The organism is Pseudomonas aegrilactucae (assembly GCF_019168305.1).
Lineage (GTDB): Bacteria > Pseudomonadota > Gammaproteobacteria > Pseudomonadales > Pseudomonadaceae > Aquipseudomonas > Aquipseudomonas aegrilactucae.
On the sequence record NZ_JAHTBI010000016.1, the window covers coordinates 54979 to 98685 of the forward strand.

Here is a 43707-nt window from a genome sequence, read left to right on the forward strand (position 1 = left end):
TGTTGGTCGCGTTGCCGATGCGGAACACCGAGTACAGCAGCAGGTTGACCGAGCCCGAGCGTGCACCGACGATCAGGTCGGTGCCGCTGATGGTGCTGGCAAAGCTGGCGCGCGCTTCGGTGCGCACCCGCTCCACGGCCAGCAGCAGGCACACCGACAGGGCGATGGCGAAAGCGGTGAGCACCGCGGTGAAACGGCGGTTGGCGAGGCTCGCCAGGGCAAGGCGCAGCAGGTACATCAGGCCTCCAGGTCGCTGGCGGGGCGCATGGCGCGGTTGAGTTCGGCCAGCGACAGCTGGCGGTCGAACAGGGGCGCCAGGCTCTGGTCATGGCTGACGAACAGCAGGCTCGAACCGGCTGCGCGGCATTCGGCGAACAGCAGGGCGATGAAGGCTTCGCGGGTGTCGGCATCCAGCGCCGAGGTCGGCTCGTCGGCGATCACCAGTTCCGGTTGGCCGATCAGCGCACGGGCGGCGGCGACCCGTTGCTGCTGGCCGATCGACAGGCTGTCGGCGCGACGGGCGAGCAGGGCAGGGTCGTGCAGGCCCAGGTGGGCCAGCAGTGCGGCGGCGGCCTGGTCGACACTGCCGTGGCGCTCGCTGGCGCGCTGGGCGCGGCTGCGCGAGAAACGGCAGGGCAGTTCGACGTTCTCGCGTACCGACAGAAACGGCAGTAGGTTGAACTGCTGGAAGATGTAGCCGGTATGGTCGACGCGAAAGCGGTCGCGGGCGCCTTGCTTGAGCTCGCCCAACTCCTGGCCCAGCAGGCGGATGCTGCCGCGGTCGGCTTTCTGCACGCCGCCGAGCAGGCCGAGCAGGGTGGTCTTGCCGCTGCCGCTGGGCCCTTTCAGAAACAGCGACTCGCCGGCCTCCAGGCGCAGCGACGCAATGTCCAGCAGTTCCGGCTGGCCGGGCCAGGCAAAGCCCAGTGCGGTCAGTTCGATCAGTGCCTGGCGCATCTCAGAAACTGATCGCGGCGTTGGTCGGGGTGAGTTCCACGCCCTTCTGGCCAGTGGGGCCGACCAGTTGCAGCTGGATTTTCTGCGTGGCCGGGAAGGCCTTGAACAGCGGCGTCAGGTCCAGGCGGGTGAGCTGGGCCGGGGTGGCGCACTCAAACTTGTAATGGGCATTGATGTCGCTGTGGTCGTGATCGTGTTCGTCGCCGTCTTCGTCGTGGGCCGGCTTGTCGCCAAACAGCGGGCTTTCCAGTTCCTGGTCGGTTTCGCTGCAACCGGCAGCCTCGGCCAGGCCGAACAGCGCCAGCGGTTGTTCCAGCTGCACGCGCACGGCTGCGACCTTGGCCTTGTCGGCGACGGAGGTGGCGGGGTGCTCGAAGCCCACCAGGTTCATGGCCGGGCTGTCTAGCTCCAGTTCCAGGGCATTGCCGTCGAGTGCCACGTTCAGGTGAGCGACGCCATGTTCATGGGCGCCCAGGCTGCCGTGCGCGTGGTCATGGTCATGATCGTCGTGGGCATAAGCCAGACTCAGGGGCAGCAGGGCGAACGGCAAGGCAAGCAGCAGGCGACGCATGGGCAGAGCTCCGGAAGGCGCTGAAAGAGTTTCGAAATGTTATAACAACTTGTCGGCTGCGCACCAGTGTCGCTGGATGAAACTTCGTGGGAGCATGGGCGCCTGATCGAGTGGAGGATGCGAACGTGCGTATTCGTGGACACATCGGCGAGTGGCCGGTGGATTTGAGCGTGGAACTGGAACCCCATGAGTGGGCCCAGTTGGGTGGGCAGTTGGCGCAGGCCCCGGCAGCGGCGGGGGTGAGTGCGACGCCGGTGGCGGCGTCAGCGCGGCCGGACGATGCGCTGTGGCAGGCGGCGCGCGAGGTGCTGCGCACGGCCGGGCAGCTCGACGGGCCTGCGTTGCTGGAGGCGCTGGAAGGGTTGGCGGGCAATACGGCAGCGGGTAAGCGTCTGCTGGTGCGCCTGCGCCATAGTGCGGATGTGAAGGTGGAAAGCGGGGCGGATGCGCCGGTGTATCACTGGGTCGGCTGAAACACCGCGTCGCGCCTTTCGCTGGCAAGCCAGCTCCCACAGGCACCAGGTTGCGCTTGAGGGCAGTGGAGAACACTGTGGGAGCTGGCTTGCCAGCGAAGGGCTGCAGGGCAGCCCGGCGATGTTCAATACAATGCGGCAAACAGCTTGCGACGGTACTCAAGCACCAGCGCATGGTCGTTGCCCAGCAGGTCGAATACCTGCAGCAAGGTCTTGTGCGGCAACCCGCCCTCGTAGCCACGATTGCGCTTGAACAGCTTCAGCAGGCCTTCGAGTGCGGCCTCGTACTGCTGGCGCGACAGCTGCTGTATCGCCAGCTGGTACGCCGCCTCGTCGTCCTCGGCGTTCTGCGCCAGGCGCGACTTCAGGTCGGCGACATCCGGCAGGCTGGCGGCCTGCCTGAGGAATGTGAGCTGCGCCTTGGCACCGGCCAGCGCCGCCTTGTGCTCATCACTCTTGACCGCATCCAGCACGGCCTGCGCTTCACCCAGCTCGCCACGCTCAGCCAGGCAGCGGGCATAAAGGATCAATGCAGCGGCGTTGCTGTTGTCTTCGCCCAGCAGCGCCTTGAGGGTGGCTTCGGCCTCGCTGAAGCGCCCTTCGCCAAACTGCCCCTGCGCCAGTACCAGTGGGTCGGCCGCTGCCGGTGGCGGCATCTGCACATGGGGTTCGAGCATCGCGCGGATTTCCGATTCCGGGCGTGCCTCGGCAAAGCCGTCCACCGGCTGGCCGTCCTTGAACAGCACCACGGTCGGCAGGCTGCGGATGCCGAAGCGCGCCACGATGTCCTGCTCGATATCACAATTGATCTTGGCCAGCAGCAGCTCGCCCTGATAGTCGGCGGTGATTTTCTCCAGCAGCGGCATCAGCACTTTGCACGGTGCGCACCAGTCGGCCCAGAAGTCGACGAGCACGGGCTTGACGAAGGAGTTCTGGATCACCGACTGATCGAAGTCGGTGCTGGTGGCGTTGAAGATGTACGGGGTTTCCTGGCTCATCGCGACTCTCGCAAATCCTTGAATGGCATCACTATAAAGCGCTGCGGCTGGCGTGGTACAGGCTCACCTGGCGGAATTCACGGGGTTCTGCCAGGTCGGGCAGGGTCAGCGCGTGCAAGGTGTCGAGCTGGCGGTACAGCGGGTGACGAAAATCACGTACCCGCGAGTCGGCTACCAGTGCCTGGCGCCCACGGCTGAGGAACGCATCGAGCAGTGGCAGGTTGGCACGGTCGTAGAGCACATCGGCCACCAGCACCAGGTCGAAGCGATCAGCCTCGGCAAAGAAATCACTCGAGTAGCTCAGTTGCACCTGGTTGAGCGCGGCATTCGCGCGGCAGGCCTGCAGCGCCAGCGGGTCGAGGTCGCACGCCACCACCTCAAGTGCCCCGGCACGCGCCGCGGCGATGCCGGCAATGCCTGACCCCGCGCCGAAGTCCAGCACGCGCTTGCCCGCCACCCAGTCGGGGCGTTCGGCCAGGTAGCGCGCCATGGCCAGGCCGCTGGCCCAGCAGAACCCCCAGTAGGGCGGTTCGTGCAGGATGCGTCGGGTTTCCTCGGGGCTGAAGGCGCGGTCCATGTTCTGTGCGTCGATCAGCCACAACTTCAGCGCGCAGGCCGGCAACTCGCTGACCACCAGCCGGGCATCGCCCAGCAGTTCGCTCAAGGCCTGCTGCAGGTGCGCAGGTGCGCTCACGGTGCCTTTTCGAAACGCAGCGGGCCGGTGTCCTGGGTTTGCGGGCCGGCCACGGCCAGCGGCGGCAGGTGCAGGATCAACTGCCCCGACTGGCTGGCGCGCCCACGCAACTCCACGCGGGCGCCGGCAGGGAACACTTCGGGGTTGAAACGCAGCTGGAACGGCAGGTCCTGGCCATTGGCGTTCAGGTTGCTGCTGGCCAGCAGGCGTTGCGGGCGACCGCGTTCGTCGATCACCAGCAGCGCCAGCTCGACCTGGGCGCCCGACGGGATGCCGAGCAGGGTGCCGCTGATTTCGCGCTGATAGGCCGGCAACGGCGCGGGTGCTGCCGGCTGCTTGGCCGCCACAGGGGCCTTGGGGGCCAGTACCGGCCTGGGTTCATCGCTGCTGCACGCCGCCAGCAACGCGGCGAAACTGAGCACAACGAGCGCTCTAAATGGCATGGTGAATTCCTTCGGGGGGATATTTCCTCACTGGATGGTAACCCCTTTGGCTTGTCTTGCCAGTGGGATGCGCTACCATGGCCCTCCCTTTTTTTGTTGCCTGCCACCATGCACTGTCCCTTCTGCGGTGCCAACGACACCAAGGTCATCGACTCGCGACTGGTTGCCGAGGGCGAGCAAGTGCGCCGCCGCCGCGAATGCGTGGCCTGCGGTGAGCGCTTCACCACCTTCGAGACCGCCGAACTGGTCCTGCCCCGGCTGATCAAGCAGGACGGCAGCCGTCAGCCCTTCGACGAAGAAAAACTGCGTGCCGGCATGCAGCGTGCGCTGGAGAAGCGCCCGGTGAGCGTCGAGCGCCTGGAAGCGGCGTTGGCCCATATCAAGCACAAACTGCGCGCCACCGGCGAGCGTGAGGTCAAGTCGCTGGTCGTCGGCGAACTGGTGATGGGCGAGCTGCAAAAGCTCGACGAAGTCGCCTATATTCGCTTCGCCTCGGTGTACCGACGTTTCCAGGACCTCGACGAGTTCCGCGAAGAGATCGACCGCCTGGCCCGCGAGCCGGCCAAGCCGTGAGCGGGCCCAGCGAACGCGCCGTGCTCGACGCCCACTACATGGCCCGCGCCCTGGAACTGGCGCGCCAGGGCCTGTACTCCACCCATCCCAACCCGCGGGTCGGCTGCGTGATCGTGCGCGACGGCCAGGTGGTCGGCGAAGGCTGGCACGTGCGCGCCGGTGAGCCGCATGCCGAGGTGCATGCGTTGCGCCAGGCCGGCGAGCTGGCGCGCGGCGCCTGTGCCTACGTCACCCTTGAACCCTGCAGCCACCACGGGCGCACGCCGCCGTGCGCCGAGGCGCTGGTGCAGGCGGGCGTGGCGCGGGTGGTCGCGGCCATGCAGGACCCCAATCCGCAAGTGGCCGGGCAGGGCCTCAAGCGCCTGGCCGATGTCGGCATCGAGGTCGCCAGCGGCGTGCTGGAGGCCGAAGCCCGTGCCCTCAACCCAGGCTTTCTCAAACGCATGGAACACGGCCTGCCGTACGTGCGGGTGAAGCTGGCGATGAGCCTGGACGGGCGTACGGCCATGGCCAGCGGCGAAAGCCAGTGGATCACCGGCCCGGCCGCGCGCTCGGCGGTGCAGCGCTTGCGCGCCCGTTCGAGCATCGTGCTCAGCAGTGCCGAAAGCGTAATGGCCGACAACGCACGCATGACCGTGCGCGCCGACGAACTGGGCCTGGATGCACACACCACCGCGCTGGCGCTGGCCCGCCCGCCGCTGCGCGTACTGATCGACGGGCGCCTGCGCCTGCCGCTGGACGCCGCCTTCTTCCAGGCCGGCCCGGCGCTGGTGGTCACTGCAGCGGCGCTCGACCCACGCTATGCGGCGGCCGGTCACGAGCTGCTGAGCCTGCCCGGCGCCGAGGGTCGGGTCGACCTGCCGGCGCTGCTGCGCGAGCTGGCCCGGCGCGGCGCCAGCGAAGTGCTGGTCGAAGCCGGGCCGCGCCTGGCCGGTGCATTCGCGCAACTGGGCCTGGTGGACGAATACCAGATCTTCATCGCCGGCAAGTTTCTCGGCTCCAGCGCCCGCCCGCTGCTCGACTGGCCTTTGGCCAGAATGAGCGAGGCGCAGGCGCTCCACATCACTGAAATGCGTGCGGTAGGCGATGACTGGCGGGTCACTGCCATCCCTGTGCCTGCGCCCGGCGTATAATTCGCGGCTTGCGCCTTGCGCGGCCTGTTCTCGAGGAGGACTCATGTTTACCGGCATTATCGAATCCATCGGCAGCATCCGTTCACTCACCCCCAAAGGCGGCGATGTGCGGGTGTATGTCGAAACCGGCAAGCTCGACCTGGATGATGTGAAGCTCGGCGACAGCATTGCCGTCAACGGCGTGTGCCTGACCGCAGTGGAACTGCCCGGCGACGGTTTCTGGGCTGATGTCAGCCGTGAAACCCTGGACTGCACTGCGTTCGCCGACTTCAAGGTGGGCAGCCGGGTCAACCTGGAAAAAGCCCTGACCCCCAGCAGCCGCCTCGGTGGCCACCTGGTCAGCGGCCACGTCGACGGTGTCGGCGAAGTCATCTCGCGCAGCGATAACGCACGCGCCATCCAGTTCCGCCTGCGCGCGCCGGCCGAGCTTGCCAAGTACATCGCCCACAAGGGCTCGATCACCGTCGACGGCACCAGCCTGACGGTCAATCAGGTCGATGGCGCCGAATTCGAGCTCACCATCGTGCCGCACACCCTCGCCGAAACCATCATGGCCGACTACCGCTCCGGGCGTCGGGTCAACCTTGAGGTCGACCTGCTGGCCCGCTACCTGGAGCGCCTGTTGCTGGGCGACAAGGCTGCCGAGTCGGGCAAGGGTGGCATCACCGAAAGTTTCCTGGCCGCCAATGGCTACCTGAAATCCTGATTTAGAAGGGGGTGCCGCGTGGCGCTCAACAGCATCGAAGAACTGGTCGAAGACATCCGCCAGGGCAAAATGGTCATCCTGATGGATGACGAAGACCGCGAGAACGAAGGCGACCTGATCATGGCCGCCGAGTGCTGCAAGCCCGAACACATCAACTTCATGGCCAAGCACGCCCGCGGGCTGATCTGCATGCCAATGTCGCGCGAGCGCTGCGAGCTGCTCAAGCTGCCATTGATGGCGCCACGCAACGGCTCCGGTTTCGGTACCAAGTTCACCGTTTCGATCGAAGCGGCCGAAGGCGTCACCACCGGCATCTCCGCCGCTGACCGTGCGCGCACCGTGCAAGCGGCCGCCGCCAAGGATGCCAAGGCCGAAGACATCGTCAGCCCCGGCCACATCTTCCCGCTGATGGCCCAGCCGGGCGGTACGCTGGCACGTGCCGGCCACACCGAGGCTGCCTGCGACCTGGCGCGCATGGCCGGTTTCGAACCGAGCGGGGTGATCTGCGAAGTGATGAACGACGACGGCACCATGTCGCGTCGCGCCGAGCTCGAAGTGTTCGCCGCCGAGCACAACATCAAGATCGGCACCATCGCCGACCTGATCCACTACCGCATGATCCACGAACGTACCATTCAGCGGATTTCCGAGCAGCCGCTGGACAGCGAACTGGGCCAGTTCAACCTGGTCACCTACCGCGATTCGGTTGAAGGCGACGTGCACATGGCACTGACCCTGGGCAAGATCTGCGCCGAAGAGCCGACCCTGGTACGGGTGCATAACATGGACCCGCTGCGCGACCTGCTGCTGGTCAAGCAGCCTGGCCGCTGGAGCCTGCGCGCCGCCATGAGCGCCGTGGCAGAGGCCGGCAGCGGTGTGGTGCTGCTGCTCGGTCACCCGCTGGACGGCGACGTGCTGCTGGCGCATATCCGCGAGAGCGCCGGCGACAATGTGCAGGCCAAGACGCCGACCACCTACAGCACGGTGGGCGCCGGTTCGCAGATCCTGCGTGACCTCGGCGTGCGCAAGATGCGCCTGATGAGTTCGCCAATGAAGTTCAATGCGATATCCGGATTCGATCTGGAAGTTGTAGAATACGTGCCCTCCGAATAAAGCAGGGGTTGTTTCCCGCTGTCGATTCGGAACAAAACTCCCACAGGCCGCACCGTTTGCGGCCTGGCTCTTTAAGATGAGAACCCCGCAATGTCCCTGAAGACCATCGAAGGTACCTTCATTGCCCCCAAAGGTCGCTACGCTTTGGTGGTTGGCCGCTTCAACAGCTTCGTCGTCGAAAGCCTGGTAAGCGGTGCCGTTGATGCCCTGGTTCGCCACGGCGTGAGCGAAAGCGACATCACCATCATCCGCGCTCCTGGCGCGTTCGAGATTCCGCTGGTGGCACAGAAGGTCGCCCAGCAGAGCGAGTACGCCGCGATCATCGCCCTGGGCGCCGTGATCCGTGGTGGTACCCCGCACTTCGAGTACGTGGCGGGCGAGTGCACCAAGGGCCTGGCCCAGGTGTCCATGGAGTTCGGCGTACCGGTTGCCTTCGGCGTGCTGACGGTCGATTCGATCGAGCAGGCCATCGAGCGCTCCGGCACCAAGGCCGGCAACAAGGGCGCCGAAGCTGCCCTGTCCGCCCTGGAAATGGTCAGCCTGCTGGCGCAGTTGGAGGCCAAGTGATTAGCGACGAAAGCGATCGTTTCAACCCGCGCGATCCAAAACCTGCGGACGCTGGCAAGCCATCCAAGAGCGCCAAGCGTCGCGAAGCCCGCAAGCTCGCGACCCAGGCCCTGTACCAATGGCACATGGCCAAGCACTCGCTGAACGAGATCGAGGCGCAGTTCCGGGTCGATAACGATTTCACCGATGTCGACGGTGCCTACTTCCGCGAGATCCTGCACGGCGTGCCGGCCATTCGCGACGAGATCGACAAGGCCCTGGCGCCTTGCCTGGACACCGTGCTCGAAGAGCTCGACCCGGTCGAGCTGTCGGTGCTGCGCCTGTCCACCTGGGAGCTGCTCAAGCGCGTCGACGTACCGTACCGCGTGGTCATCAACGAAGGTATCGAGCTGGCCAAGGTGTACGGCGCCACCGACGGGCACAAGTTCGTCAACGGTGTGCTCGACAAGCTGGCACCACGGCTGCGCGAAGCCGAAGTGAAGGCGTTCAAGCGCTGATTCCGGCGCTGCCTGCCCATGGGTGAATTCGAGCTGATCCGCCACTACTTCGCCGCCGCGCCCTGTGCGCAGGCCGGCGACGGGGTCGCCCTGGGGATCGGCGACGATTGCGCCTTGCTGGCCTTGCCGGCCGGCGAGCAGCTGGCCGTGTCCACCGATACGCTGGTGGCCGGGGTACACTTCCCGGCTGTCTGCGATCCGCTGTTGCTCGGCCAGCGCTCGCTGGCGGTGGCCGCCAGTGACCTGGCGGCCATGGGCGCCACCCCGATTGCCTTTACCCTTGCCCTGACCCTGCCCGAGGTGCGCGCCGACTGGCTGCAAGCCTATGCCCAGGGTTTGAGCCGCATGGCCCTGCACTGCGGCCTGAGCCTGGTGGGGGGCGATACCACGCGTGGCCCGCTGAGCCTGACCATGACCGTCTTCGGGCGGGTGCCCGCGGGCCAGGCCCTGACCCGCGCCGGTGCGCGCCCCGGTGACCTGCTGTGCGTGGGCGGCGAGTTGGGCAATGCCGCCGGTGCCCTGGCGCTGGTGCTGGGCGAGCGCCAGACCGACCCCGCGCAGGCCGAGCCCTTGCTGGCGCATTACTGGTCACCGTCGCCGCAACTGGCGCTGGGCCAGGCGCTGCGGGGCAAGGCCAGTGCGGCGCTGGATATTTCCGATGGCCTGCTGGCCGACTGCGGGCATATCGCCGCGGCGTCGGGCGTGGCGCTTGCCGTCGAACTCGAGCGCCTGCCGCTGAGCCCCGCGCTGGTGGGGTTCATGGGGCTGGCTGGTGCGCGCCAGGCGGCGCTGGCCGGTGGCGACGACTATGTGCTTGCCTTCACCTTGGCGCCCGCGCACCTGGCTGACCTGCAGGCTGCCGGCTGGCCGGTGCATGTGGTCGGTCGGGTCGAGGCCGGCAGCGGCGTCAGCCTGCATGACCGCACGGGCGCAGACATCACCCCGCAGTCGCGGGGCTACCAACATTTTAGGGAGACACCGTGACCGATCACCCCAACCAGGTGCCAGCGGAAAACGTGCCGCCTTCGGTTTGGCGCAACCCGTGGCATTTCCTGGCCTTCGGCTTCGGCTCCGGTACCTTGCCCAAGGCGCCCGGCACCTGGGGCTCGCTGGTGGCCGTGCCGTTCATCCCGCTGTGGCAGATGCTGCCCGACTGGGGCTACTGGCTGATGCTCGGGCTGACCATGCTGTTTGGCGTATGGTTGTGCGGCAAGGTGGCCGATGACCTGCGCGTGCATGATCACGAGGGTATCGTCTGGGACGAAATGGTCGGCATGTGGATAACCCTCTGGCTGGTGCCGGAAGGTTGGCTATGGTTGTTGGCGGGCTTCCTGATGTTCCGCTTCTTCGACATCCTCAAGCCGTGGCCGATCCGTTGGGTCGACCGGCATGTGCACGGCGGTTTCGGCATCATGCTCGACGATGTGCTGGCCGGCGTGTTCGCCTGGCTGGGCATGCAGGGATTGGTATGGTGTTTCACCTGACGGAGGGGTGGATGCGCGGATGGCGAGTGGTATTGCTGATGTGGCTGCTGGTTGCCGGCGCTGCCCGAGCGGCCGAGCCGGTAGCAGTGCCGACGACTGTGCGCCTGGCCAGTGAGGAGTGGCTGGACTACACCAATGCCGATGGCAGCGGGCTGGCCTGGGACGTGTTGCGCAAGGTGTTCGAGCCGGCCGGGGTCAAGGTGCAGGTGCTCAGCGTGCCGTATAGCCGTGCGGTAGGCCTGGTCAAGCGGGCCGAGGCGGATGCCTGGGTGGGGTCCTACCATGAGGAAAGCGACGATTACCTGTACCCGCGCCACGCGTTCGACAGCGACCACATCTATGCGCTGGGGCTGGCCAGCAGTCCGGTGCCCACGCTCGATACGCTGGGGCGCTACAAACTGTCGTGGGTGCGTGGCTACGACTATCAGCATTACCTGTCCAACGTGAAGGAGTTTCGCGAGGTGCAACGGCGCGAAGGCATCCTGCCGATGCTGGAGCGCAAGCGCGTGGACTTCTACATCGATGCGCAAACCGAAGTGAATTACGTGCACGCCCAGGCCAGTGACCCGGCGCGCTATCGTCGCACCCACCTTGGCGAACTGCCGCTGTACCTGGCGTTTGCCAGGACCGATCAGGCTGTGGCGATCATGGAACTGTTTGACCGACGCATGGACGAACTGATCGCCAGCGGCGCCCTGCGCGAGATTTTTGCGCGCTGGAAGCAGCCCTATCCGTTCGAGGCGGCCGGCACGGTGCGCTAGCAGTATCGAACTTCTCGATCTGTTGCTCCAAGAATTCAGCCTAAGCAGCGGCTACGCGCTGCTGGTACAATCGCCCCACGTCAAATTTCACGTTACTGATCAGGAGCACAAGGTGCCCGTCGTCTTTGTTGCCGCTTCCAAGCTGCCTACCCCTTTTGCCACCTTCACCATGCATGGTTTTCTCGATGAAGCCACCGGTCGCGAGCACGTCGTGCTCAGCCTGGGTGATGTTGCCGATGGTGAGCCGGTACTGGGGCGCCTGCATTCCGAATGCCTGACCGGCGATGCCTTGTTCAGCCAGCGTTGCGACTGCGGTTCGCAGCTTGAAGCGGCGCTGCAGGCGATTGCCCGCGAAGGCCGCGGCGTGCTGTTGTACCTGCGTCAGGAAGGGCGCGGTATCGGCCTGCTGAACAAGATCCGCGCCTATGAGCTGCAAGATGGCGGCGCCGACACGGTCGAGGCCAACGAGCGCCTGGGCTTCGCCGCCGACCAGCGTGACTACGCCATGTGCCAGCCGATGCTGGCGCACCTGGGCGTCACCGCGCTGCGTCTGATGACCAACAACCCGCGCAAGGTCAAGGCGCTGACCGCCATGGGTATTGCGGTGGCTGAGCGCGTGCCGCTGCACACCGGGCACAACCCGCACAACAAGCACTACCTGGCCACCAAGGCCGGCAAGCTCGGCCACATGATGGGCAATGAGCACCAGGGCGAGGCCGGTCGGGCGTGACCCGCGGCCAGGTCAAACGGCGCCTGGCATTCGCGTGGTGGCAGCACCTGGCCATTGCGCTGGTGCCCCTGGTGGTGCTCGGTTGGGCGTTTGGTTCAAGCATGACGCGCATTGCGTTGCTGGCGATGCCGGTGTTCCTGGCTGGCGTGGCGTCGATGTTCTTCAGCCTGCCGCGCTTCAGCGCTTACAAGCGGGCGTTGATCGCCACCGAAAAAGCACTGAACAGCGCCGAAGAGCCAGCCGCGTGGATCGAGCTGGCGCGAGTGCGCCGCCTGGCGATGCTGTTCGCCTGCCTGCCGGCGTGGGTCGCTGCATTGTCGGTGTTCGTGGGGCTGGAAGGGGTGCCGCAGATTTTGCTGGCGATCTCCAGCGTGGTCATCCTCTACCTGTACCGCGTGCCACGTCAGCTGGGCTGATGTGGCTTTCGCCAGCAAGGCTGGCTCCTGCAGGCAGGAGCCAGCCTTGCTGGCGAAAGGGGCCTAAAGCCCCAGCAGTTGCATCCGCTGACGCACCGAAGCGTCGATCCCGGCAGCATCCAGCCCGCACTCGGCCAGCATCTGCGCCGGCTTGGCGTGCTCCACATACATATCCGGCAAGCCCAGGTGCAACACCGGCTTGAGCATGCCCTCACGGGCCAGGAACTCGCTGACCGCAGCCCCTGCGCCACCCATGATGGCGTTCTCCTCGATTGTCACCAGCAGGTCGTGACTACCCGCCAGCTCACGTACCAGGGCCTCGTCCAGTGGCTTGACGAAGCGCATGTCGACCACGCTGGCGTTCAGCGTTTCGCCGACCTTCAGCGCCTCGGCCAACTGCACGCCGAACACCAGCAGGGCGACCTTGCTGCCCTGGCGGCGCACCACGCCCTTGCCGATGTCGAGCGGCGCCAGGTCGCTGTCGATGACTGCGTTCGGCCCGCTGCCGCGCGGGTAGCGCACCGCCGCAGGGCCGTTGTACAGGTGGCCGGTGCTGAGCATCTTGCGCAGTTCGTTCTCGTCGCTCGGGGTCATCACCAGCATGCCGGGGATGCAGCGCAGGAACGACAGGTCGAAGCTGCCGGCGTGGGTCGGGCCGTCTTCGCCGACCAGGCCGGCGCGGTCGATGGCAAACAGCACATCGAGGTTCTGTACGGCAACGTCGTGGATCAGTTGGTCGTAGGCACGCTGCAGGAAGGTCGAATAGATCGCCACTACCGGCTTGGCGCCTTCGCAGGCCATGCCGGCCGCCAGGGTCACGGCGTGCTGTTCGGCAATCGCAACGTCGAAGTAGCGGGCAGGATAGCGCTCGCTGAACGCCACCAGGTCCGAGCCTTCCTTCATCGCTGGCGTGATGCCCACCAGGCGCTCGTCGGCAGCCGCCATGTCGCACAGCCATTGGCCGAACACGGCAGAGTACTTCGGCCCACCTGCCTTTTTCGGGGCGGCAGCCGGGGCATCCAGCGGTTCGAGCTTGGTAATGGCGTGATAGCCGATCGGGTCGACCTCGGCCGGGGCGAAGCCCTTGCCCTTCTTGGTCACCACGTGCAGGAACTGCGGGCCCTTGAGGTCACGCATGTTGCGCAGGGTAGCGATCAGGGTCGGCAGGTCGTGGCCGTCGATCGGGCCGATATAGTTCCAGCCCAGCTCTTCGAACAGGGTGCCGGGTACCAGCATGCCCTTGGCGTACTCTTCGGTGCGACGGGCGATTTCCCAGGCGCCGGGCAGGCGCGACAGCACTTTCTTGCTGCCCTCGCGCATGCTCGCGTAGGTACGGCTGGAGAGGATCTTGGCCAGGTAGTTGGAGAGGCCCCCGACGTTGCGCGAAATCGACATGTCGTTGTCGTTGAGGATCACCAGCATGTCGGCGTTGACTTCCTGGGCGTGGTTCAGCGCCTCGAAAGCCATGCCGGCAGTGAGCGCGCCGTCGCCGATCACCGCGATGGACTTGCGGTCCTCGTTGTGCAGGCGGGCGGCGATGGCCATGCCCAGCGCAGCGCTGATCGAGGTGCTGGAGTGGCCGACGCCAAAGGTGTCGTACTCGCTCTCGGCGCGGCGCGGGAAGGCGGCCAGGCCGTCCTTCTGGCGCAGGCTGTGCATGCGCTCGCGCCGGCCGGTGAGGATCTTGTGCGGATAGGCCTGGTGCCCCACATCCCACACCAGCCGGTCGTCCGGGGTGTCGAAGACGTAGTGCAGGGCGATCGTCAGTTCGATGACGCCCAGGCCGGCACCGAAGTGCCCGCCGGTCTGGCCAACGCTATAGAGCAGCTCCTGGCGCAGTTCGTCGGCCAGTCGCTCCAGGTCGGCTTCGGCCAGACGACGCAGGCCGGCTGGCGTATCGGCACGGTCAAGCAGCGGCGTGACCGGGCGTTCGCGGGGGATCTCTTGAAACGTCGTGGGCATCAGGCGAATCGTTATAGGTGTGATGAGGCGGCAGTTTACCTTATTGCGGTGAAGGCTGCCCATTGAGGTAAATGTGACCCCCTTCGCTGGCAAGCCAGCGCCCACAAGACCGGTGCAGGGCCCTGCGGGAGCTGGCTTGCCAGCGAAGGGGTCGGAACAGGCGACTCAGCTCTTACGTTCGACGATATACCGCGCCAAGGCCCGCAACGGCTCTGCCTTGTCGTCGAACCCGTCCAGCGCAGCAAGCGCCAGGTCGCGCAGTTCCAGCGCATAGGCCTTGGCCGCGTCCAGCCCGAGCAGGGCCGGGTAGGTCGGTTTGTCGCGGGCAATGTCGGCACCCTGGCGTTTGCCCAGGGTCGCGGTGTCGCTCTCGACATCCAGAATGTCGTCCTGCACCTGGAACGCCAGGCCGATGGCCCGGGCGTATTGCTGCAGGGCCTCGAGCTGCTCGGCACTGGCGCGCGCACTGGCCAGCGCACCCAGCTTCACGCTGGCTTCGATCAGCGCGCCGGTCTTGTGCCGATGCATGAACTCAAGTGCAGTCTGGTCGAGCTTGAGGCCCACCGAGCCCAGGTCGATGGCCTGGCCGCCGACCATGCCGGCGGGGCCTGCGGCCAGTGCCAGCGCCTGCACCATGCTCAAGCGGATCGCATCATTGAGCGCGCTCAACTGCGCATCGAGCAGGGCACTGAAGGCCAGGCTCTGCAAGCCGTCGCCGGCCAGGATCGCACAGGCTTCGTCGAACGCCTTGTGGGTGGTCGGCTGGCCGCGGCGCAGGTCGTCGTCGTCCATCGCCGGCAGGTCGTCGTGCACCAGCGAATAGGCGTGGATCAGCTCCACTGCACAGGCCGCGCCGTTGGCCTGTTCGGCCGGGGCGCCCAGCGCCTCGCAGGCGGCATAGGCCAGCAGCGGGCGCACGCGCTTGCCACCGTTCATCACGCTGTAGCGCATGGCGGCGTACAGGCGTGTGAGCTCGCTCGAAGGGGGGGTGAAAAGGTGTTCCAGTGCGGCGTCCACCTGGGCCTGGCAGCGGGCCTGGTAGGCGGCGATCATTCCGGCTGTTCCGCGTCGAAGGGCTCGGCGCGCAGCTCGCCGTCGCGTTCCAGCAGTACCTGGACCTTCTGTTCGGCCTGGGTCAGGGCGCTCTGGCAATCGCGGGTCAGGCCGATGCCCTGCTCGAAGGCGGTCAGCGAGTCTTCCAGCGACAGTTCGCCGTTCTCCAGGCGCTCGACCAGGGCTTGGAGGTCGGCGAGGGATTGCTCGAAATCAATGGCGGCTTTTTTTTCGGGCCATGGCGGCTGTCTCTGGTGGCGGTTTGAACGGCGCGACACTAGCAGAGCAGGGCAGGGGGAGCAAATCAGCTGCCGAGATCTTTCGTCGCATTCTGTTGCATAAACGTTGTAGGAACAGACTTGATTTTCCTACATCCCTTGCATTGTGGAGGCTCGTGGCTGTCTGCCATAATCGCGCCCGCTCTGCGCTGCGGTTCATCCCCAGGCAAGCCTCCCCTTCCGATGTCGCGTAATGGACTACGTTGTGAGCTTTCTTTCGATCGAGTTCGGCCTCAGCTTCACACTGTTTTTCCTGGTCTACTGGAGCCTGTGCTGGAGTGTTCGGCTGCAGAACACCCTGTTGCTGGCCGGCAGTTATGCGCTGGTGGCAAGCTTCAGCTTCAATTCGCTGTACATCCTGCTGGGCTACACCCTGCTGGTGTACCTGCTGGGGCTGTTCAGTGCGCGTTATCCGGGGCGACGTTTCACTTACCTGATGGTGTTGCTGCTGGTGCTGGGCTGCTTTTATATCTTCAAGTACCAGGAATTCTTCGTCGGTGGCGTCCAGGCCGCGCTGGCGGACCTTGGGCTGGATGTCTCGTTGCCGGTGCTTGAAGTGCTGCTGCCGATCGGCCTGTCGTTCTACACCTTTCATTCGGTCAGCTACCTGGTGTCGATCAACCGCCGCGAGATGGCACCCGCCGCGCCGCTGGACCTGGCCCTTTACCTGGCCTTCTTTCCCAGCCTGGTCGCGGGCCCGGTCAATCGCGCCGCGCACATGCTGCCGCAGATTCGCCCGGCACAGATCCGTCAGGTGCTGGAGCCACAGCGGGCGCTGGGGTTGATCGCGCTGGCGGTGGTCAAGCTGTTCTTTTTCAGTGCCTGGCTAGGCAGCGAGTGGGTCGACCCGGTGTTCGAGACCCCCAGCGGGCACAGCGCCGAACAGGTGCTGCTGAGCGTGTATGGCTACAGCTTGCTGATCTACCTGAACTTCAGCGGCTACACCAACCTGGTGACCGGTGTCGCGTTGTTGCTGGGCTTCAAGCTGCCGGATAACTTCAATGCCCCTTACGCGGCGCGCAACCTCAAGGAGTTCTGGGGGCGCTGGCACATCAGCCTGTCGACCTTCATTCGCGATTACGTGTACATCCCGCTGGGGGGCAATCGCCAGGGCGTGTGGCGCGGCAACCTGAACATGCTGCTGGCCATGCTGGTGTCCGGGCTGTGGCACGGGGCGAGCCTGAACTTCATTATCTGGGGGGGCGCTGCACGGCGTGGGCCTGGCGCTGTACAAGGCCTCGACCTACGTGCTGCCACAGCCGATGCGCTGGCCGGGTGCCGATGTGCTGGCGCGTCTGCTGACGTTCCATTATGTGGCATTTGCCTGGATCTTCTTTCGCAGCGCGAGCCTGGACGATGCGCTGGACATGCTTGCCGGCATCGGCGCACTGAGCCTGGACGGGTTGTTCAGCCGTACGGGCATGATGCTGCTGGGGTGCGTGCTGTACATCGTGGTCTACCCGCAGGTGCTGGCGCTGTTGCGCCGGGGCTTGGCCGCAAGCAGCCGGCTGCCATGGCAGTTGTACCCGATCCCGTTGGGGTTGTTCGTTTCCTTGGTCATCTTTGCATCGCAATCAGGCGTACCGGGTTTTATCTATGCGAGCTTCTAGTTCCGGCGAGTTGTTCACTGTGCAGATAGGCGCCGCCAAGGCCTTGTACGCGATCCTGGTGACCACGCTGCTGCTGTTCTGGCTTAACCAGAACTCCATCAGCCTGTATTGCCAGCAGAAGTACCACCAGAGCTGCGAGTTGCCGGTGATCGGGCAGAGCCCGGCGTGGCGCCTGGGGGGCAACCTGACCCTGGCCCTGGGCGAGGCGCGCAGCACCTTCATCGACAGCCTCGAGCGCCAGACCCTGCTGGCCCAGGCTGACGGGGTGCCTACCGTGGCGTTGGCGCCCAACCTGCCGGTGGTCACGGTGGATGTGGCGCACCCGTTTGCGACGGTGCCGGCCGAGCCCGCCGTGGCACCCGTGCCGTCGCCTGAACAGTGGGTGCCGCAGCCGGTGAAGGTCGCCACGCCGCCGGCCCCGCCATCATTGGTGCCGGGCCAATTGCCCAAAGCGGTGAGCCTGGCCGCGGGGGACGAAGTGTTCCTGGTGGGCGACTCGCTGATGCAGGGCGTGGCGCCGCACCTGGCCAACACCTTGCTCAAGCGCTATCAGATCAAGAGCGTCAACCTCAGCCGGCAGAGCACCGGCCTGGCCTACCCTGGTTTTTTCAACTGGCCGCAAACGGTCGCCACGACCCTGCAGGGCCAGCCGAAGATTCGCCTGATGGTGGTGTTTTTGGGGCCCAACGATCCATGGGACATGCCTGAATCCAAGGGCAAGCCGTTCCTGCGCTTCAAGTCGCCGGAATGGGAAGCGCTGTACCGCAAGCGTATCGATCTGATCCTGGAAGAAGCGCGGGCACACAATGTGCAGGTGATCTGGGTTGGCCCGCCGAATATGCAAAAGCCCAGGCTGTCGACGGCCATGGCCTACCTCAGCGGCCTGTACCAACGCCAGACGCAGCTGTACCAGCAGCATTACGTGTCGGCCAACGGGGTGCTTGGTTACCAGGCCGACGAGTTCTCCTATACCCTGCAGAACAGCCAGGGCAAGCGGGTCAAGACCCGTGTCGACGACGGCATCCACTTCACCACAACGGGCCAGAAGCTGATCGCCGAGCAGGTACTGTCGATGATCGCCTTCCCGGGCCTGACTGTAACGGGACACTGAGATGCGCCGACCGCACCACCTCCTGGCGCTGGCTGCGCTGATCTGCCTGCTGCCAGGCTGCAGTCCGGTCGCGGCGGTCAACGCACCGGCCGCGCGCCCGATCAGCGCACCACAGAAAGCGGCGCCTGGTCGCGATGCCAACCTCGCAGTGCTGGCCGGCAAGCTGCGCACAGCCAGCCGTACCCCGGTCACTGTCGTCCAGTTCGGCGATTCGCACACGGCTGCGGACCTGTTCAGCGGCGAGATGCGCCGCCTGTTCCAGGCGCAGTATGGCGATGGCGGCATGGGCTTCGTGGCGGCCACGCCGGTGCCCGGCACGCGCTATGACAACGTGATCCTCAAGACCGCCAAGCGTCAGTGGGACCTGGTGTCGGCCCGCAACCAGCAGAGCGAGCAGTTCCCGTTGGGTGGCTACCTGTCGGTGCCGCTGGCGGCCACCCCCGGTGTGCGCATCGAGGCGCGCGAGCCCACTGCCCAGCGTTATCGGATTTCGGCGCTGTACCAGGCGCGCGAGAACAGCAGCCTGACTGCCCGTGGCGGGCAGAACGCGACGCGTCGCGTCATGCTGGCGGCGAGCAATGGCCAGTGGCGCTTCAGCCCGCTGCTCAACGGCATTGGCTTGCCGGTGGACCTGAGCCTCAACGCGCACCCGGGCACCGTGCTGGGCGGGTGGTACATCCAGGGCCAGAAGAACGCCGGGGTGACCTACTCGGCACTGGGCATCAACGGTGCGCGGCTGCAGGTGCAGGAGAAATGGCAGGCCGGCTGGCAGGAAAACCTCAAGGCCTTGCGCCCCGACCTGATCATCCTGGCCTACGGCACCAATGAGGCGTTCGACGATACCCTGGACATGGGCCAGTACCGCGACCAGCTGACCCGTACCGTGGCGCAGATACGCCGGCTGCAGCCGCGTGCGGTGATTGTGCTGGTGGGGCCGTCGGACTCGATCAAGCAGCGCGGTGCGCGGGCCTGCTCGGCGCGTCGGCCGCAGTCGTTGCCCCAGGTGGTGCAGATTCAGCGGCAGGTGGCCAGGCAGGCCAACGTGCTGTTCTGGGACTGGCAGGCGTACATGGGGGGGGAATGTTCGATTGCGCAATGGCAAGCGCAGGGGCTGGCGCGTGGCGACCTGGTGCACCTGACGGCCGATGGCTATCGCAAGAGTGCGGCGGGCCTGTATGACTATTTGCGCGCACAGCTGGGCTTGCGCTGAGGGGAGAAAAGGAGGGGCTGGATCGTCGAGCGGGATTGGCTTGCGGCGCCCCGGTCCGTCGATATCAGCCCCTCTAGGGTCGAGCCTTTCGGGCGTCGAACTCAGGGTGAAGCATAGATTGGTTTTTTCAGGTGTGCTGTAGGACTTTGGGATAGATCGCGTGGGCCCCTTCGCCTACTGGGAATCACCTTGCTGGCGAACGCCGCGCCGCGGTCTTGAGGTCACCCCGCCGGCTGCAACCCCAACGCGTAATCCAGGTACCCGCGATACGCGGTCTCCCAGTCGGCCTGGAACGCGTGCCCGCCCGCGTGCTCGTGGCTTTGTACCGTGTTGCTGCCCTCGAATGCCTTCTGCGTGGTGGCGGTCAGCTCCAGGTTGCTCGAATGCTCCTTGGCCCCGTGCACGATCACGATGCGTTTGTCCCTGGCCTTCTGCTCGGCGAACGGAATGCGGAAGCCGCCGGGCGACAACAGCACTGCGCCGCTGTAGTGCTGTGGGTACTCTGCCAGCAGGTGCGCCGCATGTTCGGCACCCTGCGAGAAACCGATCAGCGCGACTTTCGAGCGATCGATCCTGGTCTGCTTCTCCAGATTCTTCAGCGCCAGCGCCACGGCCTGCTCGGTAGGCGCCACCGAGTCCTGCTGCCACATGAACTGGCCCGCGTCACGCTTGAGCGTGCCGTTCAGGGCGACCAGCACGGCGCGCTCGCCCACCAGGTCCTCGCGCATGCGGATGCTCTTGCTGCCTTCGGTGCCGTAACCGGCCAGCCATACCACCACTGGCCAGCCGCCGGCCGGGGCCTTGCCTTCAGGGATGCTGAATGCGGCCAGCCCCGCATCCTTGGCCTGCCTGGCGTAGTTGGCCTCGGCGCTCTGCAGCAGCTTCTTGTAGGCCGGGGTCTCTTTCATGCCTGCCAGTTCGTCGTCCTCACGCAGGATCACCGCTTGCCAGAAACCGCGCTCACGGGCCTGCTCGAGCAGGTCGGCGGCCAGTTCGAACTTCTCCATCGAGGCCAATGCGGCGCCTGCCTGGTACGCAGCGTAGGCGTTTCTGGGGTCCAGGCGCGCGGCGCTCAGGTAATAGGCCAGGGCGCCGGCCATGTTGTCGTGCTCTTGCTTTTCCTTGTCGCCAGCGTCGATGAATTCCTGCGCGGTGGCGTCGTTCAGGTACAGGTTGGCCATGCCGGCCAGGCCCTGCCAGCGGCCCTTGGCAACCGCTTCGGCCTCGGCGTCGTCGGCGAAGCTGGCGGTGCTGGCGAGGCTCAGGGCGGTGAACAGGCTGAGGGTGGCAACGTGCAGACGAGCAGATGTCATGAACGACAAGGCCGAGAGTCCTTTTTCGGTGAAGGGGAGGGGATGCCCGGCGCAGGCAGCCGGGGTGCGGAGTCTAGCATGGCGGCTCAGCCGCGCACCTGCTGCCAGTCCAGTTCGAAGCGGGCGAGGTACTTGCGCAGGCGGTCGGCGTCGTTGGGTTTTTCCTTCTCCTGACGCGATACCGCGAACAGCTGGCGCCCGGCATCGGACAGTGAGCGGGCGTCGCGGCACACCCGCAGCACCGCTTCCAGTTGCAGGCGGTCGAACAGGTCCAGTTCGCGCCCGTCGAGCAACGGCTCGCCGCGCGACTCGCCCCCCCAGGTGTGCTGCAGGCGAGCCATTTCTTCGTTGACCAGCGCTTCGTCGATACGTCCGCTGTCGGCCAGGGTGGCCATGCGTGTGATCGAGGCCGACAGTTCACGGAAGTTGCCGGCCCAACGCGCCTGTGGCGAATGGGCGAACGCCAGGTACTGGCGCTTGGCTTCGAGATTGAAGCGCACGTTGCGGCCCTGTTCGCGGGCGTGACGCTGCAGCTCGAAATCGATGTTCGGTTCGATGTCTTCGCGCCGCCCGGCCAGCCCCGGCAATTCGAACGTCCACAGGTTGATGCGCGCATACAGATCTTCGCGAAACAGCCCTTGGGCGACATGGGCACGCAGGTCGCGGTGGGTGCCGGCAATCAGCTGGAAGTCGCTTTCCACTTCGCGGTCCGAGCCCAGCGGGAAGAAGCGCTTCTCTTCGATGGCCTTGAGCAGCATGGCCTGCTCGTCGGCACCCAGTTCGCCGACTTCATCGAGGAACAGCATGCCGCCGTGGGCCGCGCGCAGCAGGCCGTCGCGGGCATTCTGCGCGCCGGTGAACGCGCCTTTGATGTGGCCGAACAGCGTCGACATGGCGCCGTCGCCGCGCAAGGTGGCGCAGTTCACTTCGACGAAGCGGCCGTCCAGTTGATGGCGGGTACGCTTGAGCTCGTAGATGCGCCGGGCCAGGAACGACTTGCCGGCGCCGGTGGGGCCCACCAGCAGCATCGGCGCCGTGGAGCGCAGGGCCACGCGCTCGATCTGTTCGATGGAGTGGTTGAAGGCCGCGTTGCGTGTGGCAATGCCGGCCTTCAGAAACGCCAGGCTGTGGGCCTGCTCGCGCTGGAAGCGCGAAGCGATGTGGTCGTAGCGTGACAGGTCGAGGTCGATCAGGGTGCTGGTGCCGGCCGGGTCGCGGGTCGCTTCCTTGCCGCGTGCGGGTGCGGTCTGTACCAGTCGAGCCGGCAGGTAGCGTGCTTCGGTCAGCAGGAACCAGCAGATCTGCGCCACGTGGGTGCCAGTGGTGATATGGACCAGGTAGTCCTCGTGCTCGGTATCGAAGGTGTAGCCGCTGGCGAAGTCGTGCAGGGCGCCGTACATCTCCTCGAAGTCCCATGGGTCGTGCAGCGCCATGCAGTGCAGGCGTACCTCGGTGCGTGGCGAGACGCTGAGCACGTCCTCGCGCAGCCGCTGGGCCAGGCCCAGGTCGCGTTCGCTCTTGCCGTGTATCAGCTCGAGGCGGTCGATGGTCAGGTCTGGCTGCTGACACAGCGCGACGGTGGGGCGCCATTTCTGCCAGCGCGTCGCGCCCTTGCCGTTGCGGTCCAGGGTGGTGCCGATGAAGCCGATGACGACGTTGCGCTTGATCATGCGGTTTATCTTTTTGGATAAATTAGTAGATGAAAATATAGATTATTTGGCCTTTGCGCTCCACCTCGAAAACGCTTGTGCGGCGTTGATTTAAAATAAAATCCCTATAAATCAATTACTTGAAAAATAAACTCACCTGAAAATGAAAACCTGGCACGGCCCTCGCAATATCTCTTCCGACCGCATCGCCAAGCAGGCCAACGGGTAAGGGCTCACAGCCCCACCGGTGCACGAGCCCACCCCTGGTGTTGGTGTCGTGCATGCCGCCGCCGCAACGAGCGGTCGATGGCGCAACCCCGGACGGGGCCGCCAACGAGCCTAGAACTCGTTACATACCCTCCACGGTAGCTACACCCGTAACACCCGCCGGTGAGGCGAGGGCAACGCACACGCAGCCAGGATGGCTGACTTCTGCGACGGACGCCCCCGCCACCGCTGGTACGCCCGGCCTGCTGGCCGGGCCCGGGGCAAGGCGCAACGTCGGACCGAAGGACTCGGTCGGCACAGGACTCTGATGTCCCGACGTGTGCACCTCCCCCCGGGCCCCACTTGCAGCGCTCGGCGTATCGGCAGCACCGGCACCATGGAATTCATTGAAAGGGAAAGACAGAATGAAAATGCTCAAGCGCTTTATCGTGAAAAAGAACGAACGCGGCCTGCTGTTTTGCGAGGGCGACTTCGTGTCGATCCTGGAACCGGGCGTACACAAGCGCTTTGACCTGCACAACCGGCTGACGGTGGAAGCCTTCAGCCTCAATACTCCGCGTTTCGAGCACCGCCTGGCCGGCTACCTGCGCCAGAGCGAGCCGGCGCTGGTGGCGCAGTACTTCGACTGCATGGACCTGGCTGAAGACCAGGTCGGCCTGCGCTACGAAGATGGCGCGCTGGTGGAACTGTTGCCACCGGGCAGCCGCCAGCTGTACTGGAAGGGCCAGAGCGCGCAGACCCTGCAGCGCATCGACCTGAGCGAGACCTACCGCCTGGCGCCTGCCCTGCTGGCGCAGTTGGGCCAGCCCAAGTTGCGCGGCCGTACCCTGGCCGGGATCGATGCGGTGCTGCTGGCACCGGTGCCGACCTTCCATGTGGGGGTGCTCAAGGTCGATGGCGCGGTGATCGAGTTGCTGCCGGCGGGGCAGTACGGCTTCTGGCGCTTCAACCGGCAGGTGAGCGTCGACATGGTCGACATGCGCATCCAGTCGCTGGAAGTCAGCGGCCAGGAGATCCTCACCCGCGACAAGGTCAGCCTGCGCCTGAACCTGGCGGCCAACTGGCGCTACAGCGACGTACTGACAGCCTTCGCCAGCCTGAGCAAGCCGCTCGAGCATCTGTACCGCGAGGTGCAGTTCGGCCTGCGGGCGGCGGTGGGCACGCGTACCCTCGACGAGTTGCTGGAGAACAAGCAACTGATCGACGACACGGTCAGCCAGTACCTGGCCGAGAAGCTGGTGGGCAGCGGCATGGAAGTCAGCGGCCTGGGCGTGCGCGACATCATCCTCCCGGGGGAGATGAAGACCCTGCTGGCGCAGGTGGTGGAGGCGGAAAAGGCGGCCCAGGCCAACGTGATCCGTCGCCGCGAAGAAACCTCGGCCACCCGTTCGCTGCTCAACACCGCCAAGGTCATGGAAGACAACCCGACCGCCTTGCGCCTCAAGGAGCTGGAAACCCTGGAACGGGTAGCCGAGCGTATCGACCGGATTTCGGTATTCGGCGGGCTGGATCAGGTATTGAATGGGCTGGTGAGCCTGAAAACCGCATGACACCTGCCGGGCCTTCGGGCCTGGCGGGCAACAGAAAAACAGAGAGCAACGACATGAACATCCTCGAAGTGGCCAACGGCAAACCGATCAAGCTCTGGACCCAGGGCGTGCCGGTGGACGAGGGCGCCCGCCAGCAACTGATGAACACCGCACGCCTGCCGTTCATCTTCAAACACCTGGCCGTGATGCCGGACGTGCACCTGGGCAAGGGCTCTACCATCGGCAGCGTGATCCCGACCCTGGGCGCCATCGTGCCGGCGGCAGTGGGCGTGGATATCGGCTGCGGCATGATGGCGGCGTGCACCTCGCTCAGGGCGGTCGACCTGCCCGACAACCTGTTTGGGCTGCGCAGCGCGATCGAGAAAGCGGTACCGCACGGCAAGACCTTCGGGCGCCGTGACCAGGGCGCGTGGAATCACGTGCCGACCGTGGCCGACCAGGCCTGGAGCGCGTTGGCTGGCCGCTTCAAGGCGATCACCGACAAGTACCCGCAACTGGAGAAGACCAACAATCGCCAGCACCTCGGTACGCTGGGCGGGGGCAACCATTTCATCGAGGTGTGCCTGGATGAGGCCGACCGCGTGTGGTTCATGCTGCACAGCGGCTCGCGCGGGGTGGGCAATGCCATTGGCAACCTGTTCATCGAACTGGCCAAGGCGGATATGCGCCAGCACATCGCCAACTTGCCCGACAGGGAACTGGCGTATTTCGAGGAAGGCAGCCGGCATTTCGACGACTACGTCGAGGCGGTGGGATGGGCCCAGGATTTTGCCAGGCACAACCGTGCGCTGATGATGCACGCGGTGATCGAGGCGGCGCGCCAGGTCATTGGCAAACCGTTCGATGCCAGCCTGGAAGCGATCAACTGCCACCACAACTATGTGCAGAAAGAGCAGCACTTCGGCCAGGAGATCCTGGTGACGCGCAAAGGCGCGGTGTCGGCGCAGAAGGGCCAGTTGGGGATCATTCCGGGATCGATGGGGGCCAAGAGCTTCATCGTGCGCGGGCTGGGCAACGAAGAGTCGTTCTGCTCGTGCAGCCATGGCGCCGGGCGGATCATGAGCCGTGCGCGGGCCAGGCAGGCCTTCACCGTCGAGGACCAGGCACGTGCCACCGCGCATGTGGAATGCCGCAAGGACAAGGATGTGATCGACGAGATCCCGATGGCCTACAAGGACATCGATGCGGTGATGGCGGCGCAGCGCGAGCTGGTTGAAGTGGTGCACACGTTGCGCCAGGTGGTGTGTGTAAAAGGCTGAGGACTCTTCGCGGGTCAAGCGACGCGGTCTGTAGATGAAACGAGGAGTCGAACATGGACATGGAAGACCGTCACCCCCTGCCCACCGCCATGCGCGAGTGGGTGCTTGATGAACTGCAACGCATCGAGCGCGAACACGATGTCAGCGTACTGTATGCCTGCGAATCCGGCAGCCGCGCCTGGGGCTTTGCCTCCACCGACAGCGACTTCGACGTGCGCTTCATCTACGTACAGCACCAGGACTGGTACCTGCGCATCGACGAGCCGCGCGACGTGATCGAGCGCCCGCTGACCGATGAGCTGGACATCAGTGGCTGGGAGCTGCGCAAGACCCTGCGCCTGCTGCGCAATGCCAACCCGACGCTGCTCGAATGGCTCGACTCGCCGCTGGTGTACCGTGCCGAGCCCGGTGTGCTCGCAGACTTGCGTGGGTTGGCCAGGCAGTTCCATTCGCCACAGGCCGCGTTCCATCATTACCTGTCGATGGCCAGGAAGAACTTTCGTGGCTACCTGCAGGGCGAAGAGGTGCGTTTCAAGAAGTACCTCTACGTGCTGCGCCCCTTGCTGGCGGTACGCTGGATCGAGCAGGGGCGCGGCATGCCACCGACAGCGTTCGCCACGCTGGTGGACGCAACGCTGGACGACCCGCTGCTGCTGGCCGAACTCGATGAGCTGCTGCGCCTCAAGCGCGATGCCTGCGAAGCCGACTACGGACCGCGTCGGATGCTGCTGCATGCCTTCATCGAGGGTGAGCTTGCGCGTGCGGCCAATGCCCCGGCGTTGCCGCGCCCCAGGGGCGATGTCCACCTGCTGGACGCCTACTTGCGTGATACTGTGCACCGTTTTTCCTAGGAGCCGGTATGAACAGGGAGGTTGCAGCATGTTGAACCTGCGTTTGGCGCAGCGTTGGGAGCGCCTGGGGGATGTCGGCGCGGACATCGGCGGCATGCTGCTGTTTGGCCTGATGGCCGGGTTGTTGGTGTGGGGCGCCTACGCCATGGCCTACCCGGAATATGGCTGCGTACGCATGGGCAAGGGCAACAGCGGCCCGCTCGAATGCAACCCGCGCACACTGCGCAACAATGCGGTTGGCCTGCTGCTGCTCGCTGGGGTCTGCGTCTGGCCGATTGCCTACATCCTGTGGGGATGGATAAAAAACATGGCCCGCCCACTGACACTGGACGAGGAGTAGCCCATGGCCGACAGCAAGTACGAGCGCCTGCCCCATGCAGGCGACTTCGAGCGCGAAGGCGGCACCGAGATCCTCTACCTCTCGCCTCTGCCGATCCCCACCGGCGTGCCGGCCTTCAGCAGCCGCAACCTGCACCGCGAAGCCAACGCGGTGTACCTGGACTTCGCCGTCGGCCAGGGCAATTTCGAGTTCATGGCGCGCTGCGGCATCGCCGCAGTGATGGGCGTGATCACCACCTTCATGCTCGCCGCCTTGCTCGGCGCGTGGGCGCGCCGCCATGTGTACCCGTTCTGGGGAACCTTCACCGACTTCATGGGCAACTGGTTCATGTGGAGCTTCATTGGCTGCCTGGCGTTGCTGTATGCGGTGATGTTCTGGCGGTTGGTGCGCGAGGTGTCGATCTACCCACCGATACGCTTCAACCGCGAGCGCCGCGAGGTGGCGTTCGTGCCCACCCGTGGCGCGGCACCGATCTTCGTGCCGTGGGAGTCGGTGATCGCCTGTGTCAGTGCGGGACGCACCGTTACCGAGTACGCGGTGCTGCCCGCCTTCAACCTGATGTTCTGCCTGCGCGAAGCCGACACCGGCAACCTGCTGTGGATCAACGTGCCGTGCGGCCAGCTGGGCCTGGCGGTTGCCGAGTGGGAGGCGATCCGGGTGTACATGGAAGAGGGCCCGGCAAGCCTGCCTGTGCCCCCTGAGGAGCAGTTCGAGGAAGGCACCGTGGCGTTCTTCCACATGGCCCGCGTAGGCTACCGCGACACCTTCCCGTGGTGGCAGCACTGGCTGGGGTTCCTGGCCGTGCAGGCCTTTGGTGGCTGGACCCTGCCGTGCCACATCTCGCAATGGGCCAACAACCGACCCAAGGCCGGCATACCCCGCGAGGTCAAGGCGTGGTCCAGGCCCTTGCCGCTCGAGCAGCATGCCAGGCCCAGCCCAGAGCTGCTGGCACAGAGCGAAGAAGTGAGCAAGGCGCTGCGCAGCGGCAAGACCCTGCTCGACTACTTCAAGGTGAAGTTTGGCGAGCCGGCAGCAACCCCGGACGAGGCGGCTCCCGAGTCAGCGCCAGTACGCTGAGGGTGACCACCAGCGCGCCGACAATCACCCACGGTGATGGCTGTTCGCCGAGCATCACGGCCGCGATCAGCATGGCGAATGCCGGAATCAGGTACTGCGCCATGCTCACCCGGGTGACCTCGCAATGGCGCAGTACCCAGGCCCAGGCCAGGTACGCCAGGGCGCTGGGGAACACCCCGAGGACCAGCACCGCGACGTTGGCCTGCACGGGGGCCTGGTGCACCGCATCGGCCAGCCCCGGCAGGTACACCAGCAGCAAGGCCGTGCCCGACCACACCGTGTAGCAGGTCATGGTCAGCGGGTCGTAGCGATGGCCGTGATGTTTCTGCAGGGTGAAGTAGATGCTCCACGACAGCGCCGCCAGCAGCACCAGCAGGCCGCGGGCATCGATGTGACCAACGCCGCGGTCGCCCGCCACCACGATCGCCGATCCCGTCATGCCCAGTAGCAGGCAGCCCCAGTGCCAGGTGCTGGCCCGTTGCTTGAGCACGAAATGCGCGATCAGCAGGCTGAACAGCGGGGTCGACTGGGCCAGCACGCTGGAGGCCCCGGCACTCACGCCGCGCTGGCCGTAGTTGATCGCGATGTGGTGCAGGCTGACTGCGAACAGGCCGAGCAACAGCAGCATCGGTATGTCCCTGAGGCGCGGCAGGGCGATGCGTCGTATCAGCGCAATCACCAGCAGGAACACCGATGCCACGACAAACCGCGCCAGCGCCAGCTGGGTGGGCGTGTAGCCCTGCAGGCCCAGCCGGATACCCGTGGGCGAGTACGCCCAGCACAGCAGCACGAAGCCGATTGCACAGGCGATCCTGAATGAAGTCGGGCGGGTCATTGCACTGATTCCAAAGGGGGGTGCGCTCAGTATCCGAAGCGCTACTGCTCACCACAATCGACTTATACTGAAGCTATCGTTCACTTTGGGTGATGTATGGAGCTGATGCAGATCCGCATGTTCAAGACCGTCTGCGACACCGGCAGCATTGCCCGCGCCGCCGAGGTGCTGCACTACGTGCCGTCGAATATCACCGCGCGGATCAAGGCGTTGGAGGCCGAGCTGGGCGTGCCGCTGTTCCATCGCCAGGGGCGCGGGCTGATGATCAGTGCCGCCGGCGAAACCTTCCTGCCCTATGCCACGCAGATGCTGGCCCTGGCCGAGGCGTCCAGGCAGGCGCTCAATCCGGCGTCAGCCCCCAGCGGGCGCTTGCGCATCGGTGCGATCGAGTCGTCGGCGAGCGGTCGCCTGCCTCGGTTTCTGGCGCAGTACCACGCGCGCTTTCCCCAGGTAACCCTGGAGCTGACCACCGGCACCTGGTCGCAGATGCTCGATGATGTGCGCCATCATCGGCTCGACGGGGCGATCGTCGCCGTTGATGTGGAGCGCCCGCAGTTGGTGCGTACCCTGATGTACAAGGAGGACCTGGTGCTGATCGGTGCGCCTTCGCTCGGGCCGCTGCGCAGTGCCGAGGACCTGGTGGGCAAGGCGCTGTTCATGTGGCCCGAGGGCTGCCCGTACCGGGCGACGCTGGAGCACTGGCTGCAGGAGCAGGGGCAGAAGCTGCCGATCGTCAGTATCGCCAGCTATGGTGCGATCGTCAGTTGCGTGAGCGCCGGCACCGGGGTGGCACTGGTGCCGCGTGGCATCTACGAGCAGTACCGCCACGGGGCCGGCTGGGTCGGGCATGAGTTTGCCGAGCTGACGGCCATCAGCAACCTGTTCTATTGGCACGAGGGGGCAGGGCGCCATCCTGCGCGCGAGGCGTTCGTGCAGATGCTGCGCGAAGGGCTGGCCCAAGGCGCAGGCGCTGTGAGCCGGTGAAGCCGGCACCGGCGCGCGTGCACCGCTCAATCCCAGGATTGCTTGGTTATTGCGCTGGCAGCATGTCATGATGCCATTACTTTTTATGGTGGTATTCAACAGGGCGAGCGCCGATCCGTGTCAACGATGTCCTTGCTGGTCTGTGATGACTCCATGGTGGCGCGCAAGCAGGTGCTGCGCGCGCTGCCCGATGGCTGGCAGGTGTCTGTCACCGAGGCCGGTGATGGTCTCCAGGCGATGCAGGCGATACGCCAGGGGCTTGGTCAGGTGGTGCTGCTCGACCTGACCATGCCGCTGATGGACGGCTATCAGGTGCTGGGTGCGCTGCGTGACGAAGGGCTGGATGCACAGGTCATCGTGATCTCGGGGGATGTGCAGGACGAGGCGCTGCGCCGGGTTCGCGCGCTGGGCGCACTGGCGTTTCTGAAGAAGCCGTTCGATCGGGTTGAACTGCGCCAGGTGTTGCGCCAGGTCGGGTTGTTCGATGGCCCCGACGTGGCGCCGCAGCCGCGCTCGGCGACGGCGAGCGCGGCCATCGATTTTCGCGAGGTGTTCAGTGAAACGGTCAACGTTGCCATTGGCCAGGCGGCAGCCCTGATCGCCAAGGTGCTGGGTGTATTCGTGCAATTGCCGGTGCCCAGCGTGAACCTGTTCGAGGTCGGTGAACTGCACATGGCTCTGACTGACGCCAGCCATAGCCAGCGCCTTACGGCCATTTGCCAGGGTTTTATCGGCAGCGGTATCTCGGGCGAAGCCCTGCTGATGTTCCACGACTCGGAAATCGCCGACATGGCGAAACTGATACGCCACCAGAGCATCGAGTACTCGGACATGGAGATGCTGCTGGACTTCTCCAGTGTGCTGATCGGCGCCTGCCTGAGCAGCATCGCCAACCAGATCGACGTGGTGTTTTCCCAGGGCCATCCGCAGATCCTCGGCCAGCACGGCACCATCGACGAGCTGATCAAGGTGAATGCGCAGCGCTGGAAGAAGACCCTGGCGGTGGAGATCAGCTACAGCCTGGAAGGGCACGACATTCGTTTCGATCTGCTGCTGTTGTTCACTGAAGACTCGATCGAGCGCTTGACCCATAAACTCGTCTACCTGATGAACTGAGCCATGCGCGACCCGACCGACCTGAAGGAATTTCACTGGCTGTTGAGCATCGTGCAGAGCATCGACGTGGGTGTGGTGGTGCTTGATCGCGACTACCGCGTGCAGGTGTGGAATACCTTCATGGAAAACCGCTCCGGGGTGCAGCCCCGTGACGCCTGCAACCAGTGTTTTTTCAGCCTGTTTCCTGAGATAGACCGCGAGTGGTTCAGCCACAAGGTGGACAGCGTCGCGACGCTCGGCACGCCGGCGTTCACCATCTGGGAGCAACGGCCTTACCTGGTGCGGTTCAAGAACTACCAGCCGATCACCGGTCAGGCCGACTTCATGTACCAGAACACCACCTTGCTGGCACTGCGCTCGACCGACAGCGAGATTCGCCAGGTTTGCCTGGTGATCTATGACGTGACCGACGTTGCCACCAACCGGCATCAGTTGCAGGCGGCCAATGCGCAGTTGCAGTTGCTCTCCAGTACCGATGGCCTGACCGGGCTGTACAACCGCGGGCACTGGGAGCACAGCCTGCAGATGGCGCACGCACGCACCCTGCGTTACGGCAACCCCACCAGCCTGGTGATGCTCGACATCGACCACTTCAAACGGGTCAACGATAACTATGGCCACCAGGCGGGTGACGAGGTCATCAGGCAGGTCGCCAGGCTGGTGCGCGAGCAGGTGCGCGACAGTGATGTGGCCGGGCGTTACGGCGGTGAAGAGTTCGGCGTGGTGCTGCCGGACACCGACAGGGCGGGCGCGCGGGTATTTGCCGAGCGCTTGCGCCAGGCGGCCGAGGACCTGGACGTGGTGCATGAAGGGCAGCGTATCCGTTTCACCCTCAGCCTGGGAGTGGCCGACATGAGCCAGCCTCCGAGCACGCACGTCGAGCTGATCGCCTGGGCCGACCAGGCCCTGTATGCGTCCAAGCATGCCGGGCGCAATCGTGTGACACTGCATGAGCCTGCCCGGGACAGCGCCTAGTTCAACTGCAGGGTCGCGTTGAACTGGCCGATGGCCTCGATCATGTGCTGCGAGCCCTGCTGGATTTCCACGATCATCTCCCCGGCCTGGGTGGCCAGTGCCACGCCGTGTTGGGTACGGCTCAGGCTGGACTGCATGCTGGTGACGGCGCCCTGGGCCAGGGCCTGGTTTGTGCTCACCACGTCGGTGATCTGCAGGGTGGCCTGGCTGGTGCGTGCCGCCAGACTGCGCACTTCGTCGGCCACCACGGCGAAGCCGCGACCCTGCTCGCCGGCTCGCGCGGCTTCGATGGCGGCGTTGAGGGCCAGCAGGTTGGTCTGGTCGGCGATGGCGCGAATGGTCTGCACGATGGCGGCAATCACATCCGACTGTTCACTGACGGCATTGAGGTTGAGCGCCGCCTCGTTCAGGTCGGTGGAGATGGTCTCGATGATCTGCACGGCCTGCTGCACGACCTGCGAACCTTCCCGGGCACAGGCGTCGTTCTGCACCGAGGTGGCATGCGCCGACTCGGCGGCGCTGCGCATGGCGCTCACCTGGGCGCTGATATCGCTGGCGAACTTGACCACTTTGCACAGGCGGCCATGGGCATCGAAGATCGGGTTGTACGAGGCTTCGAGGTAGACCAGGCGGCCGTGCCGATCAACCCGCTCGAAGCGGCGTGAATGGTATTCGCCCCGGTTGAGCGAGGCCCAGAATGCCTTGTAGGCCGCCGACCGGGTTTCGCTGGGCAGGCAGAACAGGCTGTGATGCTGACCGACTATGTCGCTGAGGGAGTAGTGCAGGGTGTTGAGGAAATTCTCGTTGGCGGTGATCACCGTGCCGTCCAGGGAGAACTCGATCACCGCCATGGAGCGGCTCAGGGCATTCACCAGGCCTTCGATCGCGTGCTCCTTGTTCACGCGCGCGGTGATGTCGGTGGCGATCGTGATGACGCGGCGTACCTGCGTGTCCGGGTCGATGACCGGCACATAGCTGGCCTGTAGCCAGACCTCGTGCCCGTTGCTGGCGATACGCAGGAAGGTGCCGCTGTTGGGGATGCCGCGGCCGAGGTCGATCCAGAACTGCCGGTAGCCTTCGCTGTGGGCATGGTCTGGCGGGCACAGCAGGCGGTGATGCTGGCCCCGCAGTTGTTCGAGGGAGTAGCCGAACGCGCTGCACAAGTGCGGGTTGGCGTCGAGGATTATGCCGTGCTGGTCAAACTCGATCATGGCCATGCAATGATTGATGGCGGCGAGCTTGGCCTGAGCGTCGGCCAGAGATACACCCAGGGTGGATAGCTGGGCCAGAAGAGTTTTTTGGCGTCGTTTGAACATTGGAGGGTGCTACCGTCTGCGATATTTTTCGGTGGCCGGGCGTAGCTGCAGGTGCGTCGACCCGCTCCCGGCGACGATCGCGCGCAGCGTACTGCCGCGCCGGTTGTGGCGAGGGAGTTTAGGCAGGCCCAGGCGGGATTTACACAAACATTGGGTTCAGCCTTGGCCGGTAAAGCGCGACAGGTATTACAGGTCGTTCCTGTATCCAGTGTGCGAATTGTGTGTAGAGATGTCGGACGAGATGTTGATCTACACGGTAGTATTCGGGGTTTGTGAAACGGGCCGGCAGTGCTATGTCGGTTTGAAGAGGACGCGTGTGTGAACGACTCACAGTTTGTTGAAGACCTGGTGCGCCGCTACAAGGCGGGCGAAAAATTCAAGTACGTATTTTTCTGGGGGCATCAGGTCAGCAAGAAGGGGCTGACGGCCGCCTGTTTCAGCCAGTGGTACACGGCGCCGTTCGACGTGGACGGGCACCGGTACGTGTCGGCCGAGCATTACATGATGGCCGAGAAGGCGGCGCTGTTTGGCGACGCGCCGATGCGGGCGCGGATCATTGAGGCGCGTGCCCCTAATGCGGCCAAGGCGCTGGGCCGCCAGGTGCGTGGGTTTGATGAGGCGCGCTGGGCGCAGGAGCGGTTTGCGATCGTGATGAGGGCGAACCAGGCCAAGTTTGCGCAGAATGCCGAGCTGGGGGCGTTCTTGCGGGCGACGGGGGAGCGGGTGATTGTCGAGGCCAGCCCGGTGGACCGGGTGTGGGGGATCGGCTTGGCGCAGGATGACGAAAGGGCGAGCAGGCCGGATCGGTGGCGGGGCCTGAATCTGTTGGGGTTTGTCCTGATGCAGGTGCGCGCCGAGTGTCAGGCATGAGCAGCCCGAGCTGGGAGCAGTTGTGCGCACTGTTCGAACATCCTCGCAGTGCCAGGGTGCGTACGGCTCACGCCGAGCTGCTGGCCAGCTACCCGAGCGAGCTCAGCGGTTATGGCGTTGACGACGATTATCTGAGCGTCTTCCAGGCCGTGTTCCAGCTGCTTGTGGAGGGCCGGGAGGGTATTTTCTCGCTGTTGGAGAGCCTGGTTGAACGACTGGGCCCCGACATCCTGCAGGTCGAATTCGACGACGATTATGAAACGGCAATCGTTCGCTTCGACGGGCGTGAAGTCGTTTTTCATTGTCCAGGCCTTCATTACGAGACATTCAGCACCGACATGCAGACGTTGCAGGACCTCATGGCGGGCCGCTATGTGTTTCGCGTGTTCTACGATGGCGGCGTTGGCGATGCATGGCCGTTGCTCATGGTTCCTGCGAGCCTTTGGCTCAAGGCTGAACAGCGCTATGGCGACGCTCGGTTGTCCAGCTGCCTGATTGCGTTTGGCAGCGAGGTTGCACTGGATCAACCTTTTGATCCAGAGCGCCGCTGGCGAGCGCCTCGTCGCAGGTTTGACCTTTCGCGTCTGCGAATCCCCCTGGCGTTGACGTTTTTCATCGCAGTGGTGGCGGTGTTGGTCAATGGTTACATCGACCTGAGCGTGGCGAAGGCACCGTCCGTTCCTGCGTGCGAGCGCATGGGCAACGCGTTCGCGCAACTGCCGGCAGCGCAAGCGCAAGCCATGGCTGAGGACATGCGCCGCAGGGGGCTGTGCGAGTAGCCCTTTTGAATGAGTGCCGGTTGCCGGAGCGTTTCCAATGCCGTGCCGCCGAATAATCAAAGGCAGGGAGACCTGTCGCAGGAGCAGTGATGCGTCACCTCAGAAACTTGATCAGCCCCCTTTCCACGCAGTGCATCGAGGGCGTGACGTTTCACTTCGATCCGCAGTATCAGGATGAACTGGCTACCCTGGTGCAGCGCTTCATGCTTGCACCTGAAACTCACAAACCTCTGGACGTGCCGGAGCAGACCCGAGGGGTGTTCTTGCTTGAGGGCGAGCGCAAGTGGGTGCTCAAGCACAATCGACTGTTGCACTGGAAGAAGCAGCTGCAGAACTACCTGGGCATTAAACGGACCTTTGGCCTGCATGACCTCACGAACGAGTTCATCAACCTTGCGCATGTCTCGGCCAAGTCTGCAGCGGTGCCGCGTGTGGCTGCATTCGGTCATCGGTCGCGCTTTCCGTTTTTGACGCAGGAGTATCTGCTGGTGGGCTTCTTCGATGAGCACTGCAGTGTCGATGAGCGATTGAGTGCCCAGCCGTCAGACGCACGGGCGCTGCTGCCTCAGGTATTTCAACTGTTCGCGCAGATGCTGGACGATGGTTTTGTGCATATGGACCCTCATCCGAAAAATATCCTGATTGCGCCCGATGGGCGCCTGCGCCTGATTGATTTCGAGTGCTGTGCGCATTCGGTGATTGATCGCGACTTCAGCCTGGGCTTTCTGATGGGGTATTTCTATCACTACTGGATCCAGCGCTACGTGGCGCTGGACGATTACCGGGAGTACTGCGCGAGCTATCTGGCCAGTGAGCAGCCTGACCTGAACCGCGCGGTGTTTGAGCCGGTTTTCGAGCGTTTTATCGGCAGGAAGGTTTCGCGCACGACGCGTTACAGCATTTTCACCGATGCCAGGGCGCAGGCCGCGTTCAAGTTGGCGCCGCAGACGCATCGGTGAGTGGGGGCTGCAGAGGTTGGGGCTGGAGCGTTTTTGAAGCAGGCCGATCGTAACGTTTCGATGAGTCCGAGCGAGGGGCGTTACGTGGATGCGTGCAACATTGGCAGCCCAGCGCCTCAACCTTCACCAGGGGCTGAACATGACGCATGAACACCTGTTGCTGCTCGTGCTGATTCCCGAGCGTGTCGCGGCGCGGGTATTGATCGTGACCTCGCTTCGCCCAGCCCCCCAGCAGCGGCAACTCAAACAGACGGCGGTGCACGCTGTTGCCAACGTTTGGGGCAATGCATGGGGTGGCGACGGTGGACCAGGCGGGAGCCCCGTAAATCAAAGGTTGCAGGCATTAAAAAGCCGGCTTGTGGCCGGCTTCTCGGGGACAGTCTTGGCTGACTTTTGGTAAGCCGCAACCGCCTTCAAATCGTTGTCCGGCGCTGGGGCCGGGAGTGGCTGAGGCCGTGTGGTGCCTCGCCACGCCCACAGGATGCTGCTGCAACCCGGGCTAAATGTGCCGCGTAGCATACTGGGAATGGCTCGCAATGCCCAGCAAAAAATGCCCGGCGACGGCTCAACGCGGGCGGTCATCGCGTAAATGTGCCCACCAGAATACCCAGCCCAGTACCTCCAGGTGCTGGCTCTTGAGCTGTGACTGGCTAAAGGTTTCGCTCGGGTACTCATCACTGTCATGGCTGTGCAGGCGCAACGCACCATTCGGGCGCTCGCCCAACGTGTGCACGCGCAAGCGACCATTGTGCAGCAGGGCATACACCTCGCCATCCACCACGCGGGTCAGGCTGCGGTCGACCGCCAGGGTCGCACCGTACTGCAGCATCGGATTCATGTTGTAGTCCGGCATGCACAGGCAGAAGGCCTGCGTCGCATCCACCCCCAGTCGATCCAGCGCGCTGCGCGGCAAGCGCAGGTGGCGATCAGGGATCGCGGCGAACGGTAACGGCTGGGCCCGGTAGAACGGCAGCAGCACATCCTGCTCGCCATGCGCCGCCAATACGCTGTGGTCCGGCGCCTGCAGCGCCACGTCACCACGGCTTCGGCTGATCCGCGGCACCGGATTATGGTGCTTGGGCCCCTCGCCCGTGCGCAGCCAGCGCGAGCGCACGCACAGCAACTCGGCCAGCTCGTCCAGGCGGGCCATCGGCACACCCCGCTGGAACCAGTTGTTCACATGCTGCGGCGTCACACCGCGCTGGGCAGCAAAGTCGGACGCAGTCAGGTTGCATTCGCGCAGGAGCGCTTTCAAACGATCACCAGATGTATTCATGGTGATTGAGTTTAGTGAGGGAAATGAAGGGTTTATATAAACATTGGGTTGAAGTGTTTCGGCGTGGAGGAGGGTGGGATTACAGGTTGCTCCGTTGGGTTTGTAGGAAAATTCAGAGCTTGTGCGCTGAGGTCATGCGTTCGCCGGCAAGGCCGGCTCCAGCAGGGTGCCGTGCGGGTCTGCGTTTATTTCAGGCAACAAAAAGCCCCGCATGGCGGGGCTTCTCTTCAAGCGCAGTGTTTAGCCTTTGTAGGCGGCAACCGACTTGGTGATCTCGGCACGGGCCGCTTCAGCGTCACCCCAGCCTTCGATCTTGACCCACTTGCCTTTCTCCAGGTCCTTGTAGTTCTCGAAGAAGTGCTTGATCTGCTCCAGCAGCAGCGCCGGCAGGTCGGTGTACTCCTTGACGTCGACGTACAGCTGCGACAGCTTGTCGTGCGGTACCGCGATGACCTTGGCGTCGCCGCCGCCGTCGTCGGTCATGTGCAGGATGCCGACCGGGCGGGCGCGGATCACCGAGCCAGGTGCAACCGGGTACGGGGTCACAACCAGCACGTCCAGCGGATCACCATCATCGGCCAGGGTGTTGGGGATGAAGCCGTAGTTGGCCGGGTAGAACATCGGGGTGGCCATGAAACGGTCCACGAACAGGCAATCGCTGTCCTTGTCGATCTCGTACTTGATCGGCGCGTGGTTGGCTGGAATCTCGATGGCGACGTAGATGTCGTTCGGCAGGTCTTTGCCAGCCGGAATCTTGCTGTAGCTCATTGGGCATTGCCCCCATGTTTGGCCAAAAATTGGTCGCGATTATAGGCACATTCCGTAACGCTTGCCACGCCCGGCCAGATGCCCGGCGCTGGTCAATTGGTCGCGTCCTGATAGTGCGGATGGCTACGTTGCAGTTGTTGCAGGCGCGCCAGTGGGTCCTGGCGGTAAAACGCGCTCAGTTGCGCATACACCGCAGGGTAGGCCTGCACCAGCAGGTCGGGGGCGCTGAAGAAGTATTCGCTGGTGACGGCAAAGAACTCGGCCGGGTTTTCCGCTGCGTACGGGTCGATGGCGGTGTCGGCGTCGGGGTTGCGGTCGAGCTGGCGGTTGAGGTCGTCAAAAGCCTGCTGCATGGCGTGCGCCCAGTCGGCCACACGCATGCTGTCGTGCAGGGGCGGCAGGCCGTTGGCATCGCCGTTGAGCATGTCGAGCTTGTGCGCCAGCTCGTGGATCACCAGGTTGTAACCTTCCCAGCCACCACTGGCCAGCACCCCCGGCCAGGCCAGAATAACCGGGCCCTGCTGCCAGGCCTCGCCGCTGTGCTCGCCATCCCACTCGTGCTCCACGCCGCTGGCGTCGCGATGGCGCTGGGGGCTGACGAAATCGTCGGGGTACAGCACGATTTCGTGAAAGCCCTGATACCAGTTCAGCTCGCCCAGGTGCAGCAGTGGCAGTTGTGCCTGGGCCGCCAGGTGCAGGCGTTGTTCGGCATCGGGCTCGACACCGGGCAGGGCCGTGAGGTGCTTTTGCTGGAGGAACAGAATGCAGGCTTCACGCAGCCACTGCTCTTCGCCCTCGGTGATGCCATCGAGCATCGGCAACCCCTGGCGCACCCGTTGCCACAGCTCGGGCTCTATGGGATAGCGGGCGAGTGTGCGACGGCGACGCCAGGCGCTCAGGCTCCACATGGTGACGCTCAGTGCACCTTGGCCTGGCTGCGCCCCATGCGGCTGCGCACCAGGCCGATGATCATCGGCACCAGTGACAGCACGATGATCGCGACGATCATCAGCGACAGGTTGGACTTGATGAACGGCACGTTGCCGAAGAAATACCCCAGCGATACCAGGCCACATACCCACAGGATGGTGCCGGCGATGCTGAACGCCAGAAAGCGCGGGTAGACCATTTTCGCCAGGCCCGCGACGAACGGGGCGAAGGTACGCAGGATCGGCAGGAAGCGCGCCAGGGTCACGGTCTTGCCGCCATGGCGCTCGTAGAAGTCGTGGGTCTGCTTGAGGTAGTCGCGACGGAAGATTTTTGAATTGGGATCGCGGAACAATCGCTCGCCGGCCGTCCTGCCCACCACATAGTTGGTGCTGTCGCCCAGTATCGCGGCGGCCATCAGCAGCCCGCACAGCAGCACCGGGTCCATGCCGCCACCGGCCGCCACGGCGCCGGCGATGAACAGCAGCGAATCACCGGGCAGGAAGGGCATCACCACCAGGCCCGTCTCGCAGAAGATCACCAGAAACAGGATGGCGTAGATCCACGGACCGTAATTGTTGACCAGCAAATCGAGGTAGGTATCGAGATGCAGAATGAGGTCCAGCGGGTTGAAATCCATGTACGGCACCTTGTGTTCAAGACCCGCGGCTGCGGGCATGCGAGGACTGACAGTGCGAATGCGTGCAGCCGTTACCCGGGGCAGGGGTAAAATTTCACACAAATTGAAGGGCCGCATTATACGGGCATGGCGCGATTATGGCGGAGCAGTTTGTAGCGGCGGATTTCGGGGGGAGTGAAAGGGCGGGTGTGCAGCGTTCGCCGGCAAGGCTGGCTCCTGCACGAGGCCGCACGGCCTTGCAGGAGCCAACCTGCCGGCGAAGGGGCCGTCAGTCGGAATTGATCGGCAGGATGTAGTTCTTGAACTCGGTGTCTTCCCGAAACCCGATCGATTCGTAGGTGCGCATGGCCACCTCGTTGTCGGCACTGGTCGACACCCGCAGGCGCACGGCATTGGTTTCCTTGGCCAGCCGTTTGGCTTCGCGCATCAGGTGGTCGGCAACCAGCATGCGCCGCGAGTCTTCGGCCACGTAGATGTCGTTGAGGATCCATACGCGCTTGAGCGACAGCGAGGAAAAGCTCGGGTACAGCTGGCAGAAACCCATCAACTTGCTGTCGTCATCGTCCGGCAAGGCCAGGTAGATGATCGACTCGCCGCGCTCCAGGCGTTTTTCCAGGAACGAGCGGGTGGAATCCGGGTAGGGCAGTTGCCCATAGAATTCACGGTACTTGACGAACAGCGGAGCGAGCATGTCCAGATGCTCAAGGGTTGCTTTGATGATTCGCATAAGCAGGCCTCGGGGTCCATGGGAGTGGCGGCGAATCTCGGGCAGCCGTCACCCCAGATGCTGCCTAAAGCGCGTGGAAAGCGCAATCCGCTAAAAAGTAGTCCCTTCTCAGTCATTGCTGAGTAGGAAGTTTCCGCTTTTAGCGGTGTCTGCGTCTGAATCCAGCGTCTGCACCTGTGCTTCGTCCTTCAGGTTGACCCCTGACAACTGGCGGCGGCAGGCTTCGCGCATCAGGTACAGCAGCCGGTGGGCGGCCATGCCGTAGCTAAGACCTTCAAGGCGTACGTTGGAGATGCAGTTGCGGTAGGCGTCGGTGAGGCCCACCTTCGGGTTGTAGGTGAAGTACAGCCCCAGGCTGTCGGGTGAACTCAGCCCAGGGCGCTCGCCGATCAGAATCACGCTCATGCGCGCGCCCAGCAGTTGGCCCACTTCGTCGGCCACCGCCACGCGACCTTGCTCCACCAGCAGTACCGGCGCGGTGGACCAGCCCTCGGCGCCGATGTGTTCTTCCAGGCGGTTCAGAAAGGGCACGGCATGTCGGTGCACCGCCAGCGCCGAGAGGCCGTCGGCGACGATGATCGCCAGGTCCACGCCGCCCGGGTTGGCCTGGGCATGCTCGCGCAGTTGCTGCGCCGAATCCTCGTGCAGGCGACGGCCCAGGTCCGGGCGTTGCAGGTAGTTGTGGCGGTCGCTGGCGGCGCTGTGCAGCAACAGGCTGTCGCGCCCGCGTTCCCGCAGTTGCTCGCGCAGGCCGGTGTGGTCGAAGGCCAGGTGCACGGCATCGCGCGCCTGTGCATGGGCAGACTGGAAGTCCAGTTGCGCACGGGTCGGCAGGCTGGTACCGGTGCGCCCCAGGGCGATGCGCGCCGGGGTCAGGCGGCGCAGGTCGAGCCAGGGATTGTCGCTGTTGTCATACTGCGTCGGTTGCTTGTCCATGGTGTGGCTCGCTTATCCCAGTTGCGCCAAAGCCTGGCGAAAGGCCGGCGGCAGGTCGTTGCCGAAACGCACCCGGCCATCGGCCTGGGTGAAGATGCCCATGCGCGCCAGCCAGCCCTCGAACTCCGGCGCCGGCTTCAACCCCAGGGTCTGGCGCGCATACAGCGCGTCGTGGAACGAGGTGGTCTGGTAGTTGAGCATGATGTCGTCGGAGCCGGGGATGCCCATGATGAAGTTGATCCCGGCCACCCCGAGCAGGGTCAGCAGGGTGTCCATGTCGTCCTGGTCGGCTTCGGCATGGTTGGTGTAGCAGATGTCGCAGCCCATCGGCACGCCCAGCAGCTTGCCGCAGAAGTGGTCCTCGAGACCGGCGCGGATGATCTGCTTGCCGTTGTAGAGGTACTCCGGGCCGATGAAGCCGACCACGGTGTTGACCAGGAACGGCTTGAAGTGCCGGGCCACGGCGTAGGCGCGGGTTTCGCAGGTCTGCTGGTCGACGCCATGGTGGGCGTTGGCCGACAGCGCGCTGCCCTGGCCGGTCTCGAAGTACATCAGGTTCTGCCCCAGGGTGCCGCGGTTCAGGCTCAGGCCCGCGTCGTAGCCTTCCTGCAGCACGTTGAGGTTGATGCCGAAGCTGGCGTTGGCCGCCTCGGTGCCGGCAATCGACTGGAACACCAGGTCCAGCGGCACGCCGCGGTTGATCGCCTCGATCGAGGTGGTGACGTGGGTAAGCACGCAGGCCTGGGTGGGGATGTCGTAGCGCTGGATGATTGCGTCGAGCATCTCCAGCAGGGCGCAGATCGACGAGAGGCTGTCGGTGGCCGGGTTGATGCCGATCATCGCGTCGCCGTTGCCGTACAGCAGGCCGTCGAGAATGCTTGCGGCGATACCGGCCGGCTCGTCGGTGGGGTGGTTGGGTTGCAGGCGGGTCGACAGGCGCCCGCGCAGGCCCAGGGTGCCGCGAAAGCGGGTGACCACGCGAATCTTCTGCGCCACCAGCACCAGGTCCTGCACGCGCATGATCTTCGACACTGCCGCGGCCATCTCCGGCGTCAGGCCGGGGGCCAGGGCGCGCAGGCTGTGCTCGTCGGCCTGCTCGCTCAGCAGCCAGTCGCGAAAGCCGCCGACGGTCAGGTGGCTGACCGGGGCGAAGGCCTGTCTGTCGTGGGTATCGATGATCAGCCGGGTGACTTCATCGTCTTCGTAGGGGATCAACGCTTCGCTCAGAAAATGCGCGAGCGGGATATCCGCCAGCGCCATCTGCGCGGCCACCCGCTCGGCATCGTTGCTGGCAGCAACACCTGCGAGAAAATCCCCCGAGCGCGCCGGGCTGGCCTTGGCCATCACCTCTTTGAGGCTGTCGAAGCGGTAGGTCTGGGTGCCCACCGCGTGTACAAAACTGCTCATGTGCAATCTCCAGGGCGCCGCAGGCCTGGCCTGCGGCGCGGGGCGGTCAATGCAAGGCTTCTTCGGCCTTCTGGATCGCGGCAAACTCCTCCTCCGGGGTGCCGGCCACCAGGTGATGGCGGCTGTAGAACGCAAAGTACGCGATCAGCACGCCATAGATGATCGCGGCGCCCACCACCACCCGCGGGTCGACCAGAAAACCTGCAACCACTGCGATGCACGCCAGCACCAGGGCCACGCCCGAGGTGAAGATACCGCCCGGGGTACGGTACGGCCGCTCCATTTTGGGGCGTTTGATGCGCAGGGTGATGTGCGCGGCCATCATCAGTACATAAGACAGCGTAGCGCCGAATACCGCCACCAGGATCAGCAGGTCACCCTGGCCGGTCAGCGACAGCGCGAAACCGATGATGCCGGGGATGATCAGCGCCAGTACCGGGGCCTTGCTCTTGTTGGTCTGCGAGAGTTTGCGCGGCAGGTAGCCGGCGCGCGACAAGGCGAAGATCTGCCGCGAATAGGCGTAGATGATCGAGAAGAAGCTGGCGATCAGGCCGGCCAGGCCGACCAGGTTGACGAAACCGCCCATCCAGGTCGAGCCGCCATAGGCCTTGGCCAGCGCTTCGACCAGCGGGTTGCCCGAGCTTTTCAGGGCTTCGGCTCCCGCACCGCCCGGGCCCACCACCAGAATCAGCAGGGCGAACGCCAGCAGCACCAGCATTGCGCCGATCAGGCCGCGGGGCAGGTCGCGCTTGGGGTTCTTGGTTTCTTCGGCGGCCAGCGGTACGCCTTCGACCGCAAGGAAGAACCAGATTGCATAAGGGATCGCGGCCCACACGCCCACGTAGCCGAATGGCAGGAAGCTGCTGGCGCCGACCGCATCGGTCTTGGCGATGTCGAACAGGTTGTTCGAATCGAAGTGCGGCACCATCGCGATCAGGAACACCGCCAGGGCAATGGCGGCCACCGCGGTGATGATGAACATCAGCTTGAGCGCTTCGCCCACGCCGAAGATGTGGATGCCGATGAAGATGATGTAGAACGCGAGGTAGATCACCCAGCCGCCGATGCCGAACAGCGACTCGCAGTAGGCGCCGATGAACACCGCGATCGCGGCGGGCGCGATGGCGTATTCGATGAGGATCGCGGTGCCGGTCAGAAACCCGCCCCAGGGTCCGAACGCGCTGCGCGCGAAGCCGTAGCCACCGCCGGCGGTGGGGATCATCGAGGACAGTTCGGCCAGCGAGAAGCACATGCACAGGTACATCGTGGCCATCAGCAATGTGGCCAGGAACATGCCGCCCCAGCCGCCCTGGGCCAGGCCGAAGTTCCAGCCGGCGTAGTCACCGGAAATCACGTATGCAACGCCCAGCCCCACCAGCAGCACCCAGCCGGCCGCGCCCTTTTTCAGTTCGCGTTGCTGGAAGTACTCGGAGCCGACCTTTTCGAAATCAACGGAGTTGCCTGCCGGCGTGTTGCCGGAATGATCGCTTGGCATAGGGTTCACCTGTTCTTTTTCTAGTCACCGGCGGATGCCGGCCTGTGGTGATGGTCTTGCAGGAAGCGAGCCAGCGCGGTTCCCGGCCGG

Annotated in this window: 48 protein-coding genes and 1 pseudogene (1 of these 49 only partly in view); 27 read left to right on the forward strand and 22 right to left on the reverse strand. The window is 64.7% G+C overall.

Annotated features, from left to right (window positions below; genetic code table 11):
- The 3 genes in view from KUO17_RS06270 to KUO17_RS06280 are tightly spaced (at most 1 nt apart) and all read right to left on the reverse strand, a layout consistent with a single transcriptional unit that may run on beyond the window.
- Positions 1–238 carry the beginning of an ABC transporter permease gene (locus tag KUO17_RS06270; protein ID WP_217974314.1) on the reverse strand. The gene continues 1028 nt to the left of window position 1, outside the view, so the window shows 238 of its 1266 coding nt (coding positions 1–238); its start codon is at positions 236–238; its stop codon lies beyond the left edge, outside the window.
- The gene (locus KUO17_RS06275) at positions 238–957 is read right to left on the reverse strand and encodes an ABC transporter ATP-binding protein (RefSeq protein ID WP_217974316.1); all 720 of its coding nucleotides are present in this window, start codon (positions 955–957) and stop codon (positions 238–240) included. The genes KUO17_RS06270 and KUO17_RS06275 overlap by 1 nt, the downstream gene beginning before the upstream one ends.
- Position 958: 1 nt before the next feature.
- Positions 959–1528 (reverse strand): DUF2796 domain-containing protein, encoded by a 570-nt coding sequence (locus KUO17_RS06280; protein WP_217974317.1) that lies wholly within the window; start codon positions 1526–1528, stop codon positions 959–961.
- Between the two features lie 125 nt (positions 1529–1653).
- Here KUO17_RS06280 and KUO17_RS06285 point away from each other — a divergent pair, with 125 nt between their 5' ends.
- A complete protein-coding gene (locus KUO17_RS06285) occupies positions 1654–2001 on the forward strand; it encodes a hypothetical protein (protein WP_217974319.1) in 348 nt (115 codons plus the stop codon).
- Between the two features lie 125 nt (positions 2002–2126).
- Here the strand turns inward: KUO17_RS06285 and trxA are convergent, their stop codons facing one another.
- From trxA to KUO17_RS06300, 3 genes are read right to left on the reverse strand one after another with little or no spacing between them, the layout of a single operon-like run.
- Positions 2127–2999: a thioredoxin gene (gene trxA / locus KUO17_RS06290; RefSeq protein WP_217974321.1), complete on the reverse strand. Its 873-nt coding sequence runs from the start codon at positions 2997–2999 to the stop codon at positions 2127–2129.
- 31 nt (positions 3000–3030) lie between these two features.
- Positions 3031–3693 (reverse strand): class I SAM-dependent methyltransferase, encoded by a 663-nt coding sequence (locus KUO17_RS06295; protein ID WP_217974323.1) that lies wholly within the window; start codon positions 3691–3693, stop codon positions 3031–3033.
- Positions 3690–4136 carry a YbaY family lipoprotein gene (locus KUO17_RS06300; RefSeq protein WP_217974324.1) on the reverse strand — a complete coding sequence of 149 codons (447 nt, stop codon included), beginning with the start codon at positions 4134–4136 and terminating at the stop codon, positions 3690–3692. The genes KUO17_RS06295 and KUO17_RS06300 overlap by 4 nt, the downstream gene beginning before the upstream one ends.
- A gap of 108 nt (positions 4137–4244) precedes the next feature.
- On the opposite strand from KUO17_RS06300, the gene nrdR reads away from it, so the two are divergent.
- The 11 genes from nrdR (at position 4245) to KUO17_RS06355 (ending at position 12116) form a co-directional block, all read left to right on the forward strand.
- Positions 4245–4709 (forward strand): transcriptional regulator NrdR, encoded by a 465-nt coding sequence (gene nrdR / locus KUO17_RS06305; RefSeq protein ID WP_217974326.1) that lies wholly within the window; start codon positions 4245–4247, stop codon positions 4707–4709.
- A 38-nt stretch (positions 4710–4747) separates the two neighbouring features.
- Positions 4748–5842 carry a bifunctional diaminohydroxyphosphoribosylaminopyrimidine deaminase/5-amino-6-(5-phosphoribosylamino)uracil reductase RibD gene (ribD, locus tag KUO17_RS06310; protein ID WP_217974390.1) on the forward strand — a complete coding sequence of 365 codons (1095 nt, stop codon included), beginning with the start codon at positions 4748–4750 and terminating at the stop codon, positions 5840–5842.
- Between the two features lie 43 nt (positions 5843–5885).
- Positions 5886–6548: a riboflavin synthase gene (locus tag KUO17_RS06315; RefSeq protein WP_217974327.1), complete on the forward strand. Its 663-nt coding sequence runs from the start codon at positions 5886–5888 to the stop codon at positions 6546–6548.
- Between the two features lie 18 nt (positions 6549–6566).
- Entirely contained in the window at positions 6567–7661 is a 1095-nt protein-coding gene (gene ribBA / locus KUO17_RS06320; RefSeq protein ID WP_217974329.1) for a bifunctional 3,4-dihydroxy-2-butanone-4-phosphate synthase/GTP cyclohydrolase II, read from the forward strand.
- Positions 7662–7751: 90 nt separating this feature from the next.
- On the forward strand, positions 7752–8228 hold the full coding sequence (gene ribH / locus KUO17_RS06325) for a 6,7-dimethyl-8-ribityllumazine synthase (RefSeq protein ID WP_043861893.1): 477 nt from the start codon (positions 7752–7754) through the stop codon (positions 8226–8228).
- Positions 8225–8725 (forward strand): transcription antitermination factor NusB, encoded by a 501-nt coding sequence (gene nusB / locus KUO17_RS06330; RefSeq protein WP_217974331.1) that lies wholly within the window; start codon positions 8225–8227, stop codon positions 8723–8725. The genes ribH and nusB overlap by 4 nt, the downstream gene beginning before the upstream one ends.
- Positions 8726–8743: 18 nt before the next feature.
- Positions 8744–9709 carry a thiamine-phosphate kinase gene (gene thiL, locus KUO17_RS06335; RefSeq protein WP_217974333.1) on the forward strand — a complete coding sequence of 322 codons (966 nt, stop codon included), beginning with the start codon at positions 8744–8746 and terminating at the stop codon, positions 9707–9709.
- Positions 9706–10209, forward strand: coding sequence for a phosphatidylglycerophosphatase A family protein (locus tag KUO17_RS06340; RefSeq protein WP_217974334.1), 504 nt, complete (start codon positions 9706–9708; stop codon positions 10207–10209). Before thiL ends, KUO17_RS06340 begins: the two co-directional genes overlap by 4 nt.
- A gap of 11 nt (positions 10210–10220) precedes the next feature.
- Positions 10221–10970, forward strand: a complete 750-nt coding sequence (locus KUO17_RS06345; protein WP_217974336.1) for a substrate-binding periplasmic protein — start codon at positions 10221–10223, stop codon at positions 10968–10970.
- A gap of 112 nt (positions 10971–11082) precedes the next feature.
- Entirely contained in the window at positions 11083–11700 is a 618-nt protein-coding gene (ribA, locus tag KUO17_RS06350; protein ID WP_217974338.1) for a GTP cyclohydrolase II, read from the forward strand.
- Positions 11697–12116, forward strand: a complete 420-nt coding sequence (locus KUO17_RS06355) for an MFS transporter (protein ID WP_217974340.1) — start codon at positions 11697–11699, stop codon at positions 12114–12116. Before ribA ends, KUO17_RS06355 begins: the two co-directional genes overlap by 4 nt.
- A gap of 63 nt (positions 12117–12179) precedes the next feature.
- Here KUO17_RS06355 and dxs read toward each other — a convergent pair whose 3' ends face one another.
- The 3 genes from dxs to KUO17_RS06370 form a co-directional block, all read right to left on the reverse strand.
- Positions 12180–14078, reverse strand: a complete 1899-nt coding sequence (dxs, locus tag KUO17_RS06360) for a 1-deoxy-D-xylulose-5-phosphate synthase (protein WP_217974342.1) — start codon at positions 14076–14078, stop codon at positions 12180–12182.
- 165 nt (positions 14079–14243) lie between these two features.
- Positions 14244–15131: a (2E,6E)-farnesyl diphosphate synthase gene (gene ispA, locus KUO17_RS06365; protein ID WP_217974344.1), complete on the reverse strand. Its 888-nt coding sequence runs from the start codon at positions 15129–15131 to the stop codon at positions 14244–14246.
- Positions 15128–15409, reverse strand: coding sequence for an exodeoxyribonuclease VII small subunit (locus KUO17_RS06370; protein WP_217974345.1), 282 nt, complete (start codon positions 15407–15409; stop codon positions 15128–15130). The genes ispA and KUO17_RS06370 overlap by 4 nt, the downstream gene beginning before the upstream one ends.
- 205 nt (positions 15410–15614) lie before the next feature.
- On the opposite strand from KUO17_RS06370, the gene KUO17_RS06375 reads away from it, so the two are divergent.
- The 3 genes from KUO17_RS06375 to KUO17_RS06385 are packed head-to-tail and all read left to right on the forward strand — an operon-like array spanning position 15615 to position 19340.
- Positions 15615–17048 carry an MBOAT family O-acyltransferase gene (locus KUO17_RS06375; RefSeq protein WP_341869586.1) on the forward strand — a complete coding sequence of 478 codons (1434 nt, stop codon included), beginning with the start codon at positions 15615–15617 and terminating at the stop codon, positions 17046–17048.
- Complete coding sequence (locus KUO17_RS06380) at positions 17006–18130, forward strand: DUF459 domain-containing protein (RefSeq protein WP_217974347.1); 1125 nt, start codon at positions 17006–17008, stop codon at positions 18128–18130. Before KUO17_RS06375 ends, KUO17_RS06380 begins: the two co-directional genes overlap by 43 nt.
- Before the next feature lies 1 nt (position 18131).
- The gene (locus KUO17_RS06385) at positions 18132–19340 is read left to right on the forward strand and encodes an SGNH/GDSL hydrolase family protein (RefSeq protein ID WP_217974348.1); all 1209 of its coding nucleotides are present in this window, start codon (positions 18132–18134) and stop codon (positions 19338–19340) included.
- A 221-nt stretch (positions 19341–19561) separates the two neighbouring features.
- Here KUO17_RS06385 and KUO17_RS06390 read toward each other — a convergent pair whose 3' ends face one another.
- Together KUO17_RS06390 and rtcR are read right to left on the reverse strand one after the other, a co-directional pair.
- The gene (locus KUO17_RS06390) at positions 19562–20653 is read right to left on the reverse strand and encodes an alpha/beta hydrolase (protein WP_255263445.1); all 1092 of its coding nucleotides are present in this window, start codon (positions 20651–20653) and stop codon (positions 19562–19564) included.
- 86 nt (positions 20654–20739) lie between these two features.
- The gene (gene rtcR / locus KUO17_RS06395) at positions 20740–22320 is read right to left on the reverse strand and encodes an RNA repair transcriptional activator RtcR (RefSeq protein WP_217974391.1); all 1581 of its coding nucleotides are present in this window, start codon (positions 22318–22320) and stop codon (positions 20740–20742) included.
- Between the two features lie 614 nt (positions 22321–22934).
- Here rtcR and KUO17_RS06400 point away from each other — a divergent pair.
- The 5 genes from KUO17_RS06400 to KUO17_RS26555 are packed head-to-tail and all read left to right on the forward strand — an operon-like array spanning position 22935 to position 27607.
- Positions 22935–24080 carry a slipin family protein gene (locus KUO17_RS06400; protein WP_217974352.1) on the forward strand — a complete coding sequence of 382 codons (1146 nt, stop codon included), beginning with the start codon at positions 22935–22937 and terminating at the stop codon, positions 24078–24080.
- A 53-nt stretch (positions 24081–24133) separates the two neighbouring features.
- Positions 24134–25339, forward strand: coding sequence for an RtcB family protein (locus KUO17_RS06405; RefSeq protein WP_217974353.1), 1206 nt, complete (start codon positions 24134–24136; stop codon positions 25337–25339).
- Positions 25340–25392: 53 nt separating this feature from the next.
- Positions 25393–26190, forward strand: a complete 798-nt coding sequence (locus tag KUO17_RS06410) for a nucleotidyltransferase domain-containing protein (protein ID WP_217974355.1) — start codon at positions 25393–25395, stop codon at positions 26188–26190.
- Between the two features lie 28 nt (positions 26191–26218).
- Entirely contained in the window at positions 26219–26530 is a 312-nt protein-coding gene (locus tag KUO17_RS06415; protein ID WP_217974357.1) for a hypothetical protein, read from the forward strand.
- A 3-nt stretch (positions 26531–26533) separates the two neighbouring features.
- Positions 26534–27607: a hypothetical protein gene (locus KUO17_RS26555; protein ID WP_255263439.1), complete on the forward strand. Its 1074-nt coding sequence runs from the start codon at positions 26534–26536 to the stop codon at positions 27605–27607.
- Here KUO17_RS26555 and KUO17_RS06425 read toward each other — a convergent pair.
- The gene (locus tag KUO17_RS06425; RefSeq protein WP_217974359.1) at positions 27537–28442 is read right to left on the reverse strand and encodes a DMT family transporter; all 906 of its coding nucleotides are present in this window, start codon (positions 28440–28442) and stop codon (positions 27537–27539) included. The two genes, KUO17_RS26555 and KUO17_RS06425, sit on opposite strands and share 71 nt — an antisense overlap.
- Positions 28443–28538: 96 nt before the next feature.
- Here KUO17_RS06425 and KUO17_RS06430 point away from each other — a divergent pair, with 96 nt between their 5' ends.
- The 3 genes from KUO17_RS06430 (at position 28539) to KUO17_RS06440 (ending at position 31517) form a co-directional block, all read left to right on the forward strand.
- On the forward strand, positions 28539–29426 hold the full coding sequence (locus KUO17_RS06430) for a LysR family transcriptional regulator (RefSeq protein ID WP_217974360.1): 888 nt from the start codon (positions 28539–28541) through the stop codon (positions 29424–29426).
- Positions 29427–29552: 126 nt separating this feature from the next.
- On the forward strand, positions 29553–30542 hold the full coding sequence (locus KUO17_RS06435) for a response regulator (protein WP_217974362.1): 990 nt from the start codon (positions 29553–29555) through the stop codon (positions 30540–30542).
- A 3-nt stretch (positions 30543–30545) separates the two neighbouring features.
- Complete coding sequence (locus tag KUO17_RS06440; RefSeq protein WP_217974364.1) at positions 30546–31517, forward strand: GGDEF domain-containing protein; 972 nt, start codon at positions 30546–30548, stop codon at positions 31515–31517.
- On the opposite strand, the gene KUO17_RS27080 is transcribed toward KUO17_RS06440, so the two are convergent.
- Both KUO17_RS27080 and KUO17_RS27085 read right to left on the reverse strand, forming a co-directional pair.
- A complete protein-coding gene (locus KUO17_RS27080; protein WP_425274832.1) occupies positions 31514–32044 on the reverse strand; it encodes a methyl-accepting chemotaxis protein in 531 nt (176 codons plus the stop codon). The two genes, KUO17_RS06440 and KUO17_RS27080, sit on opposite strands and share 4 nt — an antisense overlap.
- Before the next feature lie 15 nt (positions 32045–32059).
- Positions 32060–32833, reverse strand: a pseudogene (locus KUO17_RS27085) (PAS domain-containing protein); the annotation flags it as partial.
- Between the two features lie 318 nt (positions 32834–33151).
- Here KUO17_RS27085 and KUO17_RS06450 point away from each other — a divergent pair.
- The 4 genes from KUO17_RS06450 (at position 33152) to KUO17_RS06465 (ending at position 35841) form a co-directional block, all read left to right on the forward strand.
- The gene (locus tag KUO17_RS06450) at positions 33152–33703 is read left to right on the forward strand and encodes an NADAR family protein (protein WP_217974368.1); all 552 of its coding nucleotides are present in this window, start codon (positions 33152–33154) and stop codon (positions 33701–33703) included.
- The gene (locus tag KUO17_RS06455) at positions 33700–34482 is read left to right on the forward strand and encodes a hypothetical protein (RefSeq protein WP_217974369.1); all 783 of its coding nucleotides are present in this window, start codon (positions 33700–33702) and stop codon (positions 34480–34482) included. Before KUO17_RS06450 ends, KUO17_RS06455 begins: the two co-directional genes overlap by 4 nt.
- Positions 34483–34571: 89 nt before the next feature.
- Positions 34572–35441, forward strand: coding sequence for a lipopolysaccharide kinase InaA family protein (locus KUO17_RS06460; protein WP_217974371.1), 870 nt, complete (start codon positions 34572–34574; stop codon positions 35439–35441).
- Positions 35442–35529: 88 nt separating this feature from the next.
- Positions 35530–35841, forward strand: coding sequence for a hypothetical protein (locus KUO17_RS06465; RefSeq protein ID WP_217974373.1), 312 nt, complete (start codon positions 35530–35532; stop codon positions 35839–35841).
- Positions 35842–36006: 165 nt separating this feature from the next.
- Here the strand turns inward: KUO17_RS06465 and KUO17_RS06470 are convergent, their stop codons facing one another.
- The 8 genes from KUO17_RS06470 to eat form a co-directional block, all read right to left on the reverse strand.
- Positions 36007–36717: a LexA family transcriptional regulator gene (locus KUO17_RS06470; protein ID WP_217974375.1), complete on the reverse strand. Its 711-nt coding sequence runs from the start codon at positions 36715–36717 to the stop codon at positions 36007–36009.
- Positions 36718–36957: 240 nt separating this feature from the next.
- Entirely contained in the window at positions 36958–37485 is a 528-nt protein-coding gene (gene ppa / locus KUO17_RS06475; protein ID WP_163942685.1) for an inorganic diphosphatase, read from the reverse strand.
- Positions 37486–37577: 92 nt separating this feature from the next.
- Complete coding sequence (locus tag KUO17_RS06480; RefSeq protein ID WP_217974376.1) at positions 37578–38393, reverse strand: M90 family metallopeptidase; 816 nt, start codon at positions 38391–38393, stop codon at positions 37578–37580.
- A gap of 8 nt (positions 38394–38401) precedes the next feature.
- The gene (locus tag KUO17_RS06485) at positions 38402–39052 is read right to left on the reverse strand and encodes a DedA family protein (RefSeq protein ID WP_217974378.1); all 651 of its coding nucleotides are present in this window, start codon (positions 39050–39052) and stop codon (positions 38402–38404) included.
- Positions 39053–39320: 268 nt separating this feature from the next.
- Entirely contained in the window at positions 39321–39779 is a 459-nt protein-coding gene (locus KUO17_RS06490; protein ID WP_217974380.1) for a GNAT family N-acetyltransferase, read from the reverse strand.
- Between the two features lie 108 nt (positions 39780–39887).
- Positions 39888–40715, reverse strand: a complete 828-nt coding sequence (gene eutC, locus KUO17_RS06495) for an ethanolamine ammonia-lyase subunit EutC (RefSeq protein ID WP_217974382.1) — start codon at positions 40713–40715, stop codon at positions 39888–39890.
- 12 nt (positions 40716–40727) lie between these two features.
- Positions 40728–42122 carry an ethanolamine ammonia-lyase subunit EutB gene (locus KUO17_RS06500; RefSeq protein ID WP_217974384.1) on the reverse strand — a complete coding sequence of 465 codons (1395 nt, stop codon included), beginning with the start codon at positions 42120–42122 and terminating at the stop codon, positions 40728–40730.
- Between the two features lie 46 nt (positions 42123–42168).
- Positions 42169–43617, reverse strand: coding sequence for an ethanolamine permease (gene eat / locus KUO17_RS06505; RefSeq protein ID WP_217974386.1), 1449 nt, complete (start codon positions 43615–43617; stop codon positions 42169–42171).
- Positions 43618–43707 lie beyond the last annotated feature (90 nt).

What these genes read in the sequence shown, in the direction of transcription:
- KUO17_RS06415 (WP_217974357.1), top strand. Translation starts at nt 26,219, where the DNA reads ATGTTGAACCTGCGTTTGGCGCAGCGTTGGGAGCGCCTGGGGGATGTC.
- KUO17_RS06490 (WP_217974380.1), bottom strand. Translation starts at nt 39,779, where the DNA reads ATGCGAATCATCAAAGCAACCCTTGAGCATCTGGACATGCTCGCTCCG.
- trxA (WP_217974321.1), bottom strand. Translation starts at nt 2,999, where the DNA reads ATGAGCCAGGAAACCCCGTACATCTTCAACGCCACCAGCACCGACTTC.
- KUO17_RS06455 (WP_217974369.1), top strand. Translation starts at nt 33,700, where the DNA reads ATGAGCAGCCCGAGCTGGGAGCAGTTGTGCGCACTGTTCGAACATCCT.
- KUO17_RS06425 (WP_217974359.1), bottom strand. Translation starts at nt 28,442, where the DNA reads ATGACCCGCCCGACTTCATTCAGGATCGCCTGTGCAATCGGCTTCGTG.
- ppa (WP_163942685.1), bottom strand. Translation starts at nt 37,485, where the DNA reads ATGAGCTACAGCAAGATTCCGGCTGGCAAAGACCTGCCGAACGACATC.
- KUO17_RS06345 (WP_217974336.1), top strand. Translation starts at nt 10,221, where the DNA reads ATGCGCGGATGGCGAGTGGTATTGCTGATGTGGCTGCTGGTTGCCGGC.
- KUO17_RS06300 (WP_217974324.1), bottom strand. Translation starts at nt 4,136, where the DNA reads ATGCCATTTAGAGCGCTCGTTGTGCTCAGTTTCGCCGCGTTGCTGGCG.
- KUO17_RS06485 (WP_217974378.1), bottom strand. Translation starts at nt 39,052, where the DNA reads ATGGATTTCAACCCGCTGGACCTCATTCTGCATCTCGATACCTACCTC.
- KUO17_RS06500 (WP_217974384.1), bottom strand. Translation starts at nt 42,122, where the DNA reads ATGAGCAGTTTTGTACACGCGGTGGGCACCCAGACCTACCGCTTCGAC.
- eutC (WP_217974382.1), bottom strand. Translation starts at nt 40,715, where the DNA reads ATGGACAAGCAACCGACGCAGTATGACAACAGCGACAATCCCTGGCTC.
- KUO17_RS06480 (WP_217974376.1), bottom strand. Translation starts at nt 38,393, where the DNA reads ATGTGGAGCCTGAGCGCCTGGCGTCGCCGTCGCACACTCGCCCGCTAT.
- KUO17_RS06400 (WP_217974352.1), top strand. Translation starts at nt 22,935, where the DNA reads ATGAAAATGCTCAAGCGCTTTATCGTGAAAAAGAACGAACGCGGCCTG.
- KUO17_RS06315 (WP_217974327.1), top strand. Translation starts at nt 5,886, where the DNA reads ATGTTTACCGGCATTATCGAATCCATCGGCAGCATCCGTTCACTCACC.
- KUO17_RS06410 (WP_217974355.1), top strand. Translation starts at nt 25,393, where the DNA reads ATGGACATGGAAGACCGTCACCCCCTGCCCACCGCCATGCGCGAGTGG.
- KUO17_RS06405 (WP_217974353.1), top strand. Translation starts at nt 24,134, where the DNA reads ATGAACATCCTCGAAGTGGCCAACGGCAAACCGATCAAGCTCTGGACC.
- ribD (WP_217974390.1), top strand. Translation starts at nt 4,748, where the DNA reads ATGGCCCGCGCCCTGGAACTGGCGCGCCAGGGCCTGTACTCCACCCAT.
- KUO17_RS06275 (WP_217974316.1), bottom strand. Translation starts at nt 957, where the DNA reads ATGCGCCAGGCACTGATCGAACTGACCGCACTGGGCTTTGCCTGGCCC.
- thiL (WP_217974333.1), top strand. Translation starts at nt 8,744, where the DNA reads ATGGGTGAATTCGAGCTGATCCGCCACTACTTCGCCGCCGCGCCCTGT.
- KUO17_RS06280 (WP_217974317.1), bottom strand. Translation starts at nt 1,528, where the DNA reads ATGCGTCGCCTGCTGCTTGCCTTGCCGTTCGCCCTGCTGCCCCTGAGT.
- KUO17_RS06435 (WP_217974362.1), top strand. Translation starts at nt 29,553, where the DNA reads ATGTCCTTGCTGGTCTGTGATGACTCCATGGTGGCGCGCAAGCAGGTG.
- ribH (WP_043861893.1), top strand. Translation starts at nt 7,752, where the DNA reads ATGTCCCTGAAGACCATCGAAGGTACCTTCATTGCCCCCAAAGGTCGC.
- eat (WP_217974386.1), bottom strand. Translation starts at nt 43,617, where the DNA reads ATGCCAAGCGATCATTCCGGCAACACGCCGGCAGGCAACTCCGTTGAT.
- KUO17_RS06385 (WP_217974348.1), top strand. Translation starts at nt 18,132, where the DNA reads ATGCGCCGACCGCACCACCTCCTGGCGCTGGCTGCGCTGATCTGCCTG.
- KUO17_RS06430 (WP_217974360.1), top strand. Translation starts at nt 28,539, where the DNA reads ATGGAGCTGATGCAGATCCGCATGTTCAAGACCGTCTGCGACACCGGC.
- ispA (WP_217974344.1), bottom strand. Translation starts at nt 15,131, where the DNA reads ATGATCGCCGCCTACCAGGCCCGCTGCCAGGCCCAGGTGGACGCCGCA.
- KUO17_RS06460 (WP_217974371.1), top strand. Translation starts at nt 34,572, where the DNA reads ATGCGTCACCTCAGAAACTTGATCAGCCCCCTTTCCACGCAGTGCATC.
- KUO17_RS06465 (WP_217974373.1), top strand. Translation starts at nt 35,530, where the DNA reads ATGCGTGCAACATTGGCAGCCCAGCGCCTCAACCTTCACCAGGGGCTG.
- KUO17_RS06380 (WP_217974347.1), top strand. Translation starts at nt 17,006, where the DNA reads ATGCGAGCTTCTAGTTCCGGCGAGTTGTTCACTGTGCAGATAGGCGCC.
- dxs (WP_217974342.1), bottom strand. Translation starts at nt 14,078, where the DNA reads ATGCCCACGACGTTTCAAGAGATCCCCCGCGAACGCCCGGTCACGCCG.
- nrdR (WP_217974326.1), top strand. Translation starts at nt 4,245, where the DNA reads ATGCACTGTCCCTTCTGCGGTGCCAACGACACCAAGGTCATCGACTCG.
- KUO17_RS27080 (WP_425274832.1), bottom strand. Translation starts at nt 32,044, where the DNA reads ATGCGCAGCGCCGCCGAGTCGGCGCATGCCACCTCGGTGCAGAACGAC.
- KUO17_RS06390 (WP_255263445.1), bottom strand. Translation starts at nt 20,653, where the DNA reads ATGACATCTGCTCGTCTGCACGTTGCCACCCTCAGCCTGTTCACCGCC.
- KUO17_RS26555 (WP_255263439.1), top strand. Translation starts at nt 26,534, where the DNA reads ATGGCCGACAGCAAGTACGAGCGCCTGCCCCATGCAGGCGACTTCGAG.
- KUO17_RS06440 (WP_217974364.1), top strand. Translation starts at nt 30,546, where the DNA reads ATGCGCGACCCGACCGACCTGAAGGAATTTCACTGGCTGTTGAGCATC.
- KUO17_RS06470 (WP_217974375.1), bottom strand. Translation starts at nt 36,717, where the DNA reads ATGAATACATCTGGTGATCGTTTGAAAGCGCTCCTGCGCGAATGCAAC.